Raw genomic sequence first — 56,098 nt, forward strand, 5'->3', positions numbered from 1 at the left:
CGCGTAGTGCGACGCCGACTCCTTGAAGGAGTCCGTCACCGAGGTGTCCTTGTCCTCGCTGCGCCGCGGGTAGTGGCCGTCCATGATCCGCTGGTAGTCCCGGCTCTCGGACCACTTCTTCAGCTCCGCCGCCCGCACGGTGGTGAACGGGTGCGACCGCGGCAGCACGTTCATGATCTTCAGTACCGAGTCGCGCAGATCGCCGCCCGCCTCGTACTCCTCCGCCTGCTTGAGGAACGCGTCCACGTTCATCTCGTGCAGGTGGTTGCCGCCCGCGATCTTCATCAGGCCGCGCATCGACGCCTGGAGGTCCTGGCCCACCAGCAGCCCCGCCCGGTCGGCCGAGAGCTCCGACTTGCGGAACCACTCCCGCAGTGCCGTGATGATCGCCATGATCGCGATGTTGCCCAGCGGAATCCACGCGACCTTCAGCGCCAGACTCGTCAGGAACAGCAGGATCGTGCGGTACACCGAGTGCCCGGACAGCGCGTGCCCGACCTCGTGCCCGACGACGGCCCGCATCTCCTCCTCGTCCAGCAGTTCCACCAGCCCCGTCGTCACCACGATGATCGGCTCGTCGAGACCGATGCACATCGCGTTGGGCTTCGGGTCCTGCGTGACGTACATCGCCGGGACCTTCTCCAGGTCCAGGATGTAACAGGCGTCCCGCAGCATCGAGTTCAGGTGCGCGAACTGCTCGTCGCTCACCCGCACCGAGTCCGACAGGAACAACAGCCGCAGACTGCGCTCGGGCAGCAGACCGCTCAGCGCCTTGAAGACCGTGTCGAAACCGCTCAGCTTGCGCAGCGCCACCAGTGCGGAGCGGTCCGCCGGGTGCTCGTACGCCCGCGAGGAGATTCCGGGGAAGCGCCTGCGCTGCCGTCCGGGCAGCCGCTCCTGCCCGTCGCCCGCGCCCCCCTGCCCGCTGTCCTGCCCCTGCTCGTGATTGCCGTCTGTCATGAAAGACCCCTGCTCTCGTACGAGACATGTCCCGTCCCCCGGACGGCCCCAGCCTAGAGGGGGCGCCCCGGAACCTCTCCTGTGCTGACGCCACCCCGTCCGGGCCGGTTGCCCGGGGGCCGATATCGCCTCAACGACCGAGTCGGCGTGAGCGTGCCCGCACGGGCCGCATACGATGTTGCCGAAGTCTCCCCCGACGTCTCCCGATAGGTCCGCCGAAGATGAGCCTCCACCAGACCGCCTCCCAGCTCGTGACCCTCGCCTCCGGCGAAGCGGGCGAGCACGTCGACCAGCACGCCTCGCTCAGCCCCCTCGTCACCGGCGGCGGTGCGTTCATCGCGCTGATGCTGTTGCTGTGGATCACCACCCGCTTCAACCGGGACCGCTGAACCGGACCGGGGAACCGGGCCGGGCACACGGGCCAGTAGGGTCTGCACGCATGGGAGAGCAGGTAACACCCTCCGGTCCGGCCGGCGGGAGCAGCGCGGAAGGCGCGGGCAAGCGCCGCATCGGCGTCATGGGCGGCACGTTCGACCCGATCCACCACGGCCACCTGGTGGCCGCCAGTGAGGTGGCCGCGCTGTTCCACCTCGACGAGGTGGTCTTCGTACCGACCGGGCAGCCGTGGCAGAAGAGCCACAAACTGGTCACGCCGGCCGAGGACCGCTACCTGATGACGGTCATCGCGACCGCGTCCAACCCGCAGTTCTCGGTCAGCCGCATCGACATCGACCGCGGCGGCCCGACGTACACCATCGACACCCTGCGGGACCTGCGCGCGGACAACGCCGACGCGGACCTGTTCTTCATCACCGGTGCCGACGCGCTCTCCCAGATCCTCACCTGGCGCAACGCCGAGGAACTCTTCGCCCTCGCCCACTTCATCGGGGTCACCCGCCCCGGACACGACCTGACGTCCGACGGGCTGCCCGAGGACGGGGTCTCGCTGGTGGAAGTGCCCGCCCTCGCGATCTCCTCGACGGACTGCCGCGCGCGCGTGAGCGCGGGCGACCCGGTCTGGTACCTGGTGCCCGACGGCGTGGTCCGCTACATCGACAAGCGCGAGCTGTACCGGGACTGACGGCAAGCGGCACCCAGCAGCAGGAGCAGCACGGAAATGGGGCACCGGTGAACGACCGCCAGAACCCGTACGACCCGTACGCGCACGATCCGTACGCGCAGCAGCAGCCGGAGATCATCGGCTACGACGCCTACGGACAGCCGGTGTACCAGCAGGCCGCGCAGCAGCAGCCTGAGCAGTCGCAGTACGACCCGTACGCCCAGCAGCAACAACAGCAGCAGTCGCCGGCGCAGCAGTCGTACGGCTACGACCCGTACACGCAGCAGCAGCCGCAGCAGCCCGCCGCCTACGACCCGTACGGCGGGCAGTACTCGCAGCAACAGCAACAGCAACAGCAGACGGCGCCGCACCCCGACAACGGGTACGGCTACGACACCGGCGTGCAGCAGCAGTGGATTCCGCAGCAGGCGCCCGCCCCCGAACCACGGCAGGCCCCCGAACCGCAGCGGATCCCCGGGCAGCAGCAGGCACCCCGCCCGGAGCGCCCCGAGGCGGACCCGAAGACGCAGGAACCCGACGTTCCCGGCCGCCGCCGCTCCGGCGAGGGCGAGTACGCCACCGAGCAGTTCTCCTTCGTCGAGGAACCGGACGAGAACTCCGAAGACGTCATCGACTGGCTGAAGTTCTCCGAGAGCCGCACCGAGCGCCGCGAGGAGGCCAAGCGCCGCGGCCGCTCCCGGGTGGTGGCCCTCGGCGTCGCCCTCGCTCTCGTCGTGGTGGGCGGCCTCGGCTACCTCTGGTACACCGACAGCCTCCCCGGCATGGGGTCGGACAAGAGCGAGGCGCCGGTGGCGTCCGGCGCCCAGAAGCGCGACGTCATCGCCCTGCACCTGCACAACACCGACAAGCCCGGCATGACCTCCACCGTGCTGCTCGTCGACAACACCACCACCCGCCAGGGCACCACCGTCCTGGTGCCCAACGCGCTCTCCCTCGCCGACGACAACGGCGTCGCCACCACCCTCGCCAAGTCCGTCGAGGTCGACGGCGGCTCCGGCACCCGCGAGTCCCTGGGCACCGCCCTCGGCACCAGCATCGGCGGCACCTGGCGGCTGGACACCCCCTACCTGGAGAACCTCGTCGAGCTGGTCAGCGGCATCGCCATCGACACCGACACCGCCGTCCCCGACACCCAGAAGGGCGCCGCCCCCCTGGTGAACAAGGGCTCCCAGCAGAACCTCAGCGGCCGGATGGCCGTCGCGTACTCCACCTACCGCGCACCCGGCGAGCCCGAGGCCAAACAGCTCGCCCGGTTCGGCGCGGTCATGCAGGGAGTGCTCAAGAAGATCTCGGACGACCCGAAGGCGGCGGCGGTCACCGTCAAGAGCCTCGCGCTGATCCTCGACCCGTCGCTCACCGAACAGTCCCTCGCCGGCTCCCTGGCCAAGCTCGCCGAGCACGCCAAGAAGGGCGCCTACCGCACGGTCGCGCTGCCGGTCCGCACGGACGGCCGGGTCAGCGAGTCGGACACGGTGGTCAAGACCGTCCTCGGCGGCACCGCCACCGCCCCCGACCAGGGCGACGCCGTACGGGTGGGGGTGCGCAACGCCAGCGGGAAGCAGGCCGCCACCGAGGCCGCGAGGATCGCCCTGGTCAACGGCGGCTACTCGTTCGCCGACGCGGGCACGGCCACCGCGGCCGCGGCCTCCAGGGTCACCTACGCCGACGCGGCACAGAAGGCGAAGGCGGAAGAGGTCGCCAAGACCCTGGGCCTGCCGGCGACCGCCGTCGCCAAGGGAACGGCGGCGCCGAACGCCGAGGTCTCGGTGATCCTCGGCCAGGACTACAAGGTGCCCGCGTCGCAGTAGGCACCGGCGCCCCGCACGGCAGCGGGCCGTACCGCTCCTCGCCCCGCCGGAAAACTCCGGCGGGGCACGGCGGCCTCACATGAGACCCTTGTGGTAATCACCGACCGCCGACGAAAGCCTGCTTGTGACCGCCACTGACCGTTCCATCGAGCTCATCAACGCCGCCGCACAGGCGGCCGCCGACCGGCTCGCGCACGACATCATCGCCTACGACGTCAGCGACGTGCTGTCCATCACGGACGCCTTCCTGCTGGCCTCCGCGCCCAACGACCGCCAGGTCAAGTCGATCGTCGACGAGATCGAGGAGAAGCTCAACAAGGAGCTCGGCGCCAAGCCGGTCCGCCGCGAGGGCGACCGCGAGGCCCGCTGGATCCTCCTCGACTACGTCGACATCGTGGTGCACGTCCAGCACAGCGAGGAGCGCGTCTACTACGCGCTGGAGCGCCTGTGGAAGGACTGCCCCGAGATCGCCCTGCCCGAGGACGCGGTGAAGACCCGCGGCAAGGCCGAGGAGCACGCCAAGCTGAACCCCGCGGGTGAGCTGGACGGAGAAGGGGACCTGTTCTGAACGGCGGGAAGAGCGGCAGCACGGCGACCAGGGGCCGCCGCATAGTCCTGTGGCGGCACGGCCAGACCTCCTGGAACCTGGAGCGGCGCTTCCAGGGCAGTACGGACATCGAGCTGACGGACACCGGTGTGGCGCAGGCCCGCCGGGCGGCCCGGCTGCTCGCTTCGCTGAAGCCGGACGCCATCGTCGCCTCCGACCTCAAGAGGGCGGCGCGCACGGCCGGTGAACTGGCCGCCCTCACGGGTCTCGACGTGACGCACGACGCGGCCCTGCGCGAGACGTACGCGGGCGCCTGGCAGGGCCTCACCCACGAGGAGATCGTCGCGCAGTACGGCGACCAGTACGCGGCGTGGAAGCGCGGCGAGCCCGTGCGGCGAGGCGGCGGCGAACTGGAGACCGAGGTCGCCGACCGGGCGGCTCCCGTCGTCCTGGCGCACGCCGACAAGCTCGCCGACGGCGGCACCCTCGTGGTCGTCAGCCACGGCGGCACCATCCGCACCACCATCGGCCGTCTCCTCGGCCTGGAGTCGCACCACTGGGAGGGCCTCGGCGGCCTGTCCAACTGCTGCTGGTCCGTCCTCGGCGAGGGCGCCCGCGGCTGGCGGCTCATGGAGCACAACGCCGGGACGCTCCCGGAACCCGTGCTCGGGGACGACGACTGAGCCGTCCGGCAACGCTCCCGGCACTCCGCCGGGAGGTTCCCCGGGCGGCGGCCGGCCCGGATTTCACTTTCCGGCAGGTCGCAGGCTAGAGTTCTTCTTGTTCGCAGCGCAGAGCGGGAAACATCCGCACAGCACCGAGAACACGCGGGGCTATAGCTCAGTTGGTAGAGCGCCTGCATGGCATGCAGGAGGTCAGGAGTTCAATTCTCCTTAGCTCCACAATCAGGATCCCGTCCCCGTCAGGGGGCGGGATCTTTTGCTGTCCCTCTTGCGGAGCCGTGACAGAATCGACCGCCGGAGGGGGCGACCGCGGCAGGGGAGGGGACGATGGGCGCGCACAGGCGGAAATGCGACTGGTGCGGCAGTGGCACACCGATCGTCCGCGACATGGAACCGGTCAACTCCGAGTACCAGTACTGGTGCGAGGAGTGTGCGCGGGCGCTGATCATAAAAGGCGATCCGATCGAGACCTACCGCGAGCTGGAGGGCGAGCCGATCTACGGCCGGCTGCTCGACGAACACTGCACGCTGAAGAGGTTCTACTCCTTCGCCAGGGCCTGAGTCCGCAGCAGCGACCGGAGAACGCCGGCCAGCACGAACGCGAGGCCGAGCGCCGGGTAGAGGGCCGACAGGGCGAACTCCCCGAGACTCTGGTGAAGTTCCGGGCGCGCCGCCTTTCCGTGCGGCACGGCCCACAGCGCGTACGAGAAGAACACGACCCCGGCAGCGCAGAGGGCCGCACGGCGCCCTCGTCCGCCGTCCAGGGCCCCGGTGGCGAGGAACAGCAGCAGCGGCACGCACCACACCCAGTGGTGCGACCACGAGATCGGACTGACGAGCAGGGCCGTCACGGCACATGTCAGCGCCGCACGGGCGCGTTCGCCCCGCAGCGCCGCGTCGGCCGCCGAGTACAGCCCCACAAGCGCCACCAGCGCCGCGCAGACGGCCCACGGCGCTCCCGGCTCCCCGGTGTGCAGCAGGCGGGCGAGAAGGCCCCCGAGGGACTGATTGGCGGTGTCCTCAACATTGCCGACCCGCGCGGACTCGAAGAGCGTGCGCGTCCAGAAGTTCCACGAGTCGGCGGGCAGCAGTAGGGCCGAGGCGGCGGTGGCGGCGAGGAACGCGGCACCAGCCACGGCGGCCCGCCGCAGCCAGGGGTTGTCGCCGCACCGCCACGAGCCGCCGCGAGCGGCCCGAAGAAGCCCCGTGAGAAGCAGGAAGACGACGAAGAGGCCGGGCGTGAGTTTCACCGCCGCGGCCAGACCGATGCCCACGCCCGCCCAGCGGTGCCGGTCGTGGCGGGTCAGATCCCACAGCACGACGACCGCCAGAGCCAGATTGACCTGCCCGTAGCGCAGCGTCGTCCAGACCGGCTCGCACCAGACGGCGGCCGACGCCACCCACAGGGTGACGGCCGGCCCGGCGTCGCAGATCAGCCTGAGCGACAGATGCACCAGGGCGAGCAGCAGCCCGAGATTGCCGGCGGTGGCGAGCGTGCGCACCAGACCGGTGTCCAGCAGTGGAAGCGGAGTGAACAGCAGCGCCGCGAAGGGCGGATACGTCGTCGGCAGGTGTGCGGCGGTGGCCCGCATCGCGTAGAGGTCACCGCCCGCGAGGACGGTCGCGCCCTCCGCGCGGTAGACGCTCAGGTCGATCATCGAGACCTCGGCGAGCCGCTGCGCGGTCCAGAAAGCGGCGAAGGACAGCAGGCAGACGGCCCCCGCGGTGAGCATCCGGCGCGAGGCGCGGCCGGTGCGGGCGGTGGCGAGCTGCTCAACGAAAGAAACGGTCACGTGCAGTGACGTTAGCGTCACGGAGAGGTTGCAGTCGGGGGCTCGGAGAGGGGTGGAGAAAGGGATTTGGTGATGCGGCGATCCACCGTCTAAAGTTGGCGATGTCGCCGGGGGAGACCACGGAGAACGACACGAAGTGCACAGCACGGGGCTATAGCTCAGTTGGTAGAGCGCCTGCATGGCATGCAGGAGGTCAGGAGTTCAATTCTCCTTAGCTCCACAGACAAGAAGCGGGCCCGCCCGTCGGACGGCCCGCTTCTTCGTGTTCAGCCCCGGCGCCGGTCGAGCGCCCTGCGAGCGGGAGCGGCCGGGCGTTCGGCGGGGGCGGACTCCACGCGCAGCGCGAGCGCCGGGCAGCGGCGGACCGCGCGCTGCGCACGGGCCCGCAGGTGCAGCGGTACGGCGGCGTCCGCGAGAGCGGGATAACCGTCGTTGCCGAGCCGGATCAGTTCCGGGACGACGTCCGCGCACAGGCCGTGCCCCTGGCACAGCGTCCAGTCGACGGCCAGCTTCTCGCCGCTGGGAACACCCCGCCCGGAGGCGGAGGAGCGCGCGGCGGGGCCCGGGAGGGGCAGGACACCGGTCGTGGGGCGCCCACAGCCGCCGCCCAGGACGTGGGCCGCCAGGTCGTCCGTGAAGGCGTTCAGGGTGGACAGCAGGAAGCGCACCGAACCGTCGGGGTGTTTGCAGGCGCCCCGCCCCCGCGCCGCGCGCGTCGTCTCGCGAAGCCTCTCCAGCGCCGCCTGGCCGCCTCCGTCCAGAACGTCGGAGAGGCTGCCCGCGGCGGCCGGCAGGCCCAGCTTGCAGGGACCGCACTGCCCGGCGGTTTCGGCGGCCAGCCAGTTCGCGACGCGCAGGGACTCGCCCAGGGGGCAGGTCTCCTGGCCGATCGGCAGCAGCGCGCCCGCGCCGAGCGCCCCTCCGAAGGCGGCCAGCGAGGCGCGGGAGACGGCGGCGTCGTGCGCGGCGTACGCGTCGATCCAGCTGCCGTGGTAGCCGCCGGTGAGGACGCCCTGGGGGACGGGCGGGGCCCCGGCCAGTTGCAGTACATGCCCCAGCGGGACGCCGGAGGGGACCTCCAGGACCAGCGGCTGGGGAACCGCCCCGGACAGGGTCAGCAGGACGGTGCCGGGCTCGTCGGGGAGGCCGGTGCGGGAGTAGCGCTGCGGTCCGAGGCGGGCGGCGACGGCGAGCTGCGCGTACGTCTCGGCGTTGGAGAGCAGCGTCGGGGCGCCCGCGACACCGGACTCGGCGGCGCGTTCACGGCGTCCGGCCGGCAGGGCGGGGCCCCCGTTGGCGGCCCGGATCACCGCGGACGCCTCACCGGTGACCATGCGCTCGGGCGTACGTAGCACCAGCGCGCGGATCCCGCGGTTGCGCAGCCGCCGGTCCGACAGCCCGCGCTCGGCGAAGGCGTCCCGCACCGACGCCTCGGTGGAGTCGCGGGTGACGGCGACGTACAGGGTGCGGGCGCCGAGCGCCTCGGCGGCCAGCAGCGCTCCGTCCAGGACGAGGTGCGGGGCCCGGTTGAGCAGCACGGTGTCCTTGCGGCAGGCCGGTTCGCCCTCGCTCGCGTTGACGACGACCACGGGCAGCGCGCCGCGCCGGGCGGAGGCCTCGGCAACGGCCCGTAACTTCCGGGCGAAGGGGAAGCCCGCACCTCCCCGGCCCTGCAGCGAGACGTCCTCGGCGAGCGACGCCAGGTGCTCGCCGGTGACGGGGGCGAGGGGGCCGTGGACCTTGAGGTGGGTGGTGAGATCGAGCCGGGCCGCGAGGTCGAAGCCCGCTGTGAGGTGCGGGAGCCCGACGGTGATCACGTGCGGGACGTCGGGGAGCGGGGCGTTGCGGGTGGGGTGCGCGCTGTGGGGGTCGCGGGCGTTCAACGTCGGTCTCCTGTGGGGGTGTGGGCGTGCCGGGGCGAGGGAGGGCCGGAGCGCGGCCCGCCGGTGAGCGGGAGGCGCTGTCGCGGCGTGCCGGGGGACGGCTGCAACGTGCGGGCGACGATGCGTTTCTTGAAGCGGGCCGGAAGCAGCCGCAGGGACAGTGCCGCGGTCACGGAGGACAGGCACAGGGCGTACATCGTGACGACCCAGGTGTCGGCGGGCCGGCCGGTGAACAGGCCGTGCAGCAGCGCCGCGCACCAGGCGGGGTAGGCCAGCATGTGCAGCGTGCGCCAGCGGCCCGGGACGTTGCCCGGGGTGGCGAAGGCGCTGCGCAGGGCGCCCGTGGCGGCGGCCACCACCATCAGCAGGCCGGCCAGCGAGCCGAACCCGACGAGCACGGCCGTCGCGGAGCCGCCGCCCGCGAACGGCACCAGCGCCGCCGTCAGGGACGTGTGGCTGAGGGAGACCTTCACCGTGAGGTGCAGCAGCAGGAAACCCAGGGAGGCGGCGGCGGTCGCCCGGTGCACTGCCTGGGCGATCAGACGGTGCCGGGGCCGCAGCAGCAGCCGGTCGGTGGCCAGCAGGCCCCAGGCGACGGCCGCGGTGAGCGACACAAGGGTCAGGACTCCGCTGGTGAAGTCGAGGGCGGCGCGCAGGCCGTCGCCGCCGAGGAGGGCGAGCAGCGGCAGCAGTGCTACGGCCGCGGTCAGCAGGAGACGCGGCAGCGGGCGGGAGCTCTTTCGCTTCCCGGGGCGTGCCGGGTTCGGGTGTGCAGCGTTCATGGGGGGTGGACTCCGGGGGTCGGGAATGTGGTCCCGTGGCGGGAGGCTAGGCGGGGCGGTGCAGGGTGGTGGGAGGTTTGGCGGTTCGCCGTCGCGCGGGTGGCGGGGGCGGGTACGGTCCGCGCTGCGCGCGGGACGGGCCGTTTCGCGGCGGCTGGACCGGCCGCGGGTTTCCCGGTTCGTTTCCTGGCCTCTCGTGCTGCCGCCGGTCCCTGCCCGACAGGCTCGATGCGGCCCGCACAGGCCCTGCGGTACCCTGACGCCATGCGTGCCGTACGCCTTCTGCTTATCGAGCCGCGCTGATCAGTACCGACCGGTGGAGAACCTGGTCGGCATCGGCGCGGCGTCCCCTCCTGTGCGAGGGGTTTTTTCATTTCCGTGGGCAGAGACGAATCGATGGAGCTTCAAAAACATGAGCGAGACGAATTCCGCTGCCGCTGCCGAGGTGGCCGCCGCGCACCGCTACACGGCGGCCATGGCCGCCGACATCGAGGCACGCTGGCAGGACTTCTGGGACGCCGAAGGCACCTACGAGGCGCCGAACCCGGGCGACGGGGACCTGTCGGGTGACGCGGAGCTGGCCGCCAAGCCCAAGAAGTTCATCATGGACATGTTCCCGTACCCCTCGGGCGCGGGCCTGCACGTCGGCCACCCGCTGGGCTACATCGCCACCGACGTATACGCCCGCCACCAGCGCATGACGGGCCACAATGTCCTGCACACGCTGGGCTTCGACGCCTTCGGCCTGCCCGCCGAGCAGTACGCGGTGCAGACCGGTACGCACCCGCGCACCTCCACCGAGGCCAACATGGCCAACATGAAGATCCAGCTGCGCCGGCTGGGCCTGGGGCACGACAAGCGCCGCTCGTTCGCGACGATCGACCCCGAGTACTACAAGTGGACGCAGTGGATCTTCGTCCAGATCTTCAACTCCTGGTACGACGCCGACGCGCGCAGGGCCCGCCCGATCACCGAACTGGTCGCCCAGTTCGAGAGCGGTGAGCGCGCCGTCGAGGGCACGCGCGCGTGGAGCGAGCTGACGGCCGCCGAGCGCGCCGAGGTGCTGAGCGAGTACCGGCTGGCGTACGCCTCGGATGCCCCGGTGAACTGGGCGCCGGGACTGGGCACCGTGCTGGCCAACGAGGAGGTGACCGCGGACGGCCGGTCCGAGCGCGGCAACTTCCCCGTGTTCAAGGCAAAGCTGCGCCAGTGGAACATGCGCATCACCGCCTACGCGGACCGTCTGATCGACGACCTGGAGGGCCTGGACTGGCCCGAGGCGATCAAGCTGCAGCAGCGCAACTGGATCGGCCGCAGCGAGGGCGCCCGCGTCGACTTCGCCGTCGGCGACGCAGGGACCATCACCGTCTTCACCACCCGCCAGGACACCCTGTTCGGCGCCACCTACATGGTGCTGGCGCCCGAGCACGACCTGGTGGAGGACATCGTCCCGGCCGCCTGGCCCGAGGGCACCCACGACGTATGGACCGGTGGGCACGCCACTCCGGCCGAGGCCGTGGCCGCGTACCGCAAGCAGGCCGCCGCCAAGTCCGACGTGGAGCGGCAGGCCGAGGCCAAGGACAAGACCGGCGTCTTCACCGGTGCTTTCGCGACCAACCCGGTAAGTGGGGACCAGGTCCCCGTTTTCATCGCGGACTACGTGCTGATGGGCTACGGCACCGGCGCCATCATGGCCGTGCCCGCGCACGACAGCCGTGACTTCGCCTTCGCGCGCGCCTTCGAGCTGCCGATGCGCTGTGTCGTCGAGCCGTCCGACGGGCGCTCGCTGGACCCGGCCGAGTGGGACGACGCCTTCGCCTCGTACGAGGCGAAGCTGGTCAACTCCGCGAACGACGTGCTGTCGCTGGACGGCCTGGGCGTGGTCGACGCCAAGGCGCGGATCACCGAGTGGCTGGCCGCCCGGGGCATCGGCGAGGGCACGGTCAACTTCCGGCTGCGCGACTGGCTGTTCAGCCGCCAGCGCTACTGGGGCGAGCCCTTCCCGATCGTCTACGACGAGGACGGCGTCGCCCACTCGCTGCCCGAGTCGATGCTGCCGCTGGAGCTGCCCGAGGTCGAGGACTACTCGCCGCGCACCTTCGACCCCGAGGACGCCACCGCGCAGCCCGAGACGCCGCTGTCGCGCAACCAGGACTGGGTGAACGTCACCCTGGACCTGGGCGACGGCCCCAAGAAGTACCGCCGCGAGACCAACACCATGCCCAACTGGGCCGGTTCCTGCTGGTACGAAATGCGCTACCTGGACCCGCACAACAGCGAGAAGCTGGTCGACCCGGCCGTCGAGCAGTACTGGATGGGCCCCCGCGAAGGCATGCCGCACGGTGGCGTCGACCTGTACGTCGGCGGAGCCGAGCACGCGGTGCTGCACCTGCTGTACGCCCGTTTCTGGTCGAAGGTGCTGTTCGACCTGGGCCACGTCTCGTCCAGCGAGCCGTTCCACAAGCTGTACAACCAGGGCATGATCCAGGCGTTCGTCTACCGCGACGCCCGGGGCATCGCCGTGCCCGCGGCCGAGGTCGAGGAGCGCGACGGCGGCTTCTACTACCAGGGCGAGAAGGTAAGCCGCGTCCTGGGCAAGATGGGCAAGTCGCTGAAGAACGCGGTCACGCCGGACGAGATCTCCGCCGAGTACGGCGCGGACACCCTGCGCCTGTACGAGATGGCCATGGGCCCGCTGGACGTCTCGCGCCCGTGGGACACCCGCGCGGTCGTCGGCCAGTACCGGCTGCTGCAGCGGCTGTGGCGCAACGTCGTCGACGAGACCACGGGGGAGAGCAGCGTCGTCGACACCGCACCGGACGAGGACACGCTGCGCGCCCTGCACAAGGCGATCGACGGCGTCGGCCAGGACATGGCCGGGATGCGGTTCAACACGGCGATCGCGAAGATCACCGAGCTGAACAACCACCTGACGAAGGCGGGCGCGCCCGTCTCCCGTTCCGTGGCCGAGCCGCTGGTCCTGCTGGTCGCGCCGCTGGCCCCGCACATCGCCGAGGAGCTGTGGCGCAAGCTGGGCCACACGGACTCCGTTGTGCACCAGGACTTCCCCGTCGCCGACCCGGCGTACGTCGTGGACGAGACGGTGACCTGCGTCGTCCAGGTCAAGGGCAAGGTCAAGGCGCGCCTGGAGATCTCGCCGTCGATCGGCGACGAGGAACTGGAGAAGCTGGCCCTGGCCGACCCCGCCGTCGTCGCCGCGCTGGGCGGAGCGGGCATCCGCAAGGTGATCGTGCGGGCGCCGAAGCTGGTGAACATCGTCCCTGCGTAACAGCAGGTCCGGCGGCCCCGGGAATGTCCTGGAACACGTGATCAGGGCGGTTTCGCGCGGTCGCCGCAGGAGTGGCTGAGGGCTTTCCCCTACGGGCAGGTTGGGGGTTCCGATGGAACCTTCGGCCTGCCCGCTCCGTTTACGGTGGGAGGGCAGGCCCAATCATTTGCTCGTTCAGTCCTACCGCGGAGGGGCGTCATGGAAGCTGTCGTCATCCTGATCATGGCGCTGCTGTTCTTCGCCTTCGTGGGGCTGGGGGTGTACGTCACCGTGAAGGCCGTCGGCGCCGCCAAGCGCGGTGTGGACCGCACCATCACCCAGGCCAGGCGCACGGTCGAGGACACCACCCTGCGGGCCAAGAGCTACGGACAGGTGGGCATGGGCGGCGAGCTCGCGCAGCTGCGCCTGTCGCTGCGCACCTCCATGAGGGCCACCCAGGAGGCGCTGGCCACGGGTATCACCGCGGACGCCTCGCTGTCGGAGTCGGTCGCCCTCTTCGAGCGGCTGAGCGAGTACGGCCACCAGCTGGACGACGAGCTGCGCAGGCTGGAGCGGGACCCGGACAAGTCGCGGGCCGCCGAGCGCATGCCCGAGCTGCGCGACCGTACCGAACAGGTCGTGCAGTCCGCGGACTCGCTGCGCTGGGCGGTGCGGGACCGGGCGAGGAAGTTCGCCGACGACGACCTGGCCACCCTGAGCGAGCAGATCCGGATGGAGTCGGGCGCGCTGCGGCACTGGGACGCGGTGGAACCGGACGAGGCCCGGGGGGCCGGGCCGGCCGCTCAGGGGCCCGCGCGGACCTGGGCCGAGGTGAGCGACGACGTGACCCCCGGGGCGTCCGGTGCCGGGGCGCCCGCGGGCGGTGCGTCCGCCGCCGAGAAGGACAGGGCCGCCGACTCCGGGCCGCAGGCGATCACCGCCCGGGACCCGCAGCGACAGACCGCCTACCCGTGGCAGAAGGCGCCCAGGCCCGAGAGCACGACCTGAGTCCGGGGTTTGCCACCCGGGCGCGAGCGTCGTGTGCCGGGAGATCGCTGGCTGTGCTGACTGACGGTGCTGACCGGTCGTGCTGACCGACCGATGTCGTACGGGCCCGGCTCCTGGGACCGAGGCAGTGCGGGCCCCAACCGTGCTGACCTGCCGGTATGCGTGCGGGGCGGGTGTGCGGCCGAGCGCGACCCCTGTGCGTCACGGTGGGCGCTGCGCCCGGATGTGAGCCCCGTACCGCCGATGAGGTGAGCCCCTCGCGGGGCCGCCGCGCAGGGGGCGGAACAGGGCGCGGACCTGATCTGTGGCGGTCGTGGCAGTGGTCGACGGTAGGCCGCCCGGCGTTCCGTGGCCGGTTGGGAGGGGCCGGACTGCCGTCGGACTTCGCCTGCGGGTAACCTCCCGCTACATGTCACGCCATGTCGCGATCGTCACCGATTCAACGGCTTACCTGCCGCCCCCGACGATGGAGCGGCACGGCATCACTGCGGTGCCACTGACCGTGGTACTCGGCGACCAGGCCCTGGAAGAGGGCACCGAGATCTCCGCCCGTTCGCTGGCCCAGGCGCTGCAGAAGCGCCGTTCGGTGACCACCTCGCGGCCGAGCCCCGACATGTTCGCGGCGACCTACCGCGCGGCGGCCGAGGCGGGGGCCACCGCGATCGTCTCGCTCCACCTGCCCGCCGAGCTGTCCGGCACGTACGACGCGGCCGTCCTCGCGGCGCGCGAGGCCCCCGTGCCGGTGCGGGTGGTGGACACCGGGATGGTCGCCATGGCCCTCGGTTTCTGCGCCCTGTCCGCGGCCGAGGTGGCCGAGGCGGGCGGCTCGGCCGACGAGGCGGTCGCCGCCGCGGAGAAGCGCGCCGAGGAGACGGCCGCGTACTTCTACGTCGACACCCTGGACTACCTGCGCCGCGGCGGCCGGATCGGTGCCGCGCAGGCGCTGCTGGGCTCGGCCCTCGCGGTGAAGCCCCTCCTCGCGCTCGACGACGGGCGGATCGAGATGCTGGAGAAGGTGCGTACGGCTTCGCGGGCGATCGCCCGGCTGGAGGAACTCGTCGTCGAGCGGGCCGGCGGGCGGCGGGTGGACATCGCCGTGCACCACCTGGCAGCACCCGAGCGGGCCGACACCCTGGCCCAGCGGCTGCGGGAACGAGTGCCGGACCTGGCCGACCTCCATGTCAGCGAGGTGGGCGCGGTGATCGGTGCGCACACCGGGCCCGGACTGCTGGGGGCAGTGGTCTCGCCGCGCTGAGCGGAGTTCCCCGTTCCTGGATCTTCACCCCAACGGGTGGTCGAGTTATCCACAACTCGCGGCTTTTCCACAGGAATTGACCAAGATCAGCGGGACTGCGCCGATGTGCCTACCGTCGGGCACATGGCTCTTCGATCACGCAACGAAACGACAGGACCGGGCCGTGCGCCCGGTCGGACCTTCTTCTCCGCCCCGCGTCCGAACTCGGTTGCGAGGCAACGAACTTCGCCGGGGCTCAGGCGCGGCAGACGCGGGACTGCCGCCGCGGCAGCCGCAGCCGCCGTGTACCGGCGGCGGGCGGACGCGCTCTTCGCGCTGCCCGTGCTGCCGGCGCTGCCCGCGGCGATGTCGCGGGTGTGGGCGGCACCTGCCGCGGCGGCTCGGGCGGTGGGCGCCTCGGCCCCGGCCGCTGTGGCACGCGCAGTGGCTGCCGCGTCCCCGGCGGTGGCATCACCTGCCGGCGCACCGCCTGCCGCTGTACCGCCTGTCGCCTCGTCCCCGGTGCCGACTCCCCGAGCGGTGGCGCCGCCTCCGGCCCCGGCGCCGAGGCCGCCGACTCCGGTGCGTATGCCCGCGGCGGCACCCGCAGTTGCCGTCGCCGCCGCCTCGTACGGCACCGGACGAAGGGGCATCGGCAGCCTGCGTCGCGCTTGGGCGGCGGCACGGGAGCGGGTGCCGGTGTGGGTGCAGACCAGGTGCGGGATGGAACCCCGGACCGTGGGGGCGCTCGCGGCGGTCCTGGCGGTGTCGGCGGGCTTCGCGTTCCACCACTTCTGGTCCGGCCGGCCCGAGCCGGTACGTGTTCCGGAGAGCGTCGAGGCGGGCGGAGCGGTGGCGCCCCGGGCGAACGCACCGCGTATGCAGCCGTCGGCCCCGCCGGTGACGGGAACGCTGCCGACGGCGGTTCCCGGCTTCCGGTCCCCGTTCCCGCCTCCGGGCGGGGCGGTCGTGGTCGTCGACGTGAGCGGCGGGGTGCGGAGGCCCGGAGTGCACCGGCTGCCCGCCGGGTCGCGCGTGGCCGACGCGCTGCGGATGGCGGGCGGTGTCAAGGCGGGCCAGGACATCGGCGGACTCAACCGGGCCAGGGTCCTCACCGACGGGGAGCAGGTCGTGGTGGGCGGACCGGCCCCGCCCGTGGCGGGTGCGGCGGGCGTACCGGGAGCAGGGCCCGCCGGTGCACCCCAGGCCGGGCCGGTCAGCCTCAACACCGCGACCGTGGAACAGCTCGACACCCTGCCGGGCGTCGGCCCGGTACTGGCCCGGCACATCGTCGACTACCGCACACAGCACGGCGGTTTCCGCTCAGTTGAGGAACTGCGCGAGGTCGACGGGATCGGCGATCCGAGTTGTCAATGCTAATCTAGCGAAATGACCCCTAGCCGTGCCGTGCTCCTCTTGCGCATCAGCTACCGCAAGCCGGAAGACGAGAACGAGGATCAGCAGACCGACGCGGAACGCCGTCGTGCCGAGTTCTCTAAGGGCATCGGGCGGCAGGAGGAGGACGGCCGCGCGCTCGCCAAGCGTCTCGGCTGGACCGTCACCAAGGTGATTCCCGAGGACGACACGTCTGCGTACAAGCGCCGGAAGATCCGGTTGCCTGACGGGTCAACCGGCCTGCGCACCGTGCGGCCCGGCTTCCGTGCGGCCCTGGAAATGCTGGCATCGGGGGAGTGCGACGGGCTCATTGCCGACGACCTGGACCGTGTCGCACGCGACCCGCGAGACCTTGAAGACCTGATCGATGTCGTCGAGTCGCGCCGGCCGCGCATCCCCGTCGAGTCCGTGACCGGCTCGCTGCGGCTGGCGAACGACGCCGATATCACCATGGCCCGCATCATGTGCGCCGTCGCCAACAAGTCGAGCCGCGACACCGCCCGCCGCGTCGCCCGCAAGCATGAACAGCTCGCGCAGGAGGGCAAGCCCGGAGGGGGAGGGTTCCGCGGCTACGGATTCACCGATCAGTACGACGTCATCGACGACGAGGCGGAGATCCTTCAAGAGATCGGCGCGCGCATCCTGGGCACCTGGGACGGCTGGACCAGAGAACAGCGGGCGAAGATCAACCCAGAGATCGGCGAGAGCAACAGGTCGATCGCCGAGGATCTACGGCGCCGAGGTGTGCCCACAGTGACCGGGGCGCCGTGGTCTGGCCGAACAGTCGGCAGTGTCATTTCCAAGCCTTCAGTCGCCGGGTTGCGGGCTCACAAGAAGGAAGTCATCGGCGAGGCCACGTGGCCAGCCATCATCGAGCGCTCGCAGTGGGAAGAGATCTGCATCCGCCTCGCGGCCCGCGCGGGAACGACTGACCTCACCCTTCAGCGGTGGTTGAACGGCGCACTCCGATGCCCCTTCTGTAAGCACATGCTGACCGGCAGCCACGGCAACAGTGGCCCGAGATACTGGTGTGCGACTCCTCGCGGCGGATGCGGGAAGGTGGCCATCAAGGCGGAGCCCGCCGAGGAAGAAGTTGGTAACCAAGTGGTTGATCTGCTCTCGCGGCCAAAGGTCCTTCAGCGGCTTCAGCGGGTAGCCACCACCGACGTGTCCGACGAGGCGCGCGCCGAACTGGCTGCCGATGAAGAACAGCTGAAGGAACTGGCCCGCATGTGGGCCCGCCGAGAGATCAGCTTCAGCGAGTACACGGAGGCCCGCGGCATCATCGAGAAGCGAGTGAAGGAATCCCGAGCGCTCGTCGTGTCCGTCGCGCCGCGAATCCTCCGGGGGCTGCTGGCCGGCGACGTGCGGGCGGGGTGGGAGCGCCTGGCCCCTACGGAGAAGCGGGAAGTTCTCCTGACTATCGTCCCTGGATACGAGGTCATGCCTCACGACCGCAGCAGGGGCAACCGGTTCCAGCCCGACAGGCTCGTCCCGATCAAGCCTGAGTAGATGAGGCTCGTCCCGGCGGCAAGTGACCCCGGCGACGAGCCTCCGCAATCCAGCGCCGCACCGTAGCGACCGGCACCCCTGCCTCCTCAGCAAGGACGGGTGCCGGTCGAGCCGTTTGTGCGGCAGCTTCCCGGTGGGCGCGCGCCACCAGCTTGTAAAAGCCGTCAGGGTCGTCCTTGCCTGGCCGCGTCAGCTTAGGGCGACTCCCTTGCTCAATCTTCGTGCTCAGTGACTCGCCCTTCCGGACCATGCCGACCCGGAACGACTCGACGAAGCCGTCCCGCGTCGTGGGGGCCTTCGTCAGGGCCTCCCGCAGCGGCTCCGGCCAGGCGTTCACCTCGCGCTCGATCTGGCCAACCTTCACGGATTGCAGGCCGGTAGCGGACATGCGGTCTTCAGCCGACACGACCAGATCACGCACGACGAACTGCCCGCGCGAGTCGAGCACCAGGCGTGCGAAGGCGAACAGCCCAGGCGTCTCGGTGGAGTAGCAGACCCAGCCGGCCGCGTCGGAGGTCGGAGCCCCGAAAGACATGAAGCGCATGAGCCGACGGTAGAGCCGAGACGATCGTCCGAGCAAGTCCACACCCCTAGCCGATCGACCGTGGATGTTTGACCGATCAATGCTGGGTGGTGCATCATCTGGACCAGGCGCACAACCGTGTGCGCTTGATCGGAGTGATGTCCGTGACCGTCAAGATCAGTTATTCGATTCCGGAAGCGGCTGAGGCGTCTTCGCTCAGTCGGTCGATGCTCTTCGACCTGATCCGCGCCGGTGAACTCGACAGCGTGAAAGTGCGCGGGCGACGTCTCATCCCCGCGGAAGCACTCCACCGACTCGTCAGCCAGACCCGTGATGACTGCCCCAACAGGCGGGCCGCGTGAACAACCCTCTGGCCGACGTGGTCGGCGATCTCTCGGACGAGCAACTGCGGCGCATCGCCGCCTTGCTGAGGCTGCGGCAACTGCCGGATGCGCCTCCGCAGGAAGAGAGGCAAGCTGCATGACTCAGAACGCAAAAGGCCCCGAGGTGCTCGTAACACCTCGGGACCTGGAAGACCTCACGGCGGGCGGGTCTGCACCCACCTTGCCACAGGGAGACCCGCCCCGAGTAGTAGGGCGACTCGACACCTACCGGTCCCGCTCCTCGAAGTGGCACCGACAGGTCAAGGTCGACCGGTGCCCCGGGTGCGGACACCCGCACCTGCACCGGGCCCCCCTTCCGCTCGTCCGATCCGTCCTCAAGAACGCACCGTGCGGCGCCGTGTACGTCGTCGTACTGCGCGTACCGGCGGTGGTCGCATGAACGACTCCATCTCGCCCGACTGCGGCCACTGGATCGGGGCGGAGGGGCGCCCCTGCCGCGCAGGTGAAGGCGTCCGCCAGTACGTCACCGGCTATCGATGCCCCGACCACACCCCCCGTGCCCTGCAGGGCAAGCCGGAATTTCCGGCCGGCCCCGGCTGGCCGATCCACCGACAGGGAGGGGCGTCGTGAACAGCTGGACGCGCGCCCGAAACAGCGCCCTGTACGCCATCGAGCAGGGGTACGCAGTGTTCCCCCTCTCCATCAACAAGACCCCCGCGATCAAGTCGCCCCACGAAAGGGGGCACAACTGCAAGGGGCAGTGCGGTCAGCCGGGACACGGCGTCTACGACGCAACCACCGACCCCGCCTATGCCCGTCATCTCTTCGAGCTGGCCCCCCGCGCGACCGGATACGGCATCGCGTGCGGCGGCCGGACGATCGGGCTTGACATCGACCGCAAGAACGGCGTCGACGGCTGCGCCACCCTCAACCAACTGGCCGCCAAGCTGGGGTTCGACATCCCCCGCACCATGACCGTGTGCACCCCCTCCGGGGGCTTCCACCTCTGGCTGTCCATCCCGGACGGCGTCACCGTGCCGAACTCCGCCGGACGGCTCGGACCCGGGATCGACATCCGCGGAACGGGCGGGTACCTCGTCGGGCCCGGCAGCATCGGGCGGGGCGGTGACTACGGGCTTCACCCGCACCTTGGCGAAGTCGACGTGCAGCCGGTCCCCGAAGAGCTGCTGAAGCTCATGCTGCCCCCTGTCGTCGCCCGTCCGGCCCGCCGGTACGAGCCGACCGGGAGCAAGGCGGAGGCGGCGCTGAACGGCCTTGTACGGGTCGTTTACGGGGCGGCCCAAGGCACGCGTAACGACCGCCTCTACTGGGCTGCGGCAAAGGCGTGGGCTCATGTGGATGACGGGCATATGACGCCCGCTGATGTCGAGCGGACTCTCGTCGACGCGGCCGTCTCAACCGGCCTGGCTGAGGCCGAAGCAATCCGAACGATCGCGTCCGCACGAAGGAGTGCCGCATGACCGAACCTAACTTGCGGCGCCCCCCTCAACCGCCCCGCCTGGCCGTCGTGCCGGTGCCGCGCCAGTCTCACCGCGGGCATCTGCGAATGGCTGAACGCTTTGTCGAGGAGCACACCCTCGATCTGCGGCACGTTCACGGAATCGGCTGGCACCAGTGGGACGGCTCGCGCTGGAAGGCAGATGAGGAGCGCGTCGACATCGAGGCGGCCATCAACACCGCCAAGCGGGCCCTGGCCGACGTGCTCGACATGCCCGCCTCGAAAGAGCGCGACGAGCTGTATGCCGACGTGCGCAAGTCGGAGAGCGCGTCCGGCATCGAGGGCATGTTGAAGTTGGCCTCGGCGATGCGGCCAATCTCCGTCGCGTCTCGGGCGCTCGACGCCGACCCGTACCTGTTCAACACCCCGGGCGGCACCGTCGATCTGCAGGGCGGAACGATCGCCGAGAACAGCCGAGACGACCTGATCACCAAGGTCGCCGGCGGACCCATCGGGGACGAACCCAGCGCAGAGTGGGAGAAGTTCCTCGAACGCATCCTTCCTGACCCGGACGTGCGCGCGTTCGTTCAGCGGCTCTTCGGCTACGCCATGCTCGGAAAGCAGACAGAGCACGTCATGCCGATCTTCACCGGCACCGGGGCGAACGGGAAGGGAACCATCCGGGACGCCGTTATGGCCGCCTTCGGGGACTACGCCATCGAGGTCGACCCGGCCCTGCTCATGGAGTCCAAGCACGAGCGGCACGGGGCGTTCAAGATGCGGTTGCGCGGTGCTCGGCTGGCCTTCTGCTCCGAGACCGAGAAGGGTCGCAAGTTCGCCGAGGCGACGATGAAACGCCTCGTCGGCGGAGACCCCATCGAGGCGAACCTGATGCACAAGAACCCCATCACGTTCGACCCGTCCCACACCCTCATCATGTTGACCAACCACCTGCCCACCGTCAGCGGCGACGACCCTGCGGTTTGGCGCCGCATTCTCGTCGTCCCGTTCGACGTGGTCATCCCGGAAGCCGAGCGTGACGGCGGTCTGCCGGAACGGTTGAAGGCGGCGGCGCCCACGGTCCTTGCATGGGTCTATCAGGGGTGGATCGACTACCAGGGACAGGGGCTCAACCCTCCGGAAGCGGTCCGCGTGAAGACCGATGAGTACCGCGAGGAGAGCGACGGTCTGGGGCGCTTCCTCAAAGACAGAACCATCGCCACCCCGCACGGGCATGTGCGCTCCCGAGAGCTCTTCACCGCCTGGTCTAGCTGGTGCCACGGCAACGGCATCGGCCCCGACGAGATCGGCAACGCGGTCACCTTCGCCACCTCCATGAAGGCCCGCGGCTACGAGAAGAGGGACCGCAACGTGGGCGCCGTCTGGGTGGGGTTGATGCTCGCCGGCGACGAGGAGGACGAAAGCCCCTGACCTGCATGAGTGGTGGGTTGTGGTGGGTCTCCCGGTTTCCCTCCATACGCGCACGCGTAGCGAGTTTCGGAAAACCCGCCACAACCCACCACCCACCACCCGGCAACCGGGTTCAGCCACCCACCCACATCCCCCGATATGTCCGTCTCCCCAACCCGAGCCACCCACCCGCTGCACACACAGGAGAACCCGTCATGACCGCACAGCAGATCCACGACACGTACAAGGCGCAGCTGGCCCGCATCGAGTCCAACCGGACCTACTCCGACCACGCCAAGCGGGTGCTGTCCGCGAAGGCGTACAAGCAGGCCGCCGAACAGCTCGACACCCTCCGGCAGGCCGAGGTCGACGACCTTGTCCGGCAGCGGGCCGCACTCCAGCGACGCATGTTCGGCCAGGCCGGGAATGCCGACGCGCAGACCGTCATCGCCCGCCGGGACGCCAACGACCGGGCCGCCAAGCTCGATGACCCCCGCATCGCCACGGAAGCCCTTCAGCGGGCCGAGATGGAGGGCGACGCGCTCATGTCCCAGGCCATCGCCACCCGGGCCGCACAGGTGGGTTGGAGCGACGTCCTGGCCGCGTACTCCACCGACCGGCCCGGATTCGCGGACGCCGCCGCTCAGTTCAACGAGCTGCCCGACCCGGACGACATCGACTTCAAGCTCCGGCACACCGTCCAGTTCATCGCCCCGGCGCCCAGCTCGCTCGCCAACGCGGGCCCGGCCGAGGTCGACCGGCTGGCGCAGCAGGACTTGGAGGCCGCCTGATGTTCGTAGGCGTCAACGTCCACGACGCGAGCAAGGCCGTCACAGCGGCCGAGCGGCGCAAGCTCCCCGTACCCGAGGAGGTGTACGAGGCCCGTCGGATTCAGCAGGCCGTGTTCGACACCGGGCGTACTCCCGACCCGGAACGGCCCGCCCTGCCCGACACCGCGGCCGACGCCGCCGAGGTCATCCGCCAACACGCTGAGGCGCTGCGCCTGGCCGATGTCACCCGCCGGGCCGCCGGCCTCTTCAGCGACGACGCCGATCTCCGGTACATCCGGGCCGCACGGGACGCCGTACCCGCATGGGTGGCCGGTCTCGACAGGGAGTTCACCACGCTCGTCGGGGTCGTCCGCAAGGCGGCGGCCAAGCTGCCCCACGACGTGAGCGCGGAGCGCATCAACTGGAACAACCCAGTTCACACAGTCGCTTACGGCAAGGCCGAAGGTGCGGTAAGCCAGCTCGAACAGCTGGTGTCCGACCGGGCCGACATCGCCAGGGTCGCAGGCTCCGACGGAGGCAGGGACAACGCCCTCTTCGCCGTTGCCGCACTGCCCGAGCCCAGCATTGAGCGGGTGATGTCGGATGACTGGCGGCAGCTGTACCCGGTCATCACAGCGTGGCGGGACCTGGCCAAGCAGCCCGTCGCCCGGTGGGTGCACCTCGTGCGGCAGGACGAGCTGCGGCTGTCGCTGGCCACACCCGGAGAGGTGCGGCAGCGGGCCGTCCAGGTGGAGCGGTGGCGCGACGCAGGCCATGCCAAGCGGTCAGGGCTCACCGTCAAGGGCGGACAGGACGCAGCCCAGCAGTACCTAGCGGCGACGGCATGACCCACGGGGCCGGCAGAGGTGCGGAGATCCACGGAGGGCGCTCCGTGCCACTGCCGACCACCCTTGATCACCCTGGGGAGGGACACCGTGGGGCGATCTTGACTGATCGCCTAGGTATAGCAGCCGCCCCCGTGTACGGGTCTGGAGGTTTCGGCACCCTCCGTGACCGATGCCCCGCGCGCCCTGGAAACCCGGGCGGGATGGCAGGTGCTATACGCGCAGATCTCTCAAGATCCACCCCACCGGGGTCAGTCCCCACCCCCTTGACCTGCATGAACGGAGACCCGATGGCCCACAACTGGGGTTCGTCGAACCGCAAGAGCCGCTTGCCTGCCAACTGGCAGAAGATCCGCAAGCAGGTCATCGAGCGCGATGTGGTCTGCCAGATCTGTCGTGTGCGCATCGCGGTCATCGCGGACCACATCAAGCCCATGACCGACGATCACCGGCTTGAGGCGCTGCAGGGCCTCTGCGACCCGTGTCACCGGCAGAAGACCGCCCGCGAAGGAGCCGCCGCCCGAGCGGCCATTCGGAAGCCGGGCCGCAGACGCCCGCCCGAACCGCACCCGGGCTTGACCGCCTGAACAGCACCCGCACCAGCACCAGAAGAGGAAACCTCATGCCCGACGAGAAGCCCGAGACCCCCAGCCAGAAGATGAACCGGCTTATCCGCGAGACGCCCGCCCGCGCCACCCGCGCCGCGCTCGCCGACAGCTTCCGGCGCACCTGGAACAAGACCCAGCCGAAGGAGAACACCCATGAGTAACGCGCTTCCCTGCCCGAAGCTGTACGACGGCCACGCCGCCGGGCACTACACGCTGCCTGACGAACTCGTCGCGGTCCGCGCCACCTTCGACAAGGTGCAGGCGCAACCGTTCCCCGAGCCGCCCGAGAACGCGTGGACCGTCATCCAGCGGGTGGCCGTCGAGACCGTCGACGCCGTGCAGAACGGGACCCCGCTGCCCGACCCCGCACAGATCGAGGCCGCCCGTTCCGCCGAGCGCGTCTATCAGGACGTGCTCGACATGATGGACCAGTGCAAGGAACTGGCCACGGCCCGCGCCCGGTCCGCAGTCGGCACCCATGCGATAGGCATCATCACCGACCATCTGCGGCCCGCGCACGATGCGACGGTGAGCGCGTTCACCGATGCCCACCAGATCCTCAACGAGTACGGGGAGCACGCGCCCCGAAGGCTGCTCAGTGCGCCCGCGAAGGTGCGTAAGGCGTCCGACACGTGCGACGCCATGGCCGACCGGTACGCGGTCATCAGGGCCGCGCGTATGGAACTGTGGTCGGCCCGCGGCATCCGGTGCGACACAGACCCCAACGGCAAGTACCTGTTCCTTCGCAACCACCACGGGCTGTTCCCCATCCGGCTCGCCATGGCCAAGCCGCCATGGGCAGACCTCAACATCCGGGATTACCTCGGGTGGATGGTCGACCACGGCGGACAGCTGTGGATGCCGACTCCCGACGAGCAAGCCGAGGCGGTGGCCGACGAGGCCGGGATGGCCCGCCCGAAGCTGCCCGTCACCCGCGCCGCATAGGCGCGCCCACAGATCCGGCGTCAACGTCACCCGCCCGCGGACGCATGTTGTAGGCCCGCCGCGGACGGGAGCGATGGGCGGGAAGCGAGTCCCCTTTCTCCTCGCAGTGATCCGTCCAGCGCCGACCAGCCCGAGCCGCGCCACCCGGCCGGCTCGGGCTGGAGCACCACCCACGCCCGCCCGGGGGTGGGGGCGCACCCCCGCGGGCCTGCGCAGGAGACCGCCGGGGAGGGGAATTCGTAGTACGGCCAATCGATCAGTTCCCGCGTAGCGGATCAAGAGAGGTGAAGCCATGGCCGTACCCGGCCGCAAGCCGAAGCCGTACATCGCGGCCGTGCGCGAGGGGACGTTCCGCCCCGACCGCAACAAGGAGGGAGTCCGCTTCCCGCCCGTCGACCCGGTCGAGCCGAGGTGGGCGGACATCCTGCCCGGCCCCGACCCGGAGGTGCTGCGCGCGAGGAAGACCGCGGCCGAGCTGTGGGGGCGCCTGGTGCCGGTGCTGACGTACTCCGCCGGCCTCGTCGACACCCAGCGCGAGACGGTCACGGACTACTGCGTCACGTGGGCGTGGATCACCATGGGCAACCGTGCCCTGGCCCGTGAAGGTGTGGTCATCGACGGCGACCGCGGGAAGGTCCGCAACCCCTGGTGCACGGTCCTGTCTCAGCAGCGGCAGCACTTCCGTTCGCTCACTGGCGAGTTGGGTCTGACGCCGGCCTCAGCACAGCGGATCGCGGCCCCGCAGCCGGACGACGACGATGACGACATCTTCGACTGAGCGCACGCCAGGGATGAAGGGGCACTATCCACCAGCACGCAGTGCGAATGCCTGCAGAGTCTCTTGTGCGGATCGGGCAGGATTGCCTTCATCGTGTTCCTGCGCCAGGTCTGTGTAGGCAGCGCAGAAGGCACCCAGGAGAAGGCCGAGCTGCGGTCCTTGAGCGTCCAATGTCGCTCGCGCGATCTCAGCGGGAGTCGCATCCGAAGCGACCGTCAGGCTTACGTCATCCAACAACCCCGCGATCAACGAGGCCAACTGCGTCTCAAGACTGTCGCCTTCCAGATCTGCAGTCAGGCAGGTGGTCAGAATTCCGATGACGCGTTGCCGCATTTCCTTCTCGTCCATGCCCCGCATCCTTTCGTCTGACGGGGTCGCGCGCTGGCAATCTCTCAGAACACGGCAGAAGCCCCCGGCCGTCCGCTGGCCGGGGGCTTCCGTGTGCGCTTGCCCTGTGCTGGGGTCTGGGCAAGCGCTCCCCGGGGCCGCCCTGTCGGGCCACCCTTGGAGGCGTCCCCCGGGGAGTTCATGGGTGTGGCGGGGTCAGTGACCCGCTTGGTGGGGCGGTGGGTTTCCACCAACCGCCCCACCAAACAGGGTCACCAACTCCGACCTGCAGAAAGGGCCGTTTGGTGGCCCTGGTGACCCTGGTGGGGCACCCGGCCGGGCGGCCTCATGACGGCCGTGTGCGGCTCGTCGGCGGGGTGGGACACACCCGATGCCAGTAGATCGTTGCCGCTGCGGCCGACCCGGCGTCGACGTCGTACTTGATGAACTTCTCGCCCGGACGGATGGCCTGCTGGCATGTGCTGCAGAAGCGGGTCACCGGGTTGCCTCCACGCACGAGGTGCACGCCCATGCCTCGCAGTCGAGGATGTGGGCGCCCTGCCGGCCGCGCGCGTACCCGATGTGGTGCGCGCCGGTCACGTCGGTGAGAGTCACTCCGCAGCCGACGCACGCCCACGCCCGGTACTGGGTGTAGGTCAGTCCGTGGATGGTCGGGATGCGCATGATGGTGGCGGCGTCGTCCGCCTCGTCCTGCGGGTGCGTGCCGCAGGCCCGGGGGAACCACCGGCCCGCCCCGTCGGGACGCTCCCGCACGCCGAGGTCGACGGCGGTACGGGCGGTGAGGGCGATCCCGCAGACGACGCAGTCCGCGCCGCGGACCTGGCGGGTGGACAGGGCGCCGAAGTCTCTCAGGCATCCCGTGACAAGCGGTGTGACATGCGCTTTGGTGGCCATGAACAGGACGGTAGGGAACGGCGTTTCTCCGAATCAGCCGTGTTTCTCGATGTTTCTCACGGGGTGCCCGGGGTTTCCCGATGTTGCTCAGGCGCTCTCGAGTCCGGCCCGGGTGCGGGCGATGATGTGGTGGGCGGCCCGCCCGTCGACCGCGGCGGCGGCCAGCGCGTTCCACACCTTCCGGTACAGGGCCACGTCTTCGGCGGAGTCCAGCCACATCTCCGCGTGCCACGATTCGGCGATGACGAGGCGGTCGTCGTGTATCCAGAAGTCGTCGCCGGACGCCACCCGCACATCGGCGGCCAACGGGATGATGCCGAGACGGACCGTGGAGAGCCCGTTGACGGACATCAGCCGGTCCAGCTGGTCGGCCAGCACGCCGGGGCTGCACACACGGGCGTGCAGGGCCGCCTCCCCGATGAGCACGTGGTAGCGCTTGTCCTGCGAGTACAGCCCTTCCTGGCGCCGTACCCGGGATGCGACGCCGGCCTCTATGTCGCGGACGACGCCGTGCAGTTCGGCGTACCGGCCGAGGACGGAGCGGGCGTACTCCGACGTCTGGAACACGCCGGGGATCACGGATGCGCTGAAGCCACGGAACACGCGAGTCCTCTCGTGCTGGGCGCCGAGCGCGTCCTGTACGGCCCGGTGCCCTCCGGCCAGTTGACGCCGCCACGAACGGTACGTCGACTCCAGTCCGGCGAGGCGGCCTTTCAGTTCCACGGCCAGTTCCGGCCGGCCGACCCCGTGCGCCCACGCGTCGAGGTCGACGGGCTTGGCGGTCTGCTTGCCGTTCTCCAGCTTGGACACCTTGGAGGGTGCCCACCCGCATTCGGCGGCCAGGCCGCGGACGGTGAGACCGCCCTCGGTGCGCAACTCGCGTAGCCGCACTCCGAGGGCGTTCCTGGCCTGCTGAAAGTCGGTGCTCACATGGGGGAAGCTACCCGCCGGGCGAACTCCTCGTAACGGGTGGCGTGGTGCCAGGCCGCATCCCGTGCCTGGCAGGCCCGCAGGACGGCCCCGGGGTCTTCGGTGAGTTCCATCCGGCGTTCGGCGTCGTCCCAGTTGAAGACGGCCAGCACGCGGGAGTCGAACAGCCAGAAGTCGAAGGCGGGCAGCTGCAGTTGTTCGGCCCGGCCGCGGGTCAGGTAGCGGATGTCTTCGCCGGCGGCCAGGTTGTCGGGGGTGGTGGCCAGCAGGTACCGCTGGTTGTCGGTGGGCGGCTCGTCGACGAGGCGCACCCGCTCGATGCGCTTGCCCTGCCCGGTCTGCGCGCGGGCGTTGGCGAACCATGGCCCATCGGTGTCCGGCGGGGGCTGCACGCCGTCGAGGAACCGGCGGTACTCGTCGGTGTTCTGGTCGGCCGCGTACTCCCGTCGGGTCTCCAGCCGCCATGCGGTGTGGGCGAAGCCGTCGCGGAAGTAGTCGAGGATCTGGCGGGCGGGAACGGCGTCCGGCAACGTCACTCCTTGGGCGCGAAGTTGATGAGCAGGGCCCGGTCCACGACGACCATGGTCTCCCCGGAGAGCGGGTTGACCATCTGCGCGATGTCGTCGGGGTCGGCCAGCTGGCCCTGTACCAGGATCTCGCCGGTGTCGACGTCCTCGTACAGGGTGGGGCACTCGCCGGTCTTGGAGTTCGTGCCGAGCATCCGAAGGTTGCGGGCCATGGTGTTCCCCTCTCGGTGGTGAGCCGCCCCGTGGGCAGCGTGGAGCGAAGCTAGCCGGTGGATCGAGAAACACGCCACCGGTTCCCCGAAGATCACGTCACGGCCGTCACACCGTCACGCCGTCACAGTCCGGGTGTCTGGAAGGAGCTGGGGGTTTGCCCGTCACACCGGGGCATCACACCGCCGTCACGCGTGACGGAACGCCCGCCGGAACGGCTCCGGCGCTGACACCCCCTCCGACCTGCACCGACACCTGTGACGTCCCAATGTGTCTGTTTTGCGGGGTGTCAGTGGATCTCCACGGGGTCGAAATCCCTAGGCCAACGCGCGTGCGCGCGCGAGCTGACACCCGACTGACACCCCCGCTGACACCCACTGACACCACCGAAGTCTCCCCATATGCCTGCCGAGTCTGTCTTGCGCCAATCTGGTGCACTGACACCCCCTTTGCGGACCACTGTTCCGTCCCCACAAGATCAGCTGTTCCGTGCGCCGTTCCTCGCGCGCGCCTAAGGGAAGACGCGGGGGGCTGTTCCGTCCGGCCTCACAGCCCATTCCGCTGTTCCACCAGGTCGGAGCGCTGTGCGGTGCTGTTCCGTCGCTGCTCCCGACGGAACCCGGGCTGTTCCATAGCTGTTCCGTCGCTGTGACGTGCTGTTCCAGCAGGTCAGACCGCCCTAAGCGGCCCCGCGGACCATCTTCGCGGCGCCGCGAAGATCACGGCCTTTCGTTTCGGATTTCGTTTCCGGCCGCAGGACCCGTCATCAGTGGTGACGGGTCCCATCGGGACCTGACAGAGGTCCCGGAAGGACCCGAGTCCGGCGGGGCGGGGCGCAGCCCCCACGCGCGCACGTCGCGCGCGCGTGAAGGAGTTGTTCACCACCTCGTATCCAGCGGTGATGATGACGATCCGGTGAGGCTCTTTGCCCCGGTCTGTCGGGTGGTCGCCCACCCGGTCGGCGTCCTGAATGCCCCGGTCTGTGGGGTGGTCGGGGCGGGGTGCAGGGTGGTCGGCCGACCGGGTAGGCATGATCAACGACCACCCGGCAGACCGGGCGATAACGGGCGCCGACCGGGGGGTGACCACCCTGCCGACCACCCGCCGCGGCCGAACCGCAAGGCGCCCCGCACCGTGCCCGGTGGAGTCGGGCGCGGGTCGGGGCGATGGGGCCGCGCAACGACGAACCCTCACAGTGAAGGTCTGTCGGGGTGCGGGCCCTGCCCGGTAGGAGGCGGGCAGGGACGCCGGTCAGGCGGCGGGTACGGAGGTGGCCGCCCGGCGGACTCTGCGGCCGTAGCTGTCGGAGGTTCCGAGCCTGGTTCCGATCTCAGTTCCGGTCAGTTCCGGCTCGACCGCCAACCACGTCTTCACGGTCACCACATGCTCGGCGGAGACGCCTGGCGGCAGCTCCAGAACGTCGCCCGAACCCTGCCCTGGTTCCGCCTCTGGTTCCGGCAGTTCCGCCTCTGGTTCCGGCACGGCGTCCTCCGGTTCCGGCTCGTCGTCAGGGACGGGTTCTCGCTGGTCGGCCCTGGTTCCGGCGAACGAAGCGACCAGTTCCGGCAGCGGGAAGAACACCGGCGGAGCGGGCGGTTCCCCCTCGTCGATGACCGGCGCCGGCGGGACGTCGACCGGCAGCGGAACCGGCGCAGGTTCCGGCAGTTCCGCTGCCGGTTCCGCCCGCTCGACGACGACCGGACCCGAGTTCCGCTCACCCTCGTCGGTAGGGGTACGCACTCCGTTCGCCCCCTCCGCGGCGGAACTCTCCACACCGTGGACACCCTTGCGGAGTACGTGCACCCGCCACATCACGAGGGGGGCGATGCACGACACGACGACGATCAGCGGCCAGGACACCGGCAGGACCCCGGCGGAGACAAGGTGGCTCAGCGCGTTCACCGCGGCCATGGAGACGACGACCGCGGCCATGTCCCGGCCGGCCCGCAGCGCCCGCAGCGCATAGATGTCGAGCGCCGCGGGGACCGCCCCCGCCACGTACACCCCGAACCCGCACGCGCGGGCCAGGTGGTACTCGGCAGAGGCGGTCACCACGAACGTAGCGCCAAGGGAAAGCCACCCGAGGACGTCACGCTTCACGCGCACCCCCGGAGTGGACCCGCCGCACCAACACCGGCTTCACCGGGTGGCGGAATCCGTTGCGGACCTCCCAGACGGGCTCACCGTCGTACAGGTGCTCCGCGATCCACTGGGCTCGCTCGGCGTTCAGATCCTCCGGCGTCCGCCCGTTCGCGCACGGCACCTTGTACGACTTCCACTTGGCCTCGCCGCACAGCCCGCACGAGTACGGGTCGTCGAGGTCGGAAGCGCCCCCGTCGAACATCCAGAAGTGCCCATTGCCGAACCGCTTGGCGGGCAGCGGACGCGAGTCGGCGAGGCGGACCTCACCGTCGACGACGACCCACACCTTGTGGCACTCGTCGCCCTCCGGGGCAACGATCTCGACAGTCTGAACGGTCATGACTTCACCCACCAGTTCTCGACGAGGTTCGCCGTCTCTTCGGACACGGCACGGTCGACGGCCTTGTGCAGCCTCCGGCCGGCGCGCGCCGTCTCGCGGGTGATGGCCCGCTCGACCGCGCGGGGGCCGTCCTCGTGGGCCATGGAGCCGCCGAAGACGCCCGAGTCGAGGACATAGGCGCGGACCGCGGCGACGGCCAGACGCTCGAAGTCCGGCGCGGCAGGGTCACGGCCGTGCCGCTTGGCTTCGAGGTAGCCGCAGACCCGGCGGGCCGCTGTCTCCAAGTCGCCCGGCTCCGGGGTGCCGAGCGGTTCCGGCTCCTCGATGACGAGCGGGTACAGCTGGATCGGGTCTCCGAAGAACTGCGGCTCGTGCACCAGCGGCATCCGGTCCCGGTACAGGTCGAGGACCGCGGCGTGCTCGGCGGGGATCTCCGTCAGCTTCCCGTCTTCCTGCGGGTAGAACATCGGCGGCGTCTTCATGACCGGCCCTCCTTGATGCTGGCCAGCTGGTCGCGCATCTGCTCCACACGGGCCAGGAACGCCTTGGACTGACGGATGAACTCGTCTACCTGCTCCGCAGCCAGCTCGACCGACGGGCCGCACACACCGGCCTGCGTGTCGATGACGAGCAGGCCCGGCTCGCCGTCCTGCGCAACCTCCGGGACGACGACGTGGGCGACGAGCTGCCACGGCCCGGAACGGCCCGAGCGCGACCCGTCCGGCGTCAGGCGCGCCGCCGCGGACCGGTGGAACACGTCCTCGGGGAAGTAGTAGCCGTGGTCTTCGACGCACCACGCCGGGCACGTCACGGTGTTGAGAATCATTCGCCTACCTCCGGCAGGGAAGCGCGCACGGCACGGTGCGCGAGAAGGTTCACGCCGTGCCGGTCACCCGCACGGTTCGCAGAGATCAGCTCCGCGAGGATGACCGGCATCTGCAGGTGCAGCCGGGGGGACCGGGACGCCGCCGCAACAGCGGCGTCCTCGGTCGGCCGGCGCACCAGGGAAGGGCTCACCGGGCATCCCGGTTCAGCTCGTCGACCCGCACGGACAGCTGCGGCATGTCGTTGACCGCGAACCGCACCAGGGCCTGCGACAGCGCCCACAGGGCGGGGCCGTCGAACTCGTGCCATTCGCCGTCCAGCTGCACGGCCGCCATGACGCGCGTCTCCGTCGTCGAGAACGGGCGCTGTACGAGCGACATCGACAGGGCGGTCACCTCGCCGTGGCAGGCGGTCGGAACCGTCGCCCGCAGCTGTTCGCCCTGGTGCTCGATGTCGACCCGGTACGCCTCCGCCTCATGGGCGCCGGTGCACCAGTACGGCTCCGGGATCGTCACCGGGCCGCAGTCCGCGGTCTGCACGGTGACGGTCGTCGGGGCGCTCACCGGGCGTCCCGCTCACGGACCCGGCGCAGCGCCTCCTCGATGTCCGGGTCAGCGTTGCCGAGCGGGCGGGACGTGGTCTCGAACGAGCCGGACAGCGGGGGCAGCACGCCGCCGACCGCGTCGGAGAGAAGCGAGCGGGCGAAACAGTCGGTCTCGAACTCCGTGAGCCCCGGGGCCAGCATCAGGATGATGCCGCCCTCCCGGCGGACCATGACCGCCCCGAAGAACTTGGGGTCGGCGATGGGCGACTCGACGAGCTCGACGTTCAGCCGCTCGTACAGCTCCGGAAGCGGGGCGTCCCACAGCTCATCGACGGACGGCTTGACGGGGTTGGGTACGGTAATGCTCATGGTTCGACTCCCTGTCTGAGAGGGGTTCGGGCCTAGGCCCTGTCCGGTGTTCCACCACCGGGCGGGGCCGTCCTCATGTCTGAGGTGGGGCCTTTGCGCTTTGCTAGATACCTATAGAACTCTCGGCGACCGCCGGTTCACGGATCTCCAGCAGCTAGTACGCCCGTGAACGGGGCGGGGGAAGGGGCAGAGGGACTGTCCGGGGCGGGGACAGAGCCCGGTGGAGTGGATGCGGCGGGGGACGGTCGGGAAGCGACTGGGGTCGACCGGGCTGCTGACGAGGCAGGGGCAGAGGCAGGGGCTGGAGACGGGGCCGGGGCGGTGCCGCTACTCCGGACAGTGCCGCTCGCCGGGGAGGCAGGGGGCCCGCCCCCGGCGAGAACACCGTCGGCGGGAAGGAGCGCAGCATCCGCATCCGTGGGAAGAGGGGCGTCCCCTGCGGAGGAACTCTCCGCGAGCGGGGGCGCATCCTCCGCCGGGAGAGGCACACCTCCGGCCCGAACGCCGTGCGCTGGAAGCGGCGCATCTCCTCCCGGAACACCGTCCCCCGGAAGCGGCACACCTCCTGCCGGAGTGTCCCCCGCCCGAAGCGGCACGCCTCCCGCCGGAACACCACCCGCCGGGGAGGCCCCGTCCGACGATTCGCTGCCCACTTCTTCCGCAACGTGCCTTTCCCGTGCGGCCGTTCACGCCGGTTCCAGGAGTCGGCTGGGGTCGTCCGATCCTCTTCAGGAAGGGCCTTCCGACCTTCGGCTGGTGCCCCCGGCGCTGGCGGCCTGGGGTGCGGCGGCGGTGACCGTCGGCGGGGTGGTGGAGGCGGCGGTCGCGCTGCTCGCCGTTCTGCTGGCCGGGGCGCTGGTGGTGGGGCTCGTGGTGGCCCGCAGGTCCGCGCGGGGCGGTGGTGTGCCGCCCCGGCGTGCCGCCGCCGTGCTCACCGCACTGCTCTGCGCCTCGGCGGCCACCGCCTCGGCCGCACTGCACTCCGCCGACCTGTACCGCGGTCCGGTGCCCGAACTGGCCCGCAGATACGCCGTGGTGGGAGCCGAAGTCACCGTCACGGGCGACCCGCGGCAGACCCGGCCACGGGTACGGGGCGACAGTGCGGCACCCCGGTCCGTCGTGCTGGACGTCGAGGTCACCCGGGTCACCACCGTCGACGGAACGGCCACCGTCGTACGGACGCCGGCCCTGCTCTTCGCCCCTGTGCGCGGGCCCACCGCGAAGTGGCTGCGGCTGCTGCCCTCGACCCGGCTGCGGGTGAACGGGGCCCGGCTGGCGCCACCGTTGTCGGACGGCGGCCGGATCGCCGCCGTGCTGCGCGTACCGGGCGACGGGGCCCCGGTGGTCGTCGGCCCGCCCACCGTCGTACAGCGGAAGGCCGGTGGGCTCAGGGCCGGGCTGAGGGAAGCCACCGAAGGGCTGTCGCACGACGCGCGGGCACTGCTGCCGGGGCTGGTCGTCGGCGACACCTCCCGGATGGAGCCGGAACTGTACGACGCGTTCGCGGCGACCGACCTGGTGCATCTGACGGCCGTTTCCGGGAGCAACCTCACGATCGTGCTGGCCCTGCTCATCGGGCCGCCCGCACTCGCGCTGCGGGCCGAGCGGCGCGGACTGGCACCCCGGCTAGGGATCTCCCTGCGCACCACCGCGCTGTGCGGCGGAGCGCTCACCCTCGCCTTCGTCATCGTGTGCCGGCCGGAGCCCAGCGTGCTGCGGGCCGCCGCCTGCGGACTGATCACACTTCTCGCGATCGGCACGGGACGGCGTAGGTCCCTGATCCCCGCGCTGGCCGCCGCCGTACTGCTGCTCGTGCTGTACGACCCCTGGCTGGCCCGGAGCTACGGGTTCCTGCTGTCGGTGCTGGCGACCGGGGCCCTGCTCACCCTCGGGCCCGTCTGGAGCCTCTGGTTGCAGCGGCGCGGGGTGCCGCCCCGGCTCGCGGAGGTACTGGCCGCGGCGTGCGCGGCGCAGGCGGTGTGCGCGCCGGTGGTCGCGGTGATGGCGGCCCGGGTCAGCCTGGTGGCGATCCCGTGCAACCTCCTCGCCGAACTGGCCGTGGCGCCGGCCACCGTCCTCGGCTTCGCCGCCCTGGCCGCGGCCCCGGTGGCGATGCCCGTCGCCGCACTGCTGGCCCGGGTGGCCGGCTGGCCCGCCGAGTGGATCGCCGGGGTCGCGAGGACCGGGGCCGCACTGCCCGGGGCCGAGATCGGCTGGCCGGGCGGCTGGCAGGGCGGGCTGCTGCTGGCCGCCGTGACCCTGGCCGTGGTGCTCGCGGTTCGCCGGGCCCGGCACCGTCCCTGGCTGGGTCTCGGCTGCGTACTGCTCCTGCTGCTGGCGGTGCTGCGTCCGCCGCCGCTCACCGGACTGCTCACCGGATGGCCGCCGCCCGACTGGAGGGTCGTGCTGTGCGACGTGGGGCAGGGCGACACGACGGTGCTCGCGGCGGGGGAGCCGGGTACGGCCGTGGTGGTGGACGCGGGGCCCGACCCCGTACTGGCCGACCGGTGTCTGCGGCGGCTGGGCGTGACCCGGGTGCCGCTGGTCGTGCTCAGCCACTTCCACGCCGACCATGTGTCCGGGCTGCCCGGGGTGCTGCGCGGCCGAGAGGTCGGGGCGATCCAGACCACGACGCTGCGGGAGCCCGGGGAGCAGGCGGCGTTCGTCCGCAGGGTCGCGGCAGCGGCGGGGGTACCGGTGGGCGCGGTCCGGCCGGGCGAGCGGCGCCGGACGGGCCCGCTCGACTGGCAGGTGCTGTGGCCCCCGCCGCCCCCGCTGCCCGTGCCCCGCGAGGCGAACGACGCGAGTGCCACCCTTCTCGTACGCATCCAGGGCCCCGCGGCGGGCACCACCCCCGGTTCCGGTGCGGCCGGCGGAGTGCTGACCCTCCTGCTGCCCGGTGATCTCGAACCACCCGCGCAGCAGGGACTGCTGCGGGCCCATCCCGCTCTCCCGCGGGTCGATGTCCTCAAGGTCGCCCATCACGGCTCGGCCCACCAGGACCCCGGGCTGCTCCGCCGTCTCGCGCCCCGGCTGGCCCTGGTGCCGGTGGGCCGTGACAACCCGTACGGCCATCCCTCGCCCGTCGCCCTGGCCGCGCTCGACTCCCTGGGAGCGGTGGTGCTGCGCACGGACAGGGACGGCGCGGTCGCGGTGACCGGCGCGGGGGACGGGCTGGAGGCGGTGCCTCTGGGCGGCTGACGGGAGGAGACGAGGGGGCTGATTCCAGCCGTCTTCGCGAGGGCGGGACGCCCGCACACCCGTCCTGAGGAAGCCCCCGCGCGGGGCGGCGCGGTTCGGCCGTCAGCGACCGCAGGGGGACCCCGCAATTCGCACCCAGCCTCGCATTACTGCAGGTAATGGGCCAGTGGCCAGCGGATACGGCGAAACGGAATGCTCAATTCAGACCTCTGGGGACAGGCGGTGCCATCTCACCACCGAGCGACGCGTTTGCCTCGAACGCCCCATGGGTGATCGAATGCTTTTTCGTCAAAGGGTCGCTGCTCCGGCGGTTCGTCGTGTCTCGCTGCGCCCCTGTATCAACCATTTGCACGGGGGTGCGCACCTCATGATCTCCCGCTGGCTTGGCCGACGTCCGACCACCGGAAGCCACGCCAACCCACTCGCCGGACTCTCCGTCCCGTCCTCCGCGGGCGTGCTCAGCTGCCGGGTCCTCGACCCGGTCAACGAGCCCGTACGACAGGCCGAGTTCGTCGTCACCGACGGCACGGGCCGCAGGGTGGTCGGGGGTGAGACAGACCCGTACGGGACCCTCGTCGCGGCCGTCCCCGCGGGCGACTATCGGATCGCCGTCACCGCCGAGGGCTTCACTCCGTACCGCGGCAGCGCCACCGTCACCGAGAGCGGCCACTCCGGCCTCGGCGACATCTCCCTCCAGGTCGCCGCCCCGCCGCAGCTCCCCGAGCCCGGCGACTGGGAGATCGACCTGATGCACTCGCAGATCAGTTTCTCCGCGCGGCACATCGGGCTGGCCCGCATCCGCGGCCGGTTCAACAGCTTCGCGGGCGCCGTCCGGATCGGTGAGCGCATGGAGAACTCGGCGATGCACGTCATCATCGACGCCAACTCCATCGACACCAACGTCAAGATGCGCGACGACCACCTGCGCGGCAAGGACTTCTTCGACGTCGCGAACTACCCGACGATGGAGTTCTACAGCGACCGCTTCGTGCACCGGGGCGGCAGCCGCTGGGCCGTCACCGGCGCGCTCACCCTGCACGGCGTGAGCCGTACCGTCACGCTGGACAGCCAGTACCTCGGCATGGGCAACGGCATCCAGGGCGAGACCCGCGCGGCCGTCCACTCCACCGCCGAACTCCACCGCGAGGACTTCACCCTCACCTGGCAGACCATGCTCGGGCACGGCATCGCCGCCGTCGGCTCCAGCATCGCGGTCGAACTGGACATCCAGATCGTTCCCAAGGCGTCGGAAGCCCCGGCCTCCTGACGGCTTCACCGGATCATTTAGGAGCCCCGGGCACCTAAGGTGCCCGGGGCTCCTGGGCGCGGCCCGGGTCGCCGAAACGGCGGTCCGAGCGGGGAGGAGTAGCCCGGGGGAGGGCGGGGAAGCGGCGCTCGCGACCCCTGCGGCCCCACACGGACCCTTCGGCCCGCGCCGGCTTGCACGCGACTCCTGGGGCCGCACGGCCCCCGCGCGACTCCCGCGGGCGGCTAGGGCGCTTCCAGCCACCCCTCGTACTCCGCCGCCAGCCCGTCCAGCGCCGCGGCGTCGAGGCGCCCCTCGGGGTCCTCGACGACCACCAGCCACTGGGCGTCCTCGGCGTCGTCCTCGCCCGCCAGCGCGTCCCGTACGAGCTGCGGCTCCTCGGCCAGGCCGAAAGCGTCGCCCAGCTCCTGCGCCACCTCCTCGGCGGCGTCCCGGTCCGGCAGTACCAACACATGGCGCACCTGGGCGCCTCGTACCTCGCTCACCCGTACATTCTCCGGCACGACGGCCAGCGCGGGAGCACTGTCAGTGGCCCGTGGGATGCTTGACCGCGATGGCCACCAGGAAGAATTCGACCGACGATCCGCTCGCCCCCGTCACCCTCGCGGTGGGCCAGGAGGACCTCCTCCTCGACCGTGCCGTGCAGCAGGTCGTGGCGGCGGCCCGCGCCGTGGACGCCGACACCGACGTACGCGACCTCACGCCCGACAAACTGGAACCCGGCACGCTCGCCGAGCTGACCAGCCCCTCGCTCTTCGCCGAGCGCAAGGTGGTCGTCGTGCGCAACGCACAGGACCTCTCCGCCGACACGATCAAGGACGTCAAGGCGTACCTGGGCGCTCCCGCCGAGGAGATCACCCTCGTGCTGCTGCACGCGGGCGGCGCCAAGGGCAAGGGCCTCCTGGACGCCGCCCGCAAGGCCGGGGCCCGCGAGGTTCCCTGCCCCAAGACCACCAAGCCCGCGGAGCGACTGACGTTCGTACGGTCGGAATTCCGGGCGCTGGGCCGCTCCGCCACGCCCGAGGCGAGCCAGGCGCTGGTCGACGCCATCGGCAGCGACCTGCGCGAGCTGGCCAGCGCCGTCTCGCAGCTGGTCGCGGACGTCGAGGGCACCATCGACGAGGAGGTCGTCGGCCGGTACTACACGGGCCGCGCGGAGGCCTCCAGCTTCACCGTCGCCGACCGTGCCGTCGAGGGACGGGCCGCCGAGGCACTCGAAGCGCTGCGGTGGTCGCTGTCGACGGGGGTGGCGCCGGTGCTGATCACCAGCGCGCTCGCCCAGGCTGTACGGGCCATCGGCAAGCTGGCGTCCGCCCCGCGCGGCGCCCGGCCCGGCGACCTGGCCAGGGACCTCGGGATGCCCCCCTGGAAGATCGACCGGGTCCGCCAGCAGATGCGCGGCTGGTCGGCAGACAGCGTCGCTCTCGCCCTGCGGGCGGTCGCCGAGGCCGACGCGGGCGTCAAGGGCGGCGGGGACGACCCCGAGTACGCCCTGGAGAAGGCCGTGGTCACGGTCGCGCGGGCGGCCAGGACTCGCAGCACGCGCTAGCGGAAGGCATGGGCCCCGTACGCCGCTCCTGAGGACGCCGGCGCCAGAACCTCCCCCCCCCCCCGGAAACGCTGCGCCGAAGCCGCGCCCCCGGAAACGCCGGAACCCCGGCTCCGTCCTGGGGAAGGACGGAGCCGGGGTTCCGGTTCGAGCTGGTTTCCGCCGCGCCCGCGTGGCGAACGCGTTCGGCGCGCGGCGGGGGTGCCGGGTCAGGAGCGGTAGAGAGGGTCCGCTGGGCCCTGACGCCGACGAATCACTACAGGTACCTCAGGGGTGATTGCTCAGCCCCGCGAGGCGAGGGCTCAGCCCTGAAGGGTGGCGACCTTGGCAGCCAGCGCCGACTTCTTGTTGGCGGCGGCGTTCTTGTGGATGACACCCTTGCTCGCGGCCTTGTCGAGCGCGCGGGAGGCGTCGCGAACGGCCTGGGTGGCCTTCTCGACGTCGCCGGCGACGACGGCCTCGCGGGCCTTGCGCACCGCGGTCTTCACCGAGGACTTGACGGCCTTGTTGCGCAGGCGCGCCTTCTCGTTCGTCTTGTTCCGCTTGACCTGGGACTTGATGTTCGCCACTGAAAGAGCCTTTACAGGTTCGATTTGGATCTCGATGTGCGTCCCGCGACCCGCGAAGGTCACCAGACACAGCTGCCCAGGCTACCAGCCGTCCTCCGACCGGCCCAAACCGGCCTCAGGGCCCCGGCCGTGGGACCATGGGAAGACTTCACAACTTCCGGACCGAGACGAGAACGACGCACGCGCGCGCACGACGCACACCGCCGTGACGCAACAGAGTGCCGTCTTCTCAAGAATCAGGACCCTGCGTGCCCGCGACTCCTCTCCACGTGCCCGAGCCGAGCCGTACCGACCCGGCACTGCTCCGCAACTTCTGCATCATCGCGCACATCGACCACGGCAAGTCGACGCTGGCCGACCGGATGCTCCAGCTGACCGGCGTGGTCGACCAGCGTCAGATGCGTGCCCAGTACCTCGACCGCATGGACATCGAGCGCGAGCGCGGCATCACGATCAAGTCCCAGGCGGTGCGGCTGCCCTGGGCGCCCACCGAGGGCGACATGAAGGGGACGACGCACGTCCTCAACATGATCGACACCCCCGGCCACGTGGACTTCACCTACGAGGTCTCCCGCTCGCTGGCCGCCTGCGAGGGCACGATCCTGCTGGTCGACGCCGCACAGGGCATCGAGGCGCAGACCCTCGCCAACCTGTACCTGGCGATGGAGAACGACCTCACGATCGTCCCCGTCCTGAACAAGATCGACCTCCCGGCCGCCCAGCCGGAGAAGTTCTCCGAGGAACTCGCCAACCTCATCGGCTGCCAGCCGGAGGACGTGCTGAAGGTCTCCGCCAAGACCGGTGTCGGCGTCGACGCGCTGCTCGACCGGGTGGTCCGGGACGTACCGGCCCCGGTCGGCGTCAAGGACGCCCCCGCCCGCGCGATGATCTTCGACTCGGTCTACGACTCCTACCGCGGTGTCGTCACCTACGTCCGTGTCGTCGACGGCCAGCTCAACAAGCGCGAGCGCATCCGGATGATGTCCACCGGCGCCACCCACGAGCTGCTGGAGATCGGTGTCTCCTCGCCCGAGATGACGCCGTCCGACGGTCTCGGCGTCGGCGAGGTCGGCTACCTCATCACCGGTGTGAAGGACGTCCGGCAGTCCAAGGTCGGTGACACGATCACCTCCCTCAGCAAGGGCGCCACGGAGCCGCTCGGCGGCTACAAGGACCCGAAGCCGATGGTCTTCTCCGGCCTGTACCCGCTCGACGGCTCCGAGTACCCGGACCTGCGCGAGGCGCTCGACAAGCTCCAGCTCAACGACGCCGCCCTGGTGTACGAGCCGGAGACCTCCGCGGCCCTCGGCTTCGGTTTCCGCGTCGGCTTCCTCGGCCTGCTGCACCTCGACGTGATCCGCGAGCGGCTGGAGCGCGAGTTCGGCCTCGACCTCATCGCGACCGCGCCCAACGTGGTGTACCGCGTGGTCATGGAGGACCGCACCGAGCACACGGTGACCAACCCGAGCGAATTCCCCGAGGGCAAGATCTCGGACGTCTTCGAGCCGGTCGTACGGGCCACGATCCTCGCCCCCAGCGAGTTCATCGGCGCCATCATGGAGCTCTGCCAGACCCGCCGCGGCACGCTCATCGGCATGGACTACCTCTCCGAGGACCGCGTCGAGATCCGCTACACGCTGCCGCTCGCGGAGATCGTCTTCGACTTCTTCGACCAGCTGAAGTCCAAGACCCGCGGTTACGCCTCCCTCGACTACGAGCCCACCGGCGAGCAGTCCGCCTCCCTCGTCAAGGTCGACATCCTGCTGCACGGCGACAAGGTCGACGCCTTCTCCGCCGTCACGCACAAGGACGCCGCCTACGCGTACGGCGTGCGGCTCGTCGCCAAGCTGCGCGAGCTCATCCCGCGGCAGGCCTTCGAGGTGCCCATCCAGGCCGCCATCGGCTCCCGGGTCATCGCCCGCGAGACGATCCGCGCCATCCGCAAGGACGTCCTCGCCAAGTGCTACGGCGGCGACATCTCCCGCAAGCGCAAGCTCCTGGAGAAGCAGAAGGAGGGAAAGAAGCGCATGAAGATGGTCGGCAGCGTCGAGGTGCCGCAGGAAGCCTTCATCGCGGTTCTCTCCAGCGACGACTCCGGCGGCAAGTCGAAGAAGTAGTACAGCGGCCGCACACCGTCACGGTGTCCGGCCGTCCGGCGGGCCCGTCGCACTTCGGTGCGGCGGGCCCGCCGTCGTGTCGGGGCGCCCCCCGGCGCGCGCACGGGTCGCACGGCGCGCGCACAAAAGGAAGTCCTCGGACTCTTACGTACCAGGCGCGGGCGCTCTAGTCTGATCACTGATCGTTTGTTACTCGCCAGTTAAATACCAGCCAGTCGCGCAGCAATGCCGCGGGCCCGGAGGACGTCGTGAGCGACACACAGACCTTGATCGAGAACCGGCCGCCGTCCGTCGCGGCCCTCTTCATTGAGCGCGTGGCTGCCACGCCGGACGGAGAGGCCTACCGCTACCCGGTGCCGCCGGCCGGCGGCACCGGCCCCGACGAATGGCGCTCGCTGAGCTGGGGCCAGGCCGCGAAGCGGGTGTACGCGGTCGCCGCCGGCCTCCTGGATCTGGGGGTGCAGCCCGAGCAGCGGGTGGCCCTGGCTTCCAACACGCGGGTCGAGTGGATCCTCGTCGACCTCGGTGTGATGTGCGCGGGCGCGGCCACGACCACGATCTACCCCTCGACGAACGCCGAGGAGAGCGCCTACATCCTCGCGGACTCCGAGAGCCGGGTACTGATCGCCGAGGACGCCGCGCAGCTCGCCAAGGCCCGTGAGCGGCGTGCCGACCTGCCGCACCTCGCCCATGTCGTCGTGGTGAACGCCGAGGACGCGGTGGCGGCCGAGGGCGACCCGGAGGGCTGGGTGCTCAGCCTCGCCGACCTGGAGGCGCGCGGTGCCGCCTACCTGGAGAAGAACCCGGAGGCGGTCAAGGAGCGCGTCGGGGCCATCACCTCCGACCAGCTCGCCACCCTCATCTACACCTCCGGCACCACCGGCCGCCCCAAGGGCGTACGGCTGCCGCACGACTGCTGGTCGTACATGGCGAAGGCGACCGTCGCGACCGGGCTGATCACCAAGGACGACCTGCAGTACCTGTGGCTGCCGCTGGCGCACGTCTTCGGCAAGGTTCTCACCTCCGGACAGATCGAGGTCGGGCACGTCACCGCCGTCGACGGCCGCATCGACAAGATCATCGAGAATCTGCCGGTCGTGCAGCCGACGTACATGGCCGCCGTGCCGCGCATCTTCGAGAAGGTCTACAACGGGGTCGCCGCCAAGGCACGGGCCGGCGGCGGCGCCAAGTACAAGATCTTCCAGTGGGCGGCCGGCGTCGGACGCGAGTACGCGAAGGTCACCCAGGACAACTTCCGGCGCACCGGGCAGGCCACCGCGCCCTTCGCTCTGAACGCCAAGCACAAGGTCGCCGACACCCTGGTCTTCGCCAAGATCCGCGAGGCGTTCGGCGGGCGGCTGCGGGCCTGTGTGTCGGGTTCGGCGGCACTGGCCCCGGACATCGGCTACTTCTTCTCCGGCGCCGGAATCCACATCCTGGAGGGCTACGGGCTCACCGAGTCCTCCGCCGCCAGCTTCGTCAACCCGGGCGAGGCCTACCGCACCGGCACCGTCGGCAAGCCGCTCCCCGGCACCGAGGTGCGGATCGCCGAGGACGGCGAGATCCTGCTGCGCGGCCCCGGCATCATGCAGGGCTACCACGGGCTGCCGGAGAAGACGGCGGAAGTGCTGGAGTCCGACGGCTGGTTCCACACCGGTGACATCGGAGAACTGTCCCCGGACGGCTACCTGCGGATCACCGACCGCAAGAAGGACCTCATCAAGACGTCGGGCGGCAAGTACATCTCGCCCGCCGAGGTGGAGGGCCAGTTCAAGGCGGTCTGCCCCTACGTCTCGAACATCCTGGTGCACGGCGGCGACCGCAACTTCTGTACGGCGCTGATCTCGCTCGACGAGCCGACGATCATGGGCTGGGCGCAGGAACAGGGCCTCGCCGCGAAGACGTACGCCGAAGTGATGGCGGCCCCGCAGACGCAGGCCCTGGTGGAGGGCTATGTGAAGGAACTCAACGAGGGGCTGCAGCGCTGGCAGACCATCAAGAAGTTCCGCCTGCTGCCCCGCGACCTCGACGTCGAGAACGGTGAACTGACGCCCAGCCTCAAGCTGAAGCGGCCGGTCGTCGAGCGCGAGTACAAGCACCTGATCGACGAGATGTACGCGGGAAGCCGGGAGGCCTGACCCGCGGCACCGTCGCGCGGCACCACCTCACGGCACCGCGTCGCTCGCGGTACCCGCCGTGGCGCACGGCGGTGCGCCGCGGCCCTCGTCACGAGTGGCCGCGGCGCATCTCCGTCAGGGTCTCGCGCATACGGGCCACCCGCTCCCGCAGCGGCGATCCCCCGTCGGGATCGTCCCGGACGACCTGTTCCTCTATCTCCGCCAGTTGTGCGGCGAGCAGCCCGTACTGCTGCCGTTCCTGATTGAGCATCCGCTCAAGCAGCCGGTTCTTGCGGTGGAGTTCGAGGAAGACATTGACCTTGGCGCGCAGTACCCACGGGTCGAAGGGCTTTGTCAGGAAGTCGGCGGCGCCCGTCGCGTAGCCCCGGAAGGCGTAGCCGGAATCGCCTTCCGTGCCGGTCAGGAAAATGATCGGAATGTCCTTGGTCTGATCAAGACGCTTGATGTTCGACGCGGTCTCGAAGCCGTCCATGCCGGGCATCCGTACGTCCAGCAGGACCACCGCGAAGTTCTGGCGCAGCAGTGCCTTCATGGCCTCCTCGCCCGAGCGGGCCCGCACCAGGGGCTCGTTGAGGGCGCCGAGCACCGCCTCCAGGGCGATGAGGTTGTCTTCCATGTCGTCCACGAGCAGGATGCTGGCGTGGTCGTTGTGCGCTGTTCGCGGTGCCTCAGTGGTCATCGTCCACAACTCCTGGAACTGCCGGGATTACAAAGACCTTCGACGCGCAAGTCGATCCGTCCGGTTCTGCCGCTGCCAGCGGTTCCCCCTCCGGGTCCAGTACGGAACAGACGACCGAGAGCAGCCGGTCGACGTCCACCGGCTTCGGCACGTACTCGTTGGCGCCCTGCGCGATGGACTTCTCCCGGTCGCCCGGCATGGCCTTCGCGGTCAGGGCGACGATCGGCAGGTCGGTCCAGCGGGGTGTCTTGCGGATCGCCTCGATGGTCTCGTAACCGTCCATCTCCGGCATCATGATGTCCATCAGGACCAGCTCGACATCGGGATGGCGCTCCAGCATCTCGATGCCCTCGCGGCCGTTCTCCGCGTACAGCACGGGCATGCCGACCCGGCCCAGCACATGGGTGAGGGCGAACACGTTGCGGATGTCGTCGTCGACGATCAGGACGCGGCGGCCGGGGAGCACCGCGCCGGCCCGGCCGGACCTCCACTCCTCCAGCTTGGTCGTGGTGGGCCAGTCGTCGTCCTGGTCGGGCAGGGTCACATGGTTGGCGGACAGCCGCTCGGACGGTGTCATCGCCACGGGGCGCGGCGCCGGCTGCTGCTGGGCGAGTTGCTCGGTCTCGATGTGCCCGGGGTAGCGCACCGGCACGTACAGCGTGAACGTCGAGCCGTGTCCCGGCTCGCTCTCCGCCACGATCCGCCCGCCCAGCAGGCCGGCGATCTCCCGGCTGATGGACAGGCCGAGACCGGTGCCTCCGTACTTGCGGTTGGTGGTGCCGTCGGCCTGCTGGAACGCCTCGAAGATGACCGGGAGCTTCTCCGGGGCGATGCCGATGCCGGTGTCGGACACGGCGAAGGCGATCACGTCGTGGGTGCCCTTGAGGAGGGTGCTCTCCGGGTCGGAGATCCAGCTGACGTGCAGCTCGACACGGCCGGTGGAGGTGAACTTGATGGCGTTGGACAGCAGGTTGCGCAGGATCTGCTGGAGGCGCTGTTCGTCGGAGAACATCTCGCGCGGCACGTTCTCGCCGACGGCCACCTCGAAGGCGAGCCCGCGGTCGAGGGTGACCGGCCGGAACGTGGCGTGGACGTAGTCGAGCAGTTTGATGAGCGGCAGCTTCTTGGGGCGTACGTCCATCCGGCCCGCCTCGATCTTGGACAGGTCGAGGATGTCGTTGATCAGCTGGAGCAGGTCCGAGCCGGAGCGGTGGATGGTCGTCGCGAACTGGACCTCCTGGTCGGAGAGATGGCCGTCCGGGTTGTCGGAGAGGAGGCGCGCCAGGATGAGGAGGGAGTTGAGCGGGGTGCGCAGCTCGTGCGACATGTTCGCCAGGAACTCCGACTTGTACTGCGAGGACGTGGCGAGCAGCGCCGCCTTCTCCTCCAGTTCGGCGTTGGAACGCTGGAGTTCGGCCTGCTGGCGCTGGAGTTCGTTGGACCGGTCCTGGAGCTGGACGGCGAGCCGCTGCGACTCGCTCAGCAGCGACTCCGTACGGGAGTTGGCGATGATGGTGTTGATGGCGACGCCGATGGTGTTCACGAACTGGTCGAAGAAGGCCAGATGCACGTCGGAGAAGCGGGAGAACGACGCCAGTTCGATTACTCCGAGCAGTTTGTCCTCGAAGAGGATCGGGATGATGACGACACTCGCCGGGGCGGCCTCGCCGAGACCCGAGTTGATCTTGATGTAGTCCGGCGGCGCCTCCTCGACCAGGATCCGCTTCTTCTCCAGGGCGGCCTGGCGGACCAGACCGTGGCCCGGCATGCCGTGGGTGTCGACGGTGGCGCCCTGCGCGGAGCCGTAGCCGGCGATGAAGGCGAGACCGCGCTGGGGCATCGTCGCGTTGGTGGTGTGCGAGGGGGTGCCGTCGGTGTCGGGGTCGGCCAGGAAGAACGCGCCGAACTGGGCGTTCACCAGCGGGGTCAGTTCGCGCAGGATCAGGTCGGCGACCTCCATCAGGTCGCGGTGGCCCTGCATCAGGCCCGCCAGGCGCGCCAGGTTGGACTCCAGCCAGTCCTTGGCGCGGGTGGTCTCGCGGAGGTTGGACACCATCAGGTTGATGTTGTCCTTCAGCTCGGAGACCTCGCCGCGGGTCTCGACGGTGATCGAGCGGGACATGTCGCCCTGGGCGACGGCGGAGGCCACCTCGGCGATGGCGCGGACCTGGGTGGTGAGGTTCAGGGCGAGTTCGTTGACGTTGGTGGTCAGGCGCTTCCACGTGCCGTACACGCCCTCGACGCGCGCCTGGCCGCCCAGCTGGCCCTCGGAACCGACCTCCCGGGCGACCCGGGTGACCTCGGAGGAGAACGAGGACAGCGTGTCGACCATCGTGTTGATGGTGGTCTTCAGCTCCAGGATCTCGCCGCGCGCGTCGACGTCGATCTTCTTGGAGAGGTCGCCCTGGGCCACGGCGGTGGCGACCTGGGCGATGTTGCGCACCTGGGAGGTCAGGTTGTCGGCCATGTAATTGACGTTGTCGGTGAGGTCCTTCCAGACCCCCGACACACCGAGGACCTGGGCACGGCCGCCGAGCCGGCCGTCGGTGCCGACCTCGCGGGCGACCCGGGTGACCTCGTCGGCGAAGGCCCGCAACTGTTCCACCATCGTGTTGACGGTGTCCTTCAGCTCCAGGATCTCCCCGCGGGCGTCGACGGTGATCTTCTTGGAGAGGTCGCCGTTGGCGACGGCGGTGGTGACCTGGGCGATGTTGCGGACCTGGGAGGTCAGGTTGGACGCCATGAAGTTGACGTTGTCGGTGAGGTCCTTCCACACTCCGCTGACCCCGCGCACCTGCGCCTGGCCGCCGAGGTTTCCCTCGGTGCCGACCTCGCGGGCGACGCGGGTGACCTCGTCGGCGAAGGCGGAGAGCTGGTCGACCATCGTGTTGATCGTCGACTTGAGTTCGAGGATCTCGCCCTTCGCCTCGACGGTGATCTTCTTGCCGAGGTCGCCCTGGGCGACGGCCGTGGAGACGAGCGCGATGTTGCGCACCTGGGAGGTCAGGTTGTCCGCCATGAAGTTGACGTTCTCGGTGAGGTCCTTCCAGACACCGGAAACGCCACGCACCTGGGCGCGTCCGCCGAGGTTTCCCTCGGTGCCGACCTCGCGGGCGACGCGGGTGACCTCGTCGGCGAAGGCGGAGAGCTGGTCGACCATCGTGTTGATCGTCGACTTCAGCTCCAGGATCTCGCCCTGCGCGTCCACGGTGATCTTCTGCGACAGGTCGCCGTTGGCGACGGCGGTGGTGACCTGGGCGATGTTGCGGACCTGGGAGGTCAGGTTGGACGCCATGAAGTTGACGTTGTCGGTGAGGTCCTTCCACACCCCGCTGACCCCGCGCACCTGGGCGCGGCCGCCCAGCTGACCGACCGTGCCGACCTCGCGGGCGACGCGGGTGACCTCGTCGGCGAAGGCGGAGAGCTGGTCGACCATCGTGTTCACGGTCAGCTTCAGTTCGAGCAGCTCACCGGTCGCCTCCACCGTGACCGTACGGGTCAGGTCGCCACGGGCCACCGCCGTCGTCACCGCCGCGATGTCGCGGACCTGGGCGGTCAGCCGGGACGCCATCGTGTTGACGGCCTCCGTCACGTCCCGCCAACTCCCCGACAGACCCTGCACCTTGGCGCGCCCGCCGAGCCGCCCCTCGGTACCGACCTCGCGGGCCACCCGGGTCACCTCGCCCGTGAACAGCGAGAGCTGGTCGACCATCTTGTTGACGGCCCGGCCCAGCCGCCGCAGATCGCCGTGCAACTGCCTTTTGCCGTCGTGCAGATCGACCCGCTGGGTCAGATCGCCGCCCGCGACCGCGTCCAGCACCCGCGTGGCGTTGGCGGCAGGCACCACCAGGGCGTCGAGGAGCGCGTTCGTACTGTTGATGTTGGAGGCCCAGCCGCCCTGGCCGGGGCTGGCCGTCAGCCGCTCGTCGAGCCTGCCGTGCCGTACCACTTCCCTCCGCACCCGGGCCAGTTCGCCCGCGAAGTGCTCCTTGCGGTCGGCGATCTGGTTGAAGACGGCGGTCAGCTCACCGGAGGGACCGGCGTGCGTCTCCGGCAGCCGCACCCGGAAGTCGCCGTCGCGCAGCGAGGTCATCGCGGCGAGGAGGGGGCGCAGTTCGGAGGCGTGCACCCAGCCGTCGCCGGGGTGGCCGTCGTCCGCGGGAGGCTCTGCCGGGCGTGCGCCACCGGTACGGATGTGGGCGCGCGTGCCGGGACGTGGAATGGCTCGGTCTTCGTTCATTTGCGGCCCACTTCGGTGACTCGGTGCTTATGGGCAGGCTCAGTCTGTCACCCTGTGGTTGTCGTAAGCGGCGCATTGCGACAACTGATCAGGAGCCGCACCGTGACACTCATTCCGACACAGCGGGACGAAGGCGCCCGCGAGAACGCCCCGCAGGTTGGGAGGTACGAGATCCAGTCCGAGGCCCGCACCAGCCTGCCGGGAAACCCGCTTGCCCCCTCCGCCGCGCGCAAGTTCGTCCGGGCCGCCGTCGCGGACTGGTCGGGCACGTCCCTGCTGCCCGACGACGAGGGCATCGCCGGCCGGCTCGCCGACGACGCCGCCCTCGTCGTGAACGAACTCGTCACCAACGCGGTCGTGCACGCCGGCACCACCGTCGAGCTGCTGTGCCGGATGGAGAGGGCCGACCCGCAGGGCGGCGGCACCGTCCTCGTCGTCGAGGTCTCCGACCACCACCCCTCCCGGGTGGTGCACAACCAGCCGCAGCGCCGCGAGAGAAGCGGCTCCCCGGAGTACGGCCGCGGCCTCCACCTGGTCGCCGGACTCGCCGAGAGCTGGGGCGTCACCTACCGCACCGGCCTCAAGACCGTCTGGGCCGCGCTCACCCTCGACAACTGGCGGTACAACAGCGCCCCGACGGACCCGGCGGACCCCGGTCATGTCGTCCGGCCCTCCGAGCGGGCCCTCCAGCGCGGCCTGCGCACCGCCGAGATCCTCGCCCCGCTGCCCCGGCGGCAGGTCCGCGACGAGGACCCCGACTGGATCAACCGGGGCGCCCTGTCGTTCCTCGCCGAGGCGTCCGACCTGCTCGCCGGACAGTTCGACCAGGACATGGTGGTCGCGCTGGCGGCACAGCTGCTGGTGCCCCGGCTGGCCGACTGGTGCGCCGTGTGGCTCGACCCGGAGGGCGGTGGTCCGGCGGCGGAACCACGGCTCGCCCGCGTCTGGCACGCGCGCGAGGCGTGCATGGAGGAACTGCGCGCCAGGCTGGAGAAGGAGCCGCCCCGGCTGCCGGAACCCGCCCGCGGCGGCCCCGTACCGCTGCCCTGGCCGAGCGCCGGGGAGAGCTTCGGCCCCGCCGGCGCGGTGCTCGCCTGCCGGATGGTGGTGGGCGGGAGCCGGGTCGGCATCCTCATGATGGGCCGGGCCGGGATCGCCCGGATCCCCGACGAGGTGACCGGCCTGATCGAGGACTTCGTGCGCCGGGTCGCCCTGGCCGTCGGGGCCGCCCGCCGCTACACCCAGCAGGCCAACATCTCGCGCGTCCTCCAGCGGGCCCTGCTGCCCAGCCGCGTCGCGAAGATCCCCGGCATGACCAGCGCCCTCGTCTACCAGCCCCGCGGCGAGGGGCTGGCCGGCGGCGACTTCTACGACATCTTCCACGCGTCCGAGGGGCGCTGGTGCTTCGCCCTCGGCGACGTGCAGGGCAACGGCCCCGAGGCCGCCGTGGTCACCGGGCTCGTACGGCCGTGGCTGCGGCTGCTCGCCCGCGAGGGCTACCAGGTCGCGGAGGTGCTCGACCGCCTCAACCGGCTGCTGCTCGACGACGCGATGGAGTCCGCGGACGCCGCCGCGCGGCTGGTCGCGGCGGCCGGCGGCCAGGAACTGCCCGAGGGACCGCAGGCACGTTTCCTTTCGATGCTGTACGGGGAGCTGGAGCCGCTGCCGCAGTCCGAGGGCGGCGGGGTGCGCTGCACGGTCTCCAGCGCCGGACACCCGCTGCCGCTGGTGCTGCGGCCCGACGGCGACGTACGGGTGGCGGGACGGCCCGGGGTGCTGCTGGGAGTGCTGGACGACGCGGCGTACGAGAGCGAGACGTTCGTCCTGGCCTCAGGGGAGTCGCTGCTGAGCGTCACCGACGGCGTCACCGAGCGGCGCAACGGGCGGGCGATGTTCGACGACGCGGACGGGGTCGCCAGGGCGCTGGCGGGATGCGTGGGGCTGTCGGCGCAGGGTGTGGCGGAGCGGATCACCCGGGCGGTGCACGCCTTCGCCGCGGACCCGCCGGACGACGACCTGGCGCTGCTGGTGCTGCGCGCGGACTAGCGGGCGGGGGCACGACGGGGGCGGTGCCCGGCGGGGACGGGCGGGGGCCGGCCCGGCCCGGTCGAGGGGGTGGGCGGAGCCTTCGGCGCGAGGGCGGACAATGGGGGCATGCCTTCTGTACTGCCTGACGGTGAGCCCATGCCCGAGGACGGGGCGCTGCCTCCCGACGCGCTGCGGGGGGCGGGGGAGCGGCCCCTCGGGTTCTATCTGCACGTCCCCTACTGCGCGACCCGCTGCGGCTACTGCGATTTCAACACCTACACGGCGACCGAGCTGCGCGGCTCCGGCGGCGTACTCGCCTCCCGCGACAACTACGCGGCGACGCTCGTGGAGGAGGTGCGCCTCGCGCGCAAGGTGCTGGGCGACGACCCGCGGCCGGTGCGCACCGTGTTCGTCGGCGGGGGCACGCCGACGCTGCTGCCCGCCGCCGATCTCGTCACGATGCTGGCCGCGATCCGCGAGGAGTTCTCCCTCGCGGACGACTGCGAGGTGACGACCGAGGCCAATCCGGAGTCGGTGAACCCGGCGTACCTGGCGGAGCTTCGCGAGGGCGGCTTCAACCGGGTCTCCTTCGGCATGCAGAGCGCCCGCCCGCACGTACTGAAGGTGCTGGACCGCACGCACACCCCGGGACGCCCCGAGGAGTGCGTCGCGGAGGCGCGGGCCGCCGGGTTCGACCATGTGAACCTGGACCTGATCTACGGCACGCCGGGGGAGTCGGACGCCGACTGGCAGGCGTCCCTGGACGCGGCGATCGGGGCGGGCCCCGACCACGTCAGCGCGTACGCGCTGATCGTCGAGGAGGGCACCCAGCTGGCCCGCCGGATCCGCCGCGGCGAGGTCCCGATGACCGACGACGACGTTCACGCGGACCGCTACCTGATGACCGAGGAAGCCCTGTCGGCAGCCGGTTTCTCCTGGTACGAGGTGTCCAACTGGGCCACCTCCGAGGCGGGCCGCTGCCTGCACAACGAGCTGTACTGGCGCGGCGCCGACTGGTGGGGGGCTGGCCCCGGCGCGCACAGCCACGTGGGCGGGGTGCGCTGGTGGAACGTCAAGCACCCCGGCGCCTACGCGCAGGCCCTGGGCGACGGGCGCTCCCCGGGCGCGGGCCGCGAGGTGCTGTCGGCGGAGGACCGGCGGGTCGAGCGGATCCTGCTGGAACTGCGCCTGGTCGAGGGCTGCGAACTGTCGCTGCTGAAGCCCGCCGGACTTGCCGCCGCCGAGCAGGCGGTAAGGAGCGGGCTCCTGGAGGACGGTCCTTACGCGCAGGGCCGTGCGGTGCTGACGCTGCGCGGGCGACTGCTGGCGGACGCGGTGGTGCGGGACCTGGTGGACTGACGGGCGGGCGGGCGACAGGGCCGCCCTTGTTCCCGCCGCGCGCTACTCCGCCGGTGCCGTCACGAAGTCGATCAGCTCCTCGACCCGGCCGAGCAGCTCCGGCTGGAGGTCGCGGTACGAGCGGACCCGGCCCAGGATGTGCTGCCAGGCCGCGCCCGTGTTCTCCGGCCAGCCCAGCGACCGGCACACGCCCGTCTTCCAGTCCTGGCCGCGCGGGACCACCGGCCAGCCCGCGATGCCCACCGAGGAGGGCTTCACGGCCTCCCACACGTCGATGTACGGATGCCCGACGACCAGGACGTCCGTGTGGGTCACCGAGGCGGCGATGCGGGACTCCTTGGAGCCGGGCACCAGGTGGTCGACCAGGACGCCGAGCCGGGCGTCCGGGCTCGGACCGAACTCGGCGACGATCGCCGGAAGGTCGTCGACACCCTCCAGGTACTCCACGACGACGCCCTCGACGCGCAGGTCGTCGCCCCAGACGCGCTCCACCAGTTCGGCGTCGTGGCGGCCCTCCACGTAGATGCGGCCCGCCCTGGCGACGCGGGCGCGCGCGTGCGCGACCGCGACGGAGCCGGAGGCGGTACGGGTGGGGCGGGCCGGTCCCGCGGCGGCCGACGGGCGCACCAGGGTGACCGGCCTGCCCTCGTGCAGGAAACCGGCGGGGGCCATGGGGAACACGCGGTGCTTGCCGAAGCGGTCCTCCAGGGTGACGGTGGGGCCCTCGGCGGTCTTCTCGGTGCGGATCACCGCGCCGCAGAAGCCCGTGGACACCTCCTCGACCACCAGATCGGGATCGGCGGGAACCTCCGGGACCGGCGTCGACTTCTTCCACGGCGGGGTGAAGTCCGGGCTGTAGCTGCGCATTCGCCAAACGCTACAGGGGCGGGTCCCCACGAGCGGCCGGTCCGGCCCGGCACGCGCCGGTCCCGCAAGCGGCTAGTCCCGGAAGCGGTGGGCCAGTGCGTCGCGCTGTGCGCGTACGAAGGCGGCGTCCACCGCGGCCCCGTGTCCGGGGACGTACAGCGCGCTCTCGCCGCCCAGGGCGAGCAGCCGGTCCAGGGACTCGGGCCAGCGTCCGGTGACGGCGTCGCTGCCCGCCTGGGGGTCGCCCGACTCCTCCACCAGGTCGCCGCAGAAGACCACCTCGGGGGTGTCCCCGAGGCCCGGGACCAGGGCCACCAGGTCGTGCCTGCTGTGCGCCGGGCCCAGGTTGGCGAGCAGCACGGTGCGGCCGCCGCCCAGGTCGAGGGTGCGTTCGCCGGAGACGAGGTGGTGCGGGGCGGTGAGGAGGTCGGCGGCCTCGACGGCGGCCGCGGGCGCCACTCCGTGCCGCACCGCCGAGGTGGAGATCGTCTCGCGCTGCGCGGTGAGGGCCGTGTCCATGCCGACCGCGGCGAAGACCTCCACGCCCGCGAACACGCCCGTGCCCAGCACATGGTCGAAGTGGGAGTGGCTGAGCGCGATGTGCGTCACTCTGCGGCCGAGCAGAACCTCGGCCTCCCGGCGGACCGAGGCGCCCTCGCGCAGGGTGGAACCGGTGTCGAAGAGCAGTGCCCCGCAGGCGCCCGCCACCAGGCCCACCGTGGCGTCCCAGCCCGGCAGCCGGCGCCTCGCGACGCCCGGCGCGAGATGTTCCCAGCCTGCTTCGGCGCCCAGCTCTTCCCATCGCAAGTCCATACCGTGACGCTAGCGTGAGCAGCCGCCCTTGTTCGGGTGGCACCCCGCCGCCGTACACTGGCCCGGGGAATCGCTGGCACTCGTACAGGGGGAGTGCCAGGCAGGGTGGCGGGGAACATGCCGTCCATGAGCGACCTGCACCAGGGAACAACACGGCTTGGAGGTGTGCGCGATGCTCAGTGAACGCAGACTTGAAGTGCTGCGCGCCATCGTCCAGGACTATGTCGGCACGGAGGAGCCCGTCGGCTCCAAGGCCCTCACCGAGCGCCACCAGCTCGGTGTCTCCCCGGCCACCGTCCGCAACGACATGGCCGCCCTGGAGGACGAGGGCTTCATCGCCCAGCCGCACACCAGTGCCGGGCGCATTCCCACCGACAAGGGCTACCGGCTGTTCGTCGACCGGCTGGCCGGCGTCAAGCCGCTGTCCACGCCGGAGCGGCGGGCCATCCAGAACTTCCTGGACGCCTCCGTGGACCTCGACGACGTCGTCGCCCGTACGGTGCGGCTGCTCGCGCAGCTGACCCGGCAGGTGGCCGTCGTCCAGTACCCGTCGCTGACGCGCTCGACGGTGCGGCACGTGGAATTGCTCTCACTTGCCCCCGCGCGGCTGATGCTGGTGCTGATCACCGACACCGGACGGGTCGAGCAGCGGATGATCGACTGCCCGGCGCCGTTCGGCGAGACGTCCCTGGCGGACCTGCGGGCGCGGCTCAACAGCCGGGTCGTGGGCCGCCGTTTCGCGGACGTACCGCAGTTGGTGCAGGAACTTCCCGAGTCGTTCGAACCGGAGGACAGGGGAACCGTTTCGACGGTTCTCGCGACTCTTCTGGAGACACTCGTGGAGGAGACCGAGGAACGGCTGATGATCGGCGGCACCGCCAATCTCACCCGCTTCGGCCACGACTTCCCGCTCACCATCCGGCCCGTTCTGGAGGCGCTGGAGGAGCAGGTGGTTCTGCTGAAGCTGCTCGGCGAGGCGACCGAGTCCGGTATGACCGTACGTATCGGGCACGAGAACGCCCATGAAGGACTCAGTTCTACGTCCGTGGTCGCAGTCGGCTACGGTTCGGGCGACGAGGCAGTCGCCAAACTAGGCGTGGTCGGACCGACCCGCATGGACTACCCCGGAACGATGGGAGCGGTACGCGCAGTGGCACGTTACGTCGGACAGATCCTGGCGGAGTCGTAAGTGGCCACGGACTACTACGCCGTACTCGGCGTGCGCCGCGACGCTTCCCAGGACGAAATCAAGAAGGCGTTCAGGCGTCTTGCGCGTGAGCTTCACCCGGACGTGAATCCGGACCCGAAGACTCAGGAGCGCTTCAAGGAGATCAACGCCGCCTACGAGGTGTTGTCGGACCCGCAGAAGAAGCAGGTCTACGACCTCGGCGGCGACCCGCTGTCCGCCTCCGGCGGTGGCGGGGCCGGCGGCTTCGGCCAGGGCGGATTCGGAAACTTCTCCGACATCATGGACGCCTTCTTCGGCACGGCCTCGCAGCGCGGACCGCGCTCGCGGACCCGCCGGGGCCAGGACGCCATGATCCGCCTGGAGATCGACCTCAACGAGGCGGCCTTCGGCACGACCAAGGAGATCCAGGTCGACACCGCCGTCGTCTGCACCACGTGCAGCGGCGAGGGCGCGGCCCCCGGCACCTCTGCGCAGACCTGCGACATGTGCCGCGGCCGCGGTGAGGTCTCGCAGGTCACCCGGTCGTTCCTCGGCCAGGTCATGACCTCGCGGCCCTGCCCGCAGTGCCAGGGCTTCGGCACGGTCGTGCCCACGCCGTGCCCGGAGTGCGCCGGTGACGGCCGCGTACGGTCGCGTCGCACGCTCACCGTGAAGATCCCGGCCGGTGTCGACAACGGCACCCGGATCCAGCTCGCGGGCGAGGGCGAGGTCGGCCCCGGCGGCGGCCCCGCCGGTGACCTGTACGTGGAGATCCACGAGCTGCCGCACCCGACCTTCCAGCGGCGCGGCGACGATCTGCACTGCACGGTGACGATCCCGATGACGGCGGGCGCGCTCGGCACCAAGGTGCCGCTGGAGACGCTCGACGGCGTGGAGGAGATCGACATCAGGCCCGGTACGCAGTCGGGCCAGTCGGTGCCGCTGCACGGGCGCGGTGTCACGCATCTGCGCGGCGGCGGCCGGGGCGACCTGATCGTGCACGTCGAGGTGCTCACCCCCACCAAGCTCGACCAGCAGCAGGAGGACCTGCTGCGCCAACTCGCGAAACTGCGCGGCGAGGAGCGCCCCCAGGGGCAGTTCCAGCCCGGTCAGCAGGGGCTGTTCTCGCGCCTGAAGGACGCGTTCAACGGCCGCTGACGTCGGAGGGGCGCGCTCGACGGCCGTCGGGTGAACAGCGCCACGCGCGCGTGGCACGGAAGCGGGGGGGGGGGGGGGGGGGGGGCCCCCCCCCGCGGGCCGGGGGGGGGCGGGGGCGGGGGGGCCAAACAGGCCACAAGAAGCGGGGGGTCGAGCGAGTTGGGGCGCGCGGGGGTGGAG

At 70.8% G+C, this 56,098-nt stretch carries 52 protein-coding genes and 2 tRNA genes (1 of these 54 running past the window's edge); 32 read left to right on the forward strand and 22 right to left on the reverse strand.

All coding sequences use genetic code 11. From position 1 onward, the window contains the following. A protein-coding gene (locus ACFYVL_RS39815; protein ID WP_389254086.1) for a M48 family metallopeptidase crosses the window boundary here: on the reverse strand, window positions 1-960 show its 5' portion. The gene continues 156 nt to the left of window position 1, outside the view; only the first 960 of its 1,116 coding nucleotides appear in the window; its start codon is at window positions 958-960; its stop codon lies beyond the left edge, outside the window. Window positions 961-1,181: 221 nt separating this feature from the next. Between ACFYVL_RS39815 and ACFYVL_RS39820 the strand changes: the two genes are divergently transcribed. The 7 genes from ACFYVL_RS39820 to ACFYVL_RS39850 all read left to right on the forward strand — a co-directional run bounded on the left by ACFYVL_RS39820 (window position 1,182) and on the right by ACFYVL_RS39850 (window position 5,640). Beyond that, window positions 1,182-1,349 (forward strand): hypothetical protein, encoded by a 168-nt coding sequence (locus ACFYVL_RS39820; protein WP_389254088.1) that lies wholly within the window; start codon window positions 1,182-1,184, stop codon window positions 1,347-1,349. A gap of 50 nt (window positions 1,350-1,399) precedes the next feature. Then, window positions 1,400-2,041, forward strand: a complete 642-nt coding sequence (gene nadD, locus ACFYVL_RS39825) for a nicotinate-nucleotide adenylyltransferase (protein WP_389254089.1) — start codon at window positions 1,400-1,402, stop codon at window positions 2,039-2,041. 47 nt (window positions 2,042-2,088) lie between these two features. After that, complete coding sequence (locus ACFYVL_RS39830) at window positions 2,089-3,849, forward strand: LytR C-terminal domain-containing protein (RefSeq protein ID WP_389254091.1); 1,761 nt, start codon at window positions 2,089-2,091, stop codon at window positions 3,847-3,849. A 124-nt stretch (window positions 3,850-3,973) separates the two neighbouring features. Then, on the forward strand, window positions 3,974-4,417 hold the full coding sequence (gene rsfS, locus ACFYVL_RS39835; RefSeq protein WP_389254093.1) for a ribosome silencing factor: 444 nt from the start codon (window positions 3,974-3,976) through the stop codon (window positions 4,415-4,417). Then, a complete protein-coding gene (locus ACFYVL_RS39840) occupies window positions 4,414-5,079 on the forward strand; it encodes a histidine phosphatase family protein (protein ID WP_389254181.1) in 666 nt (221 codons plus the stop codon). Before rsfS ends, ACFYVL_RS39840 begins: the two co-directional genes overlap by 4 nt. Before the next feature lie 146 nt (window positions 5,080-5,225). Next, window positions 5,226-5,298 (forward strand) — tRNA-Ala (locus ACFYVL_RS39845). 108 nt (window positions 5,299-5,406) lie between these two features. Further along, the gene (locus ACFYVL_RS39850) at window positions 5,407-5,640 is read left to right on the forward strand and encodes a hypothetical protein (RefSeq protein WP_185026367.1); all 234 of its coding nucleotides are present in this window, start codon (window positions 5,407-5,409) and stop codon (window positions 5,638-5,640) included. Here ACFYVL_RS39850 and ACFYVL_RS39855 read toward each other — a convergent pair. Further along, a complete protein-coding gene (locus tag ACFYVL_RS39855; protein ID WP_389254183.1) occupies window positions 5,619-6,812 on the reverse strand; it encodes a glycosyltransferase 87 family protein in 1,194 nt (397 codons plus the stop codon). The two genes, ACFYVL_RS39850 and ACFYVL_RS39855, sit on opposite strands and share 22 nt — an antisense overlap. A 207-nt stretch (window positions 6,813-7,019) precedes the next feature. Here ACFYVL_RS39855 and ACFYVL_RS39860 point away from each other — a divergent pair. After that, a tRNA-Ala gene (locus ACFYVL_RS39860) sits at window positions 7,020-7,092 on the forward strand. A 46-nt stretch (window positions 7,093-7,138) separates the two neighbouring features. On the opposite strand, the gene ACFYVL_RS39865 is transcribed toward ACFYVL_RS39860, so the two are convergent. Then, window positions 7,139-8,755, reverse strand: coding sequence for a ferredoxin (locus ACFYVL_RS39865; protein ID WP_389254095.1), 1,617 nt, complete (start codon window positions 8,753-8,755; stop codon window positions 7,139-7,141). Then, a complete protein-coding gene (locus tag ACFYVL_RS39870) occupies window positions 8,752-9,537 on the reverse strand; it encodes a hypothetical protein (RefSeq protein ID WP_389254098.1) in 786 nt (261 codons plus the stop codon). The genes ACFYVL_RS39865 and ACFYVL_RS39870 overlap by 4 nt, the downstream gene beginning before the upstream one ends. A 412-nt stretch (window positions 9,538-9,949) precedes the next feature. On the opposite strand from ACFYVL_RS39870, the gene leuS reads away from it, so the two are divergent. The 5 genes from leuS (at window position 9,950) to ACFYVL_RS39895 (ending at window position 17,954) form a co-directional block, all read left to right on the forward strand. Beyond that, complete coding sequence (gene leuS / locus ACFYVL_RS39875; protein ID WP_389254100.1) at window positions 9,950-12,826, forward strand: leucine--tRNA ligase; 2,877 nt, start codon at window positions 9,950-9,952, stop codon at window positions 12,824-12,826. A 198-nt stretch (window positions 12,827-13,024) separates the two neighbouring features. After that, a complete protein-coding gene (locus ACFYVL_RS39880; RefSeq protein ID WP_389254102.1) occupies window positions 13,025-13,813 on the forward strand; it encodes a hypothetical protein in 789 nt (262 codons plus the stop codon). A 409-nt stretch (window positions 13,814-14,222) separates the two neighbouring features. Continuing rightward, complete coding sequence (locus ACFYVL_RS39885; RefSeq protein WP_389254104.1) at window positions 14,223-15,068, forward strand: DegV family protein; 846 nt, start codon at window positions 14,223-14,225, stop codon at window positions 15,066-15,068. A 702-nt stretch (window positions 15,069-15,770) separates the two neighbouring features. Continuing rightward, window positions 15,771-16,427, forward strand: a complete 657-nt coding sequence (locus ACFYVL_RS39890; protein WP_389254106.1) for a ComEA family DNA-binding protein — start codon at window positions 15,771-15,773, stop codon at window positions 16,425-16,427. 36 nt (window positions 16,428-16,463) lie between these two features. Next, the gene (locus tag ACFYVL_RS39895; RefSeq protein ID WP_389254108.1) at window positions 16,464-17,954 is read left to right on the forward strand and encodes a recombinase family protein; all 1,491 of its coding nucleotides are present in this window, start codon (window positions 16,464-16,466) and stop codon (window positions 17,952-17,954) included. Here ACFYVL_RS39895 and ACFYVL_RS39900 read toward each other — a convergent pair. Continuing rightward, window positions 17,941-18,498 (reverse strand): hypothetical protein, encoded by a 558-nt coding sequence (locus tag ACFYVL_RS39900; RefSeq protein WP_389254110.1) that lies wholly within the window; start codon window positions 18,496-18,498, stop codon window positions 17,941-17,943. The two genes, ACFYVL_RS39895 and ACFYVL_RS39900, sit on opposite strands and share 14 nt — an antisense overlap. Before the next feature lie 68 nt (window positions 18,499-18,566). On the opposite strand from ACFYVL_RS39900, the gene ACFYVL_RS39905 reads away from it, so the two are divergent. From ACFYVL_RS39905 to ACFYVL_RS39950, 10 genes are all read left to right on the forward strand, one after another. Further along, on the forward strand, window positions 18,567-18,839 hold the full coding sequence (locus tag ACFYVL_RS39905) for an excisionase family DNA-binding protein (RefSeq protein WP_389254112.1): 273 nt from the start codon (window positions 18,567-18,569) through the stop codon (window positions 18,837-18,839). Next, entirely contained in the window at window positions 18,836-18,961 is a 126-nt protein-coding gene (locus ACFYVL_RS39910) for a hypothetical protein (protein ID WP_389254114.1), read from the forward strand. Before ACFYVL_RS39905 ends, ACFYVL_RS39910 begins: the two co-directional genes overlap by 4 nt. A gap of 486 nt (window positions 18,962-19,447) precedes the next feature. Beyond that, on the forward strand, window positions 19,448-20,302 hold the full coding sequence (locus ACFYVL_RS39915; protein ID WP_389254116.1) for a bifunctional DNA primase/polymerase: 855 nt from the start codon (window positions 19,448-19,450) through the stop codon (window positions 20,300-20,302). Beyond that, window positions 20,299-21,711, forward strand: a complete 1,413-nt coding sequence (locus tag ACFYVL_RS39920; RefSeq protein WP_389254118.1) for a phage/plasmid primase, P4 family — start codon at window positions 20,299-20,301, stop codon at window positions 21,709-21,711. The genes ACFYVL_RS39915 and ACFYVL_RS39920 overlap by 4 nt, the downstream gene beginning before the upstream one ends. A 194-nt stretch (window positions 21,712-21,905) precedes the next feature. Further along, window positions 21,906-22,481 (forward strand): hypothetical protein, encoded by a 576-nt coding sequence (locus tag ACFYVL_RS39925; RefSeq protein WP_389254120.1) that lies wholly within the window; start codon window positions 21,906-21,908, stop codon window positions 22,479-22,481. After that, window positions 22,481-23,308, forward strand: coding sequence for a hypothetical protein (locus ACFYVL_RS39930; protein ID WP_389254122.1), 828 nt, complete (start codon window positions 22,481-22,483; stop codon window positions 23,306-23,308). The genes ACFYVL_RS39925 and ACFYVL_RS39930 overlap by 1 nt, the downstream gene beginning before the upstream one ends. Window positions 23,309-23,595: 287 nt before the next feature. Next, window positions 23,596-23,892, forward strand: a complete 297-nt coding sequence (locus tag ACFYVL_RS39935) for an HNH endonuclease signature motif containing protein (RefSeq protein ID WP_389254124.1) — start codon at window positions 23,596-23,598, stop codon at window positions 23,890-23,892. Between the two features lie 35 nt (window positions 23,893-23,927). Next, window positions 23,928-24,074 (forward strand): hypothetical protein, encoded by a 147-nt coding sequence (locus ACFYVL_RS39940; protein ID WP_389254125.1) that lies wholly within the window; start codon window positions 23,928-23,930, stop codon window positions 24,072-24,074. Next, window positions 24,067-24,858, forward strand: coding sequence for a hypothetical protein (locus ACFYVL_RS39945; RefSeq protein ID WP_389254126.1), 792 nt, complete (start codon window positions 24,067-24,069; stop codon window positions 24,856-24,858). The genes ACFYVL_RS39940 and ACFYVL_RS39945 overlap by 8 nt, the downstream gene beginning before the upstream one ends. A gap of 292 nt (window positions 24,859-25,150) precedes the next feature. After that, complete coding sequence (locus ACFYVL_RS39950; RefSeq protein ID WP_389254127.1) at window positions 25,151-25,636, forward strand: phage terminase small subunit P27 family; 486 nt, start codon at window positions 25,151-25,153, stop codon at window positions 25,634-25,636. A 24-nt stretch (window positions 25,637-25,660) separates the two neighbouring features. On the opposite strand, the gene ACFYVL_RS39955 is transcribed toward ACFYVL_RS39950, so the two are convergent. From ACFYVL_RS39955 to ACFYVL_RS40005, 11 genes are all read right to left on the reverse strand, one after another. Beyond that, window positions 25,661-25,984 (reverse strand): hypothetical protein, encoded by a 324-nt coding sequence (locus tag ACFYVL_RS39955; protein WP_389254129.1) that lies wholly within the window; start codon window positions 25,982-25,984, stop codon window positions 25,661-25,663. 474 nt (window positions 25,985-26,458) lie between these two features. Further along, a complete protein-coding gene (locus ACFYVL_RS39960) occupies window positions 26,459-26,878 on the reverse strand; it encodes a hypothetical protein (RefSeq protein WP_389254131.1) in 420 nt (139 codons plus the stop codon). An 87-nt stretch (window positions 26,879-26,965) separates the two neighbouring features. Continuing rightward, window positions 26,966-27,808, reverse strand: coding sequence for a helix-turn-helix domain-containing protein (locus tag ACFYVL_RS39965; protein WP_389254134.1), 843 nt, complete (start codon window positions 27,806-27,808; stop codon window positions 26,966-26,968). After that, window positions 27,805-28,338: a DUF6879 family protein gene (locus tag ACFYVL_RS39970; RefSeq protein WP_389254136.1), complete on the reverse strand. Its 534-nt coding sequence runs from the start codon at window positions 28,336-28,338 to the stop codon at window positions 27,805-27,807. Before ACFYVL_RS39970 ends, ACFYVL_RS39965 begins: the two co-directional genes overlap by 4 nt. Window positions 28,339-28,340: 2 nt before the next feature. Next, window positions 28,341-28,547, reverse strand: coding sequence for a hypothetical protein (locus ACFYVL_RS39975; protein WP_389254138.1), 207 nt, complete (start codon window positions 28,545-28,547; stop codon window positions 28,341-28,343). Window positions 28,548-29,796: 1,249 nt separating this feature from the next. After that, entirely contained in the window at window positions 29,797-30,600 is an 804-nt protein-coding gene (locus ACFYVL_RS39980; RefSeq protein ID WP_389254141.1) for a hypothetical protein, read from the reverse strand. A 34-nt stretch (window positions 30,601-30,634) separates the two neighbouring features. After that, on the reverse strand, window positions 30,635-31,027 hold the full coding sequence (locus tag ACFYVL_RS39985; RefSeq protein ID WP_389254143.1) for a hypothetical protein: 393 nt from the start codon (window positions 31,025-31,027) through the stop codon (window positions 30,635-30,637). Next, a complete protein-coding gene (locus ACFYVL_RS39990) occupies window positions 31,024-31,509 on the reverse strand; it encodes a hypothetical protein (protein ID WP_389254145.1) in 486 nt (161 codons plus the stop codon). The genes ACFYVL_RS39985 and ACFYVL_RS39990 overlap by 4 nt, the downstream gene beginning before the upstream one ends. Beyond that, complete coding sequence (locus tag ACFYVL_RS39995) at window positions 31,506-31,853, reverse strand: DUF6907 domain-containing protein (RefSeq protein WP_389254147.1); 348 nt, start codon at window positions 31,851-31,853, stop codon at window positions 31,506-31,508. Before ACFYVL_RS39995 ends, ACFYVL_RS39990 begins: the two co-directional genes overlap by 4 nt. A 187-nt stretch (window positions 31,854-32,040) precedes the next feature. After that, window positions 32,041-32,415 carry a DUF6907 domain-containing protein gene (locus ACFYVL_RS40000; protein WP_389254149.1) on the reverse strand — a complete coding sequence of 125 codons (375 nt, stop codon included), beginning with the start codon at window positions 32,413-32,415 and terminating at the stop codon, window positions 32,041-32,043. Beyond that, window positions 32,412-32,765 carry a hypothetical protein gene (locus ACFYVL_RS40005; RefSeq protein WP_389254151.1) on the reverse strand — a complete coding sequence of 118 codons (354 nt, stop codon included), beginning with the start codon at window positions 32,763-32,765 and terminating at the stop codon, window positions 32,412-32,414. The genes ACFYVL_RS40000 and ACFYVL_RS40005 overlap by 4 nt, the downstream gene beginning before the upstream one ends. Before the next feature lie 708 nt (window positions 32,766-33,473). Here ACFYVL_RS40005 and ACFYVL_RS40010 point away from each other — a divergent pair. Together ACFYVL_RS40010 and ACFYVL_RS40015 are read left to right on the forward strand one after the other, a co-directional pair. Then, on the forward strand, window positions 33,474-35,966 hold the full coding sequence (locus tag ACFYVL_RS40010; protein WP_389254185.1) for a ComEC/Rec2 family competence protein: 2,493 nt from the start codon (window positions 33,474-33,476) through the stop codon (window positions 35,964-35,966). Window positions 35,967-36,333: 367 nt separating this feature from the next. Beyond that, window positions 36,334-37,233 carry a YceI family protein gene (locus ACFYVL_RS40015; protein WP_389254153.1) on the forward strand — a complete coding sequence of 300 codons (900 nt, stop codon included), beginning with the start codon at window positions 36,334-36,336 and terminating at the stop codon, window positions 37,231-37,233. Between the two features lie 224 nt (window positions 37,234-37,457). On the opposite strand, the gene ACFYVL_RS40020 is transcribed toward ACFYVL_RS40015, so the two are convergent. Continuing rightward, a complete protein-coding gene (locus ACFYVL_RS40020; RefSeq protein WP_389254187.1) occupies window positions 37,458-37,685 on the reverse strand; it encodes a hypothetical protein in 228 nt (75 codons plus the stop codon). 101 nt (window positions 37,686-37,786) lie between these two features. On the opposite strand from ACFYVL_RS40020, the gene holA reads away from it, so the two are divergent. Further along, on the forward strand, window positions 37,787-38,782 hold the full coding sequence (gene holA, locus ACFYVL_RS40025) for a DNA polymerase III subunit delta (RefSeq protein WP_389254155.1): 996 nt from the start codon (window positions 37,787-37,789) through the stop codon (window positions 38,780-38,782). A 302-nt stretch (window positions 38,783-39,084) separates the two neighbouring features. On the opposite strand, the gene rpsT is transcribed toward holA, so the two are convergent. Beyond that, a complete protein-coding gene (rpsT, locus tag ACFYVL_RS40030; RefSeq protein WP_389254157.1) occupies window positions 39,085-39,351 on the reverse strand; it encodes a 30S ribosomal protein S20 in 267 nt (88 codons plus the stop codon). Between the two features lie 248 nt (window positions 39,352-39,599). Here rpsT and lepA point away from each other — a divergent pair, with 248 nt between their 5' ends. Both lepA and ACFYVL_RS40040 read left to right on the forward strand, forming a co-directional pair. Further along, window positions 39,600-41,468: a translation elongation factor 4 gene (gene lepA, locus ACFYVL_RS40035; RefSeq protein ID WP_389254159.1), complete on the forward strand. Its 1,869-nt coding sequence runs from the start codon at window positions 39,600-39,602 to the stop codon at window positions 41,466-41,468. Between the two features lie 248 nt (window positions 41,469-41,716). After that, window positions 41,717-43,606 (forward strand): AMP-dependent synthetase/ligase, encoded by a 1,890-nt coding sequence (locus tag ACFYVL_RS40040; protein WP_389254161.1) that lies wholly within the window; start codon window positions 41,717-41,719, stop codon window positions 43,604-43,606. A gap of 88 nt (window positions 43,607-43,694) precedes the next feature. On the opposite strand, the gene ACFYVL_RS40045 is transcribed toward ACFYVL_RS40040, so the two are convergent. Together ACFYVL_RS40045 and ACFYVL_RS40050 are read right to left on the reverse strand one after the other, a co-directional pair. Further along, entirely contained in the window at window positions 43,695-44,285 is a 591-nt protein-coding gene (locus tag ACFYVL_RS40045; RefSeq protein WP_389254163.1) for a two-component system response regulator, read from the reverse strand. Next, the gene (locus ACFYVL_RS40050; RefSeq protein ID WP_389254189.1) at window positions 44,275-48,378 is read right to left on the reverse strand and encodes a HAMP domain-containing protein; all 4,104 of its coding nucleotides are present in this window, start codon (window positions 48,376-48,378) and stop codon (window positions 44,275-44,277) included. The genes ACFYVL_RS40045 and ACFYVL_RS40050 overlap by 11 nt, the downstream gene beginning before the upstream one ends. Before the next feature lie 249 nt (window positions 48,379-48,627). Here ACFYVL_RS40050 and ACFYVL_RS40055 point away from each other — a divergent pair, with 249 nt between their 5' ends. Together ACFYVL_RS40055 and hemW are read left to right on the forward strand one after the other, a co-directional pair. Next, window positions 48,628-50,571 (forward strand): SpoIIE family protein phosphatase, encoded by a 1,944-nt coding sequence (locus ACFYVL_RS40055; protein ID WP_389254165.1) that lies wholly within the window; start codon window positions 48,628-48,630, stop codon window positions 50,569-50,571. Window positions 50,572-50,679: 108 nt separating this feature from the next. Continuing rightward, window positions 50,680-51,912: a radical SAM family heme chaperone HemW gene (hemW, locus tag ACFYVL_RS40060; RefSeq protein ID WP_389254167.1), complete on the forward strand. Its 1,233-nt coding sequence runs from the start codon at window positions 50,680-50,682 to the stop codon at window positions 51,910-51,912. Between the two features lie 42 nt (window positions 51,913-51,954). Here the strand turns inward: hemW and ACFYVL_RS40065 are convergent, their stop codons facing one another. Together ACFYVL_RS40065 and ACFYVL_RS40070 are read right to left on the reverse strand one after the other, a co-directional pair. Beyond that, window positions 51,955-52,779, reverse strand: coding sequence for a DUF3097 domain-containing protein (locus ACFYVL_RS40065; RefSeq protein WP_389254169.1), 825 nt, complete (start codon window positions 52,777-52,779; stop codon window positions 51,955-51,957). Window positions 52,780-52,851: 72 nt separating this feature from the next. Then, entirely contained in the window at window positions 52,852-53,592 is a 741-nt protein-coding gene (locus tag ACFYVL_RS40070) for an MBL fold metallo-hydrolase (protein ID WP_389254171.1), read from the reverse strand. A gap of 172 nt (window positions 53,593-53,764) precedes the next feature. Here ACFYVL_RS40070 and hrcA point away from each other — a divergent pair, with 172 nt between their 5' ends. Both hrcA and dnaJ read left to right on the forward strand, forming a co-directional pair. Further along, window positions 53,765-54,781: a heat-inducible transcriptional repressor HrcA gene (gene hrcA / locus ACFYVL_RS40075; RefSeq protein ID WP_389254173.1), complete on the forward strand. Its 1,017-nt coding sequence runs from the start codon at window positions 53,765-53,767 to the stop codon at window positions 54,779-54,781. After that, window positions 54,782-55,918: a molecular chaperone DnaJ gene (dnaJ, locus tag ACFYVL_RS40080; RefSeq protein WP_389254175.1), complete on the forward strand. Its 1,137-nt coding sequence runs from the start codon at window positions 54,782-54,784 to the stop codon at window positions 55,916-55,918. It abuts the gene before it with no gap. The last annotated feature ends 180 nt before the right edge of the window (window positions 55,919-56,098 follow it).

Origin of the sequence: Streptomyces sp. NPDC004111 (genome assembly GCF_042874215.1) — a bacterium.
In the GTDB taxonomy this organism is placed as follows: domain Bacteria; phylum Actinomycetota; class Actinomycetes; order Streptomycetales; family Streptomycetaceae; genus Streptomyces.

Bases quoted from the DNA above. Each gene is read 5' to 3' on its own strand.
- ACFYVL_RS39935 (WP_389254124.1), top strand. From the start codon at position 23,596: ATGGCCCACAACTGGGGTTCGTCGAACCGCAAGAGCCGCTTGCCTGCC.
- hrcA (WP_389254173.1), top strand. From the start codon at position 53,765: ATGCTCAGTGAACGCAGACTTGAAGTGCTGCGCGCCATCGTCCAGGAC.
- ACFYVL_RS40050 (WP_389254189.1), bottom strand. From the start codon at position 48,378: ATGACCTCGCTGCGCGACGGCGACTTCCGGGTGCGGCTGCCGGAGACG.
- ACFYVL_RS39990 (WP_389254145.1), bottom strand. From the start codon at position 31,509: ATGAAGACGCCGCCGATGTTCTACCCGCAGGAAGACGGGAAGCTGACG.
- ACFYVL_RS40005 (WP_389254151.1), bottom strand. From the start codon at position 32,765: ATGAGCATTACCGTACCCAACCCCGTCAAGCCGTCCGTCGATGAGCTG.
- ACFYVL_RS40045 (WP_389254163.1), bottom strand. From the start codon at position 44,285: ATGACCACTGAGGCACCGCGAACAGCGCACAACGACCACGCCAGCATC.
- hemW (WP_389254167.1), top strand. From the start codon at position 50,680: ATGCCTTCTGTACTGCCTGACGGTGAGCCCATGCCCGAGGACGGGGCG.
- ACFYVL_RS40065 (WP_389254169.1), bottom strand. From the start codon at position 52,779: ATGCGCAGCTACAGCCCGGACTTCACCCCGCCGTGGAAGAAGTCGACG.
- ACFYVL_RS40070 (WP_389254171.1), bottom strand. From the start codon at position 53,592: ATGGACTTGCGATGGGAAGAGCTGGGCGCCGAAGCAGGCTGGGAACAT.
- ACFYVL_RS39855 (WP_389254183.1), bottom strand. From the start codon at position 6,812: ATGCTCACCGCGGGGGCCGTCTGCCTGCTGTCCTTCGCCGCTTTCTGG.
- ACFYVL_RS39975 (WP_389254138.1), bottom strand. From the start codon at position 28,547: ATGGCCCGCAACCTTCGGATGCTCGGCACGAACTCCAAGACCGGCGAG.
- ACFYVL_RS39890 (WP_389254106.1), top strand. From the start codon at position 15,771: ATGGAACCCCGGACCGTGGGGGCGCTCGCGGCGGTCCTGGCGGTGTCG.
- nadD (WP_389254089.1), top strand. From the start codon at position 1,400: ATGGGAGAGCAGGTAACACCCTCCGGTCCGGCCGGCGGGAGCAGCGCG.
- ACFYVL_RS39885 (WP_389254104.1), top strand. From the start codon at position 14,223: ATGTCACGCCATGTCGCGATCGTCACCGATTCAACGGCTTACCTGCCG.
- holA (WP_389254155.1), top strand. From the start codon at position 37,787: ATGGCCACCAGGAAGAATTCGACCGACGATCCGCTCGCCCCCGTCACC.
- ACFYVL_RS40015 (WP_389254153.1), top strand. From the start codon at position 36,334: ATGATCTCCCGCTGGCTTGGCCGACGTCCGACCACCGGAAGCCACGCC.
- ACFYVL_RS39900 (WP_389254110.1), bottom strand. From the start codon at position 18,498: ATGCGCTTCATGTCTTTCGGGGCTCCGACCTCCGACGCGGCCGGCTGG.
- ACFYVL_RS39950 (WP_389254127.1), top strand. From the start codon at position 25,151: ATGGCCGTACCCGGCCGCAAGCCGAAGCCGTACATCGCGGCCGTGCGC.
- ACFYVL_RS39820 (WP_389254088.1), top strand. From the start codon at position 1,182: ATGAGCCTCCACCAGACCGCCTCCCAGCTCGTGACCCTCGCCTCCGGC.
- ACFYVL_RS39985 (WP_389254143.1), bottom strand. From the start codon at position 31,027: ATGACCGTTCAGACTGTCGAGATCGTTGCCCCGGAGGGCGACGAGTGC.
- ACFYVL_RS39850 (WP_185026367.1), top strand. From the start codon at position 5,407: ATGGGCGCGCACAGGCGGAAATGCGACTGGTGCGGCAGTGGCACACCG.
- ACFYVL_RS39880 (WP_389254102.1), top strand. From the start codon at position 13,025: ATGGAAGCTGTCGTCATCCTGATCATGGCGCTGCTGTTCTTCGCCTTC.
- ACFYVL_RS39940 (WP_389254125.1), top strand. From the start codon at position 23,928: ATGCCCGACGAGAAGCCCGAGACCCCCAGCCAGAAGATGAACCGGCTT.
- ACFYVL_RS39870 (WP_389254098.1), bottom strand. From the start codon at position 9,537: ATGAACGCTGCACACCCGAACCCGGCACGCCCCGGGAAGCGAAAGAGC.
- ACFYVL_RS39995 (WP_389254147.1), bottom strand. From the start codon at position 31,853: ATGATTCTCAACACCGTGACGTGCCCGGCGTGGTGCGTCGAAGACCAC.
- ACFYVL_RS39960 (WP_389254131.1), bottom strand. From the start codon at position 26,878: ATGGCCACCAAAGCGCATGTCACACCGCTTGTCACGGGATGCCTGAGA.
- leuS (WP_389254100.1), top strand. From the start codon at position 9,950: ATGAGCGAGACGAATTCCGCTGCCGCTGCCGAGGTGGCCGCCGCGCAC.
- ACFYVL_RS39955 (WP_389254129.1), bottom strand. From the start codon at position 25,984: ATGGACGAGAAGGAAATGCGGCAACGCGTCATCGGAATTCTGACCACC.
- ACFYVL_RS39925 (WP_389254120.1), top strand. From the start codon at position 21,906: ATGACCGCACAGCAGATCCACGACACGTACAAGGCGCAGCTGGCCCGC.
- ACFYVL_RS39945 (WP_389254126.1), top strand. From the start codon at position 24,067: ATGAGTAACGCGCTTCCCTGCCCGAAGCTGTACGACGGCCACGCCGCC.
- ACFYVL_RS39930 (WP_389254122.1), top strand. From the start codon at position 22,481: ATGTTCGTAGGCGTCAACGTCCACGACGCGAGCAAGGCCGTCACAGCG.
- ACFYVL_RS39920 (WP_389254118.1), top strand. From the start codon at position 20,299: ATGACCGAACCTAACTTGCGGCGCCCCCCTCAACCGCCCCGCCTGGCC.